This is a genomic window from Mycobacterium sp. NGS62, from assembly GCF_059812285.1.
Genome location: NZ_JCALCK010000001.1, coordinates 969,533 through 1,026,218, shown reverse-complemented (window position 1 = coordinate 1,026,218; position 56,686 = coordinate 969,533). Strand labels below are relative to the sequence as shown.

Genomic DNA, 56,686 nt, shown 5'->3' with positions numbered 1-56,686 from the left:
TCTTAGGCGCAGGGTAGTCGCTCCGCTGTGAGCCGCCGGCAGCGCCTTGCGCTCCAAGAATTCGCCAAGACAACTACCGCACCCTTAGCAGGGGCGTATGACTCCGTCCTCCGGATACAGCTTTACGCTGCGGTTCCGGGTGTTTCGGGAAGTTGGGACGATATGGCAGCAACTGCCAAGGCTCGAGAAGCGCCTATTCGTCCGCATTGTTTTGGGTTGCCGGAGGGGCCCAACGGTTCGAATCGACGTGCTGAAGCAGCTATCTGGCATACCGAATATTCAGTGACCGATGATGTTGCGCGGCCACGCTTTTTGACTTCGGGTCGGCACGGGGACGCTGACAACAGCGGTTCGCGGGAGGTTCGTAATGGACGGAAATCAACGCCCTGAAAGCGCTGACGCAGCAGCGGGTAACGCGGTGCCCGGGAACCCACTCGGGTTGGGGTTGGTCCTCGTCGGCGCGGCTGCTACGGCGGTCTCCGTGTTTTTGCCGCTTGCCCAATCGGCCTATGGGCTACCAATAGTCGGGAACAACAGCCTTTTCCAGGTACTCGGCTGGCATGCGTTTTGGATCCCGTTCTTTCTTGCCCTCACTGGCTATCAGGCCAGCCAGGGCAAACGGGTTGGGCGCTGGTCACTCATCGGCGTGTGTGTTATCGCCGCGGTGGGCATCGTGCTGCTAGCCAATGACAGGGGCATGCGGACTCTTTACCCTGTTGGTTCCGGCGGGGTCCCCGATACCTCCCAGCCTGGGTTGGCAACCAGTTTCGCTATCGCGATCTATGTTGCGGGCGCGGGGGTCGTTGTCGCATTCCTAGGCGCACTGGCCTTTTTTCAGAGTGCACGCAAACAAGTAACGAACGTCGGACCCGCCCGCCAGGGTCGCAACGGGGTGCGTGAAACGCGCGTCTCCTCGGTGCCGGTCGGAGACTCAGAGCCGGAACACGGTGTGCTAGAAGCGGAGTCGTCAGCGGTAGAATTCGAGTCATCTGCTGGTGCGGCGCAGCCGAGCGCCATCCGATCTCGCTTGCAGTCGACGTGGCCGTTGATCGCGGCGATCGTGGTGATCGTGGCCACCGTCGCCAGCTACTTCGTTCTGGCCCGGCCAACCACCTCGCAGCCCGCCACTGCCTCGCAGACCCCTCCGAGCCTGACTCCCGCTCAGGCCGCGCTGGAAAAGCTGCTACTCAGCCCCGGCCAAATCAATGCCGCGATGGGCTTGACCGGATTGACGGTCGGGGGAACGGCTAACGCGATGCTCAACCTGGCTTCGAAGTTGTCGGACGAGGCTTGCCAACCCATAGCCAGCCCAGCGGAAGCCGAAGTCTATGAGGGCAGTGGGTGGAGCGCCGTGCTGGGCCAGGAGATCCGTGAGCCCGGCAGCTCGTTCAGGCATGGTGTCGACCAGTTTGTGGTGTCCTTTCCCTCCGCACAGGATGCGAGCGCGTTCTTCACCGCCTCCGCGCAACGCTGGCTGGCTTGTGCCAACCGGCAATACACAATTGCCATGATGGGCCAGGCCATGGTGCACACCGTGGGGCCGGTCTCCAACACCGACGGCACCCTGAGCGTCACCCACACCCAACCGCACGGCGATGCAATTTACACCTGCCAGCGGGCGCTGACCGTGGCTAAGAACATCGCCATCGACGTCGCGGCGTGCAGTCTCGACCAGTTCGACTCTCAGTCCGACGCCGCAGTCGACATCGCGCATCAGATCGCCGCCAAAGTACCTACCACATAGCGGCATTTGGCTGGCTGATAGCTGGCGCACGGCGTGCTATGCCATGCGCATCGACGAAACGCATAGGCCACGAGAGGATTTCGACGAGCGCCCGAGGACCCACCAGCACGACGGGTCCAGGGAATCCGGTCGTTGTCCAAGGCGCCCGGGTGGACGGTCGCGTTGTTCCACTGCGCACTGGTTAATTCCTCGGACGCGTCAGTCTGTAGGGCCACCCGACGTAGTCGGCGGCTTCTCCGGCACTTTTTTCCGGGGCGGGTTGTACCAGAGAATCAAAAACAACGCGAAAAAGGGGGCGAACCCGGGGCCGCCATAAATGAGGGCAATAAGGAACCCGCCGAGGAAGAACCCGGCCTCACCGCCTACGTATAGGGGCGCATGAAATGCGAACATGCTGACAATTCCGCCCACGATGGCAGCGACCGCGGTTAACCTCAAGGCCACCTGATACCCCAGCCCCGCCTCTTGCCGCCGTATCGCCATCGCTTCCTTGCGGCTCTGGGCTGGCATTTGTAAGCCCTTTCTCCCCACTGTGTTCCATCATGCTCCGAGGCCAGCCGTACTGGCAGGCAATACGTAAGGTACGACAGGATTCTTGACGGATTCTTGGCGAGTTCCTTGCGGCCCGCCCCGTGGGCGGAGGAGCGATCGGCTATCTGTATGGGCTCGACCACACCCTCGAACTGTCACCCCTCCGACCTAAAAACGAGTTCACTGATACGCAAAGCCAATGGATGCCAATGAGAAAGCGCAACCTGACGCTGGCGTGGGCCAGCCCACCAACCCAGCGACAACGGTCAAGTCAGCGTGTTCTCCTCCAGCGCGACGCGCAACCGGCCCAGCGCCTCGCGGACCTGCGCGCCGTCCGTCGTCGGCCAGAATGGCGGTAACGACGCGTGCAGGTAACCGCCGTAGCGGGCGGTGGCCATCCGGGAGTCGAGCACCGCGACCACGCCGCGATCATCCATACCCCGCAGCAGCCTCCCGGCGCCCTGCGCCAGCAACAACGCGGCATGGCTGGCGGCCACGGCCATAAAGCCGTTACCGCCGTGCGCGGCCACCGCGCGCTGGCGGGCCGAGAGCAGGGGGTCATCGGGCCGCGGGAACGGAATTCGGTCGATGATCACCAACGACAGCGACGGGCCGGGCACGTCGACACCTTGCCATAGCGACAGCGTGCCGAACAGCGACGTCTCGGGATCGTCGGCGAACTGCTCGACCAGTGCCGCGGTGCTGTCGTCGCCTTGACACAGCACTGGTGTCGAAAGTCGTTGGCCCATCGCCTCGGCGGCTGCCCGTGCCGCGCGCATCGAGGAGAACAATCCGAGCGTCCGCCCACCCGCGGCGGTGACGAGGTCGGCGATCTCGTTCAGCTGTTCAGCGGAACCGGTGCCGTCGCGGCCCGGCGGAGGCAATTGTGCGGCAACGTAAAGGATCCCGGCTTTGGCATGCTGAAATGGCGAACCGACATCCAGTCCGCGCCACGGAGGCTGGTCGTCGCCGCCGGTAAGCCCCCAGGCCGAGGCCATCGCGTCGAAGCTGCCGCCAATGGCCAGCGTTGCCGACGTGAGGACCGTGGTAGAGCGTTCAAATAACCGGCCGCGCAACAACTCTGCCACCGAAAGGGGCGCGACCCGCAAGATCGCCCGCACACTACCGCGGTTGTCTTCGTGGTCCAGCCACATCACGTCGGTGCGGTCAGGGATCGCCGGGATGAACGAGGCCAGCATGCGCGCCGCGGTGTCGCTGATATCGGTCAGTGCGGTTACGGCTTCCGCGCGCGCCGAGGCAGCCTTTGGGTCGCTCGGCGCCGTGTCGATGGCCGATCGGGCTCTGGCCGACGCATCCCGCAGCACTGTCAGATAGCTGGCCATCTCGTCGTCGAGGCGATCCATTCGCCCCGGTGATGCGTCGTGGATCGCCGCTGAAAGCGTGGCAGTCGCGGCCTCCAGGCGTTCGGAGAGTTCGGGATCGATCAGGCGGGCGGCGCGCCGATGGGCGGCGCCCAGCGCGGTCGCCGACAGTTCGGCCGTCGCGACTGAGGTCACCCGGTCGACAAGGTCGTGGGCTTCGTCGACAACGAGCAGGTCATGCTCGGGCAGCACCGCGGCTTCTGAGATGGCATCGATGGCCAGCAGTGCATGGTTGGTGACGACGATGTCGGCGGCGCCGGCGCGGCTTCTGGCCTTCTCCGAAAAGCAATCGGTACCGAACGGGCAGCGTGCGACGCCGATGCATTCTCGCGCCGAAACGCTGACCTGGCCCCAGGATCGGTCGGGCACGCCTGGCCGAAGCTCGTCGCGGTCGCCGGTTTCGGTATTCGATGACCACTCGACCAGACGCAGCACGTCGCGGCCCAGCGCGCTGGTAGCCATCGGCTCGAACAACTCTTCCTGCGGCCTGCCGTCGGGATCGCTGACCGAACCATTGTGAATCTTATTGAGGCACAGATAGTTTCCACGACCTTTGAGTAGCGCGAACTCGGGTCGTCGGGGCAGGGCTTCAATCAGTGAGTCGGCCAGCCGGGGCAGGTCGCGGTCCACGAGTTGGCGTTGCAGCGCAATCGTGGCGGTTGAGACCACGACTGTTCTGTCGTCGGTGATTGCGCGAAGGATCGCAGGCACCAGGTACGCCAACGACTTTCCGGTGCCGGTGCCGGCCTGCACGGCAAGATGCTCGCCGGTTTCGAAAGCATGCGCGACGGCGGCGGCCATCTGCACCTGGCCGTTGCGCTCACTGCCGCCCAGCGCCGCCACCGCGGTGGCCAGCAGGTCGGGCACGGACAGCTCGGTCGTGATTACTCCTGGTCGATTTGGTGCTGCGGGACTGGGATCTGGGTCGTAGGAATCGCGGGGTCGCCGTGCGACAACATCAGACCCTCCCACGGCAAGCTTCTCAAGCCGGCGGCCACCCGCGTGCGCGCCACGCCCAGGTTTACCTCGACCACCGACTCGCCGCCGCGGACCAGCGGAATCGTCAACGGGCGGCAGGTATCGGCGGTTTTGGGGGGACGACCCGCCGGATAGACGACCTCCTCGGTGATCGTCCCGCTCTGGCGGGACAGCCGCAGCGCCTCCTTGCGGCCGCCCACAGACTCTTTGCGGCTGCTGCGCTTCTGCACCGGGATCCCGTCGACTTCGACCAGTTTGTAGATCATGTTCGCCGTTGGGGCACCCGACCCGGTGACCAGCGAAGTGCCGACCCCGTAGCTGTCCACTGGCTCGGCGCGCAATGCGGCGATCGCGAACTCGTCGAGGTCACCGGACACCACGATGCGGGTTCGCGTCGCACCCAGCCGATCGAGCTGCTCGCGGACCTGGCGGGCCAGTACCCCCAGCTCACCGGAGTCGATGCGCACCGCACCGAGTTCGGTTCCGGCGGCGGTCACCGCGTTGGCCACCCCGGACGTGACGTCGTAGGTGTCGACTAGCAGCGTGGTATCGACGCCCAGCGCGTCGACCTGGGCGCGGAATGCGCCCGTCTCGTCGGGGCCGTCGCGACCGGTGTGCAGCAGGGTGAAGGCGTGCGCGGCCGTGCCCTCGGCGGGTACGCCGTATCGGTGCTGGGCTTGGAGGTTGGAGGATGCGGCAAAGCCGGCGAGGTAGGCGGCACGCGCTGCGGCGACGGCGGCCTGCTCATGGGTGCGCCGAGACCCCATCTCGATCAGCGGCCGGTCCTGCGCGGCGCTGACCATGCGTGCAGCGGCCGAAGCGATCGCGGTGTCGTGGTTGAAGATCGACAACGCCAGTGTTTCCAACACGATGCATTCGGCGAAACTGCCATGTATTGAAAGCACCGGCGACCCGGGGAAATACAGCTCGCCCTCGGCATACCCGTCGATGTCGCCGCGGAACTGATAGTCGCCGAGATAGCGCAAGGTCTCGGCGTCGAGGAACTCCGCCAGTGACGCGAGTGCGGCATCGTCGAACCTGAACCGCGGCAACGCTTCCAGGAACCGGCCGGTGCCGGCGACCACCCCATACCGCCGTCCTGCCGGCAGCCGTCGCGCGAACAGCTCGAAAGTAGTCCGGCGGCGAGCCGTCCCATCGCGCAATGCTGCCGCCAGCATCGTCAACTCGTATTTGTCGGTCAGCAGCCCAGCGCAGGCCGAGTCGTCCACACCGCAACGGTATCGGCTGACGTGGCCAGCGCAATTGCTCGGTATCCTGGAAGTCATGGTTGCGTCAGCGCCGGCCAAACCGGGAACCAGCGGGCAACGCCAGGCCGATGCGGTCGAGGTCACGGCCAGTCCATGGGTCACCATCGTGTGGGACGACCCGGTCAACTTGATGAACTACGTGACGTATGTCTTCCAGAAGTTATTCGGATACAGCGAGCCGCACGCCACGAAACTGATGCTGCAGGTGCACAACGAAGGCAAAGCCGTGGTGTCGTCGGGCAGCCGGGAGTCCATGGAGGTCGACGTGTCCAAGCTGCATGCCGCCGGACTGTGGGCCACCATGCAGCAGGACCGGTGAGATCGAGGCGTGCGCAAGTGGAAGCGGGTCGACACCGCCGATGGCCCTCGTTTTCGATCCGCTCTGGCGCTGCACGAGGCGACATTGCTCAAGAATCTGGTCAGCTCGATGATGGGGCTGCTCGAAGATCGGGAATCCTCTTCTCCGGCAGATGAACTCGAGCAGATTACCGGTATGCGAACTGGTAACGCCGAACCCCCGGACAATGCGACACTGCGCCGGCTGTTACCGGACTTCTCCAAGCCCGACGACGACGCGCCTGATTCCGCGGACAGTCTCAACGCCGCGCTACGCAGTTTGCACGAGCCGGAAATCATCGATGCCAAACGGGTTGCGGCACAAGAGCTATTGGATACGTTGCCCGAGGGTGGTGGCCGCCTCGAGCTGACCGAAGGCGCCGCCAATGCCTGGATCGCAGCTGTCAATGACCTTCGCCTCGCCTTGGGCACCATGCTCGACATCCGCCCCGACGGCCCGGATCGGCTGCCCGACGACCATCCGTTGGCTCCACACCTCGACGTCTATCAGTGGCTGACCGTCCTGCAGGAATACCTGGTGCTCGCGCTGATGGGGACTCGATGAACTCGATCACCGACGTCGCCGGCATCCGGGTGGGCCACTATCACTGGCTGGACCCCGATGCGACGCTCGGCACCGGTTGGGCCAGCGGCGTCACCGTGGTCGTCACCCCGCCCGGCACCGTCGGTGCCGTCGACGCCCGCGGCGGCGCTCCGGGCAGCCGCGAAACTGACCTGCTCGACCCGGCCAACAGCGTGCGCTACGTCGATGCGGTGCTGCTCGCCGGTGGCAGTGCCTACGGGCTGGCTGCCGCCGACGGTGTGATGCGCTGGCTGGAGGACCGCGGTCGCGGTGTGGCGATGGACGGCGGTGTGGTGCCCATCGTGCCGGGTGCGGTCATCTTCGATCTGGAGGTCGGCGGCTGGGGATGCCGGCCGACCGCGGAGTTCGGCTTCGCCGCCTGCGAAGCGGCCGACGCTGACGACGCTGCCGTAGCGGTCGGAACTGTGGGTGCCGGGGTAGGCGCCCGCGCCGGTGTGCTCAAAGGCGGTGTCGGGACGGCGTCGACGACCCTGGAAGGAGGGGTGACCGTCGGCGCGGTGGTCGCGGTGAATTCCGCCGGCGACGTCGTCGACAAGGCCACGGGGCTGCCGTGGATGGCGAGACTGACCGACGAGTTCGGGTTGACGGCGCCCCCGGCCGAGCAGATCGCTGCGTTGGCGCAACGGGAAAGCCCGTTGAGTCCGTTGAACACCACGATTGCGGTGGTCGCTACCGACGCCGCGCTGAGCTCGGCCGGCTGCCGGCGGGTGGCCACCTCCGCCCACGACGGCCTTGCTCACACCATCCGCCCTGCGCACACCCCACTGGACGGCGATATGGTGTTCGCGCTGGCTACTGGCGCCGTCGAGGTCGTCGCACCGGCCGACACGCCGGCCGCGTTCTCGCCCGAGACCGCGCTGGCGACCGCTGTCGGCGCGGCGGCGGCCGATTGCCTGGCTCGCGCAGTGCTGGTCGGCGTGCTGGCCGCCGAGTCAGTGGCCGGAATACCGGCCTACCGGGACCTGTTGCCCGGAGCATTCAAGTAAGGAAGAGGACGTGCTGGTAGTTCGTGCCGATCTGGTGGACGCGATGGTCGCCCACGCGCGCGCCGACCACCCCGACGAAGCCTGTGGTGTCCTGGCCGGCCCGGAGGGCTCCGATCGCCCGGAGCGCCACATCCCGATGGTCAACGCTGAACGCTCGCCGACGTTCTACCGGTTCGATTCAGCCGAGCAACTCAAAGTGTGGCGTGCGATGGATGCGGCGGACGAGGCGCCGGTGGTCATCTATCACTCGCACACCGCGACGGAGGCCTATCCCAGCCGCACCGACACAAACCTGGCCGCCGAGCCCGACGCCCATTACGTGTTGGTGTCCACCCGCGACCCCGACCAGCACGAGTTGCGTAGTTATCGCATCGTCGACGGCGTCGTCACCGAAGAGCCCGTCACCATCGTCGAGCATTACGAGGAGCACCAATGAGCGTCACCGTGTCCATTCCGACCATCCTGCGCCCCCACACTGGGGGGCAGAAGCGCGTCGAAGCCAGCGGCGAGACACTGCAGGCGGTGATCAGCGACCTGGAGGCCAACTATTCGGGCATCACCGAGCGGCTGGTCGATAACGGCAAACTGCATCGCTTCGTCAACATCTACGTCAACGACGAGGACGTGCGATTCTCCGGCGGGCTGGACACCACGATCGCTGACGGCGACTCGGTCACCATCCTGCCGGCCGTCGCCGGGGGCTAAATGGCGCGCTACGACTCCTTGGTGCAGGCCCTGGGCAACACGCCGCTGGTGGGCCTGCCGCGGCTGTCACCGCGTTGGGATGACGAGACGCATGTGCGGCTATGGGCCAAGCTCGAGGACCGCAACCCGACCGGGTCGATCAAGGACCGGCCGGCGCTGCGGATGATCGAGCAGGCCGAGGCCGACGGCCTGCTGGCGCCCGGCGCGACGATCCTGGAGCCCACGAGTGGCAACACCGGTATCTCGCTGGCGATGGCAGCCCGGCTGAAGGGCTACCAGCTCATCTGCGTGATGCCGGAGAACACCTCGATCGAGCGACGCCAGCTGCTCGAGCTCTACGGTGCGCAGATCATCTTCTCGCCCGCCGAGGGCGGTTCCAACACCGCCGTGGCCACCGCCAAGGAACTGGCCGCGGCCAACCCGTCGTGGGTGATGCTCTATCAGTACGGCAACCCGGCCAACACCGACTCGCACTACTACGGCACCGGCCCCGAACTGCTGGCCGATCTGCCGGAGATCACCCATTTCGTCGCCGGACTGGGCACCACCGGCACGTTGATGGGCACCGGCCGATTCCTGCGTGAGCAGGTGCCCGATGTGCGGATCGTGGCCGCCGAACCCCGCTACGGCGAAGGCGTGTACGCGCTGCGCAACATCGACGAGGGCTTCGTACCGGAACTGTATGACCCTGCGGTGCTGACCACCCGCTACTCGGTGGGCGCCGCCGACGCGGTCCGCAGAACCCGAGAGCTCATCGACGTCGAAGGCATCTTCGCCGGTATTTCCACCGGCGCGGTGCTGCACGCCGCGCTCGGTATCGCTGCCAAAGCGGTCAAATCGGGCGAGCGCGCCGACATTGCGTTGGTCGTCGCGGACGCCGGCTGGAAGTACCTCTCCACTGGGGCCTACGCCGGTAGCTTGGACGAAGCCGAGGACGCGTTGGAAGGGCAGCTATGGGCTTGACGGGACGACCGGGACAACCGGTTCCCGCGCCCTCCCAGCCAAGGAAACGTTCGACACTGTTGGTCGGCGGGGCCACGATCCTCAGCTTCGTGGCACTGCTCTACGTCGTCGAGCTCTTCGATCAGCTCGGCGGACATCAGCTGGACCGCAACGGGATTCGGCCGCTGGAGACCGACGGGCTGTGGGGCATCATCTTCGCTCCGCTGCTGCACGCCAATTGGGCGCATCTGATCGCCAACACCGGCCCGGCATTGGTACTCGGCTTTTTGGTGACGCTGGCCGGGCTGTCACGGTTCGTCTGGGCGACGGCGATCGTGTGGATCGTCGGCGGCTTCGGCACCTGGCTGATCGGCAACGTCGGCTCGCCGTGCGGCGAGACCGACCACATCGGCGCGTCGGGCCTCATCTTCGGTTGGCTCACTTTTTTGCTGGTGTTCGGCTTCTTCATCCGCTCGGGCTGGCAGATCGTCATCGGCATCGTGGTGCTCTTCACCTATGGCGGGGTGCTGTGGGGGGCCGTCCCGGTACTCAACGTCTGCGGGGGAGTGTCCTGGCAGGGGCATCTGTGTGGCGGGATCGCCGGAGTGCTGGCCGCCTATATGTTGTCCAGCCCGGAGCGCAAGGCCCGCGAGCGTCGCCGAGCGGTGCCGACGTGAGCCGCGCACTGGCACCCGTCGGCGTTTTCGATTCCGGGGTCGGGGGACTCACGGTGGCGCGAGCGATCATCGACCAGTTGCCCGACGAGGACATCGTCTACGTCGGCGACACCGGCAATGGACCGTATGGTCCGCTGACCATCTCCGAGATCCGCGCCCATGCCCTGGCCATCGGCGACAACCTGGTCGAGCGTGGGGTCAAGGCGCTGGTGATCGCCTGCAACTCCGCGTCCTCGGCGTGCCTGCGCGACGCCCGCGAACGCTACGACGTGCCGGTCGTCGAAGTGATCCTGCCTGCGGTGCGGCGCGCCGTCGCCGCGACCCGCAATGGCCGCATCGGCGTCATCGGCACGCAGGCCACCATCGCCTCGCACGCCTACCAGGATGCGTTTGCTGCCGCACGCGACACCGAAATCACTGCGGTGGCCTGTCCGCGGTTCGTCGACTTCGTCGAACGCGGCATCACCAGCGGTCGTCAAGTCCTTGGCTTGGCGGAGGGTTACCTGGAGCCCCTGCAGCGCGCCGACGTCGACACCCTGGTGCTGGGATGCACGCACTACCCGTTGCTGTCCGGGTTGATCCAGCTGGCGATGGGCGAGACCGTCACGCTGGTCTCCAGCGCCGAGGAGACCGCCAAGGAGTTGGTGCGGGTCCTCACGGAGCGGGATCTGCTGCGCCCGCATGATGCACCGCCAGCCACCCGAACGTTCGAAGCCACCGGCGACCCCGAGGCATTCACCCGCCTGGCGGCGCGGTTCCTGGGACCTGCCGTCACCGGTGTTCAGCCGGTCCACCGTCAGGTCGGTGTATCGAAATGATCGCGGTCTGCAGTAAAGCGGAGATGTCTTGGCCAACGAGGTGTCGGGCATGGCACAGTAGGGACCGTGCGAATGACCGTCCTCGGCTGCTCAGGCAGCGTGGTGGGTCCCGATTCGCCGGCATCGGGGTACCTGTTGCGGGCGCCGGACACTCCACCGCTGGTCATCGACTTCGGCGGGGGGGTATTGGGAGCGCTGCAGCATCAAACCGATCCCAGTGCGGTCCAAGTGCTGTTGTCGCATCTGCATGCCGACCACTGCCTGGACTTGCCTGGACTGTTCGTCTGGCGTCGCTACCACCCGACGCCGCCGACCGGTAAGGCGCTGATGTACGGCCCCAGCGACACCTGGTCGCGACTGGGGGCGGCGTCGTCACCGTACGGCGGAGAGATCGATGACTTCTCCGACATCTTCGATATTCATCACTGGGTCGACGGTGAGCCGGTGACGGTAGGAGCGTTGACGGTGCTGCCCCGACTGGTGGCCCACCCGACCGAGTCGTATGGCATGCGGTTCACCGACGCCGATGGGGTGTCGTTCGTCTACAGCGGCGACACCGGCTGCTGCGACGCGCTCGTTGAGTTGGCCCGCGACGCCGACGTCTTTCTCTGCGAGGCGTCCTGGACGCACTCGCCGCACCGGCCCGCAAATCTGCATCTGTCGGGCACCGAAGCGGGCCGGGTGGCCGCCGACGCGGGTGTACGGGAGTTGCTGCTCACCCACATTCCGCCGTGGACCTCGCGCGAGGACGTGATCAGGGAAGCCAAGGCCGAATTCGACGGCCCCGTGCACGCGGTGGTGTGCGGTGAGACGTTCGAAATCATGCACTCCCAAACCGACGTGAGCTGACCGCGGTTAGGGTTGGCGCCGTGTCCAAACGAGAAGACGGCCGTCTCGATGACGAACTGCGCCCGGTAACGATCACCCGTGGCTTCACGTCACATCCTGCGGGTTCGGTGCTCGTTGAATTCGGTCAGACCAGAGTCATGTGCACCGCATCCGTCACCGAGGGAGTACCGCGCTGGCGCAAGGGATCTGGGCTGGGCTGGCTCACCGCCGAGTACGCGATGTTGCCCTCGGCCACCCACACTCGCAGCGACCGCGAATCGGTGAAGGGCCGCCTGAGCGGTCGCACGCAGGAGATCAGCCGGCTGGTCGGCCGGTCGTTGCGGGCGGCGATCGACCTGGCGGCGTTGGGGGAGAACACCATCGCCCTCGACTGCGATGTGCTGCAGGCCGACGGCGGAACCCGCACCGCCGCGATCACCGGCGCCTACGTGGCGCTGGCCGACGCGGTGACTTACCTGTCGGCGGCGGGCAAGCTCTCCGATCCGCGGCCGCTGTCGTGTGCGATCGCCGCAGTCAGCGTCGGCGTGGTCGACGGCCGGATTCGGGTCGATCTGCCGTACGAGGAGGACGCGCGCGCTGAAGTCGACATGAACGTCGTCGCCACCGATACCGGAACGCTGGTGGAAATCCAGGGGACCGGTGAGGGTGCGACGTTCCCACGCTCAACGCTGGACAAGATGCTCGACGCTGCGCTTGGCGCCTGCGACAAGCTGTTCGCCGCACAACGTGAGGCGTTGGCGTTGCCGTATCCGGGCGTGCTGCCCGAGGGACCTCCTCCGCAGAAGGCGTTCGGAACCTGAGTCAGTTGTTGGTCGCCAGTCGCAACCGCAAGAAGCTGGCCGAACTGCGCCGAGTGCTGGACGCGGCCGAACTGTCGAGCGTGACGTTGGTGTCGCTCGACGATGTTGCGCCGTACGACGAAGCGCCAGAAACCGGTGCGACTTTCGAAGACAATGCGCTGGCCAAGGCGCGTGACGGGTTTGCGGCGACGGGATTACCTTGTGTTGCAGACGATTCCGGCCTTGAGGTGGCTGCACTGAACGGTATGCCCGGGGTGCTGTCGGCCCGGTGGTCAGGTGTGCACGGTGAGGACCACGCCAATACCGCGTTGCTGTTGGCGCAGTTGCGCGATGTGCCCGACGAGCGGCGGGGTGCGGCGTTTGTGTCGGCATGCGCATTGGTGTCCGGGTCCGACGAGGTCGTCGTGCGCGGCGAGTGGCCGGGCAGCATCGGCCGCGAGCCGCGCGGCGAGGGCGGCTTCGGTTACGACCCGGTGTTCGTTCCGTGCGGCTCTGATCGGTCAGCGGCCGAGCTCACGCCGGCGGAGAAGGATGCGGTGTCGCATCGGGGCCGGGCGCTGGCACTGCTGCTGCCTGCGCTGCGGGCCCTGGCGTAACAGCCGGGCTACAGGTTGAACTGTGCCTTGATGTTCTGGGTCTGGAAGTGCTCGACGATGATGCCCAGTAGCGGGATGGTGCCCGACAGCAGCACCCCGACCGTCTTGGCGATCGGCCAACGCACCTTGACTGCGAGGTTCGCGGTGAAGATCAGATACGTGAAGTACACCCAGCCGTGCACCACGCCGATCCAGGTCGGCGGATTGTCCACCTTGACGACGTAGCGCACCACGATCTCGTAACACAGCGCGATGAGCCAAATGCCGGTCGTCCACGCCATGATGCGATAGCCCAGCAGCGCGGTGCGGATCTTCGCTACCGGGAAAATCTGCTGCGCTTCGGGGGTTTCGGACGTGCTCATGCGGTGGTCCTTCGTTGTCTGTGCGTCTCGTTCTTCGCCAATCCGGCCAGGTAGGCGTTGTACTCCCGCAGCGCCGGGTCGTCGGGGGGGCGCGATTCGGGTTGGGGTCGCTCCGGCAACAGGCCGTCAGGTATCTCGGTCACGGCGTTGTCTTTCGACGGCTCCGGCGGGATCTCTTCGTAGCGGACGAACTTACGGTATGCGTAGACACAGAACCCGGCGAAGAGCGGCCATTGCAAGGCGTAGCCGAGGTTCTGGAAAGTGCCCGACGTCGATTGGAACCTGGTCCACTGCCACCAGCCCAGAGCCAGGCAACCGCAGGCAGCGACGATGACGAGCGCGACGAGCGCCCATCTCCGACGGCGTGTAGTGGACACCCCTTGACCGTACCGCTCACGCCTTGGGCCCGACGAACTCATCGAGGCGCGCTGTCGCCGATTTGCGGTAGATGGCGACCTGGTACTTGCCCGGCCGGGTCCACGGAATGTCGAGGTCGTCGAGCGCCGCGCAGAACAAGTTCCGAATATCGTCGGATCGGTTCGAGAAGTGGTAGCGGACGCTCTGGACGCCACGATCGTTGGCGACGACACGGCACCCGTCGCTATCGATCAGGCCTCGAATGAATTGCTCTGTGGCCTGCTTGACGAGCACTTCCTGCCATGGCTCCAGTCGAATCGGCCTCAAGTGCTTCCTGCCGGGGCCGTGCTGAGGAAACAGACACGGCCAGTGTTTCGAATACAGCGATACGACAACGCATCGCTTCGGGTGCTGCGGCTCGACCGATGCGTGCTGACCTGGAAACAGCGTGTCGATAGCCAGGCGGCAGCGGTCGATGATTCCTGGGTATTTGGCGTCGAGGGTGATCCTGAGACGCCATGCTCGGGGATGTCGGGAAATGCACCCGTCACCGAGGTAAAGACCGAGTAGATAGCTGTATGTATCCGCAGGTAGGCCGGAGTAGTCGTGGGTGCAGGGCGATCCGCGCCGAACCGCAGAGTTGCCCCGACCTCGGCGCCAATCCCGCACCGTGCATCGTGGAATTCTGGTCTTTCGCGCGATCGCGCAGTCATTGAGGCCAGCGGCGATTAGACGCTGCACTGCTGCGAACTCCTCCGCGGATCGCATTCTTCTGCCTCTTTCGCTGCCGTTCTGAACCCAAGTTAGGAGGGACCACCGACAGATTCGTCCGCAAGCTGAGCGGTACGATCGCTGGGCTTGCGGGCGTGGCGTAATTTGGCAGCCGCGCGGGCTTTAGGTGCCCGTGCTCGAAAGAGCGTGAGGGTTCGAGTCCCTCCGCCCGCACCGTTTCGATAACGGCATTTGTGCTGCTAGACAGTGGCGATGCGAGGTCGCAGGCTTCAACGACGCTCTGAGATCCCCAGTGGCTAGGTGCGCAACTGGTGGACGCTCTGCCACGGCAGCGAGTGTGCCTGCCAGACAGGTAGCGGCACTACCGGCGGAACAGCCGCAAGCGCCCGGTGTTCGTAGTCGGCGCGAGCGGCCAACGCTGCGCGGCGCCGATGTTCACGGTCCACGACGTACGCCACACCGGCCAGCGCGAGTAGCGGCACGAACAGCCACGGATAGGCGGCGATTGAACCGAGTCCAATGATGGTTACCGGCACCGCGAACGCGACAGCGGCGGCCGGGTGACGGTCGGGCCAACTGTCTTGTGAGCAACGGGTTTCAAGTCCGCACCGCAAACAACTGTGTCTAGTCATGGTTCCTCTCCTGATGCAGCAGATGTTACGAGCGGCCACCGACATGACGGGTTGACCTTTAGTAAGGAGACCCTTAGTTTGTGGGGGTAACTTACCGAGCTGAAGTGGTGTGCCAGGTGCGAACCGTTGCGTCCCGTGTTGGAGGGCGACCTCCGCTCATCGCGATCGATGACGTGGTGCGGGTGGGCCGTGAGCTGGGGATGCAACGGCTAAGCGTCAATGCGGTCGCGGCGCGCCTCGGGGTATCGGCAACAGCCCTGTATCGGCATGTCGACGGACGATGGGAGCTCGAGCGTCTGGTTGGTGAAAGCGTGCTCGCCGAACTCGAGCTGTACGACGATCTGAGCGCCGGCATCGAACAGCACCTGCTGTCCTTCGGGCTGCAACTGCTGGACTTCACCGCGGAACACCCAGGACTCGCGTCCTATCTACAGGTCCTGTTCCCACGCGGCGCCGCGGGTACGCGGTTGTTGGCCAACGAGATGGAGGCGCTGAGCCGACGAGGGTACGCCGCCGACGCGGCGATGGTGCTGAGCAGCGCCGTGGCCACGCTGGCGATCAGCCTTGCTGCTCGAGAAGAGAGCAACGCCAACGCAACCGCCGGGAACCAGGCTCGTGGATTCGAGTTGGAGCGCGACGCCGTTGCCGATCGGTTGGCCGGTGACGCGCAGCTTGGTCCGGCCCACGTCTCGTTGCCGGAGCTGTCGAGTACAGAGTTCGTGCGGCTGTTGCTGGCCGCTTCGATCCGGGGTCTGGTCGCGTCGATTCCGCCGGGGCGCCCGATCACCGAAGTCGTGGCGGAATCCGCCGCGGGAAAGGACCGCTGATGGCGCGCGGGTTCCAGCGTGTAATGTTGCGGAGCTTCGGCGCGCGCGATCACGTGGCGACGGTGCTCGAAACTGTCCGGATTGCCCCGCATTTCGTGCGGATACGCATGACGTCACCCACTTTGTTCGATGAGGTGATGGCTGAACCCGCAGCGTGGCTGCGGTTTTGGTTTCCCGACCCAGACGGGTCCAACACCGAGTTCCAACGCGCCTACACCATCTCCGAGGCTGACCCCGACGCCGGCCGTTTCGCGGTCGACGTCGTGCTGCACGACCCCGCCGGTCCGGCGTCGACATGGGCACGCACCGTCGAACCAGGCGCCACGATCGCGGTGATGTCGCTGATGGGCTCGTCGCGGTTCGACATACCCGGCGAGCAGCCGGCAGGCTATCTGTTGATCGGCGACGCTGCATCGATCCCCGGCATCAACGGAATCATCGGAACTGTCCCAGAGGATATTCCGATCGAACTGTACCTCGAGCAACACGACGACAACGACACGCTGATCCCGCTCGCGCAGCATCCTCGGCTGCGCGTGCACTGGGCCGCACGACGTGACGAGCAATCGCTGGCCGCGGTAGTCGAGAGCCGAGACTGGTCGAACTGGTATGCCTGGGCAACACCGGAGGCCACAACCCTCAAGCATGTCCGGAAGCGACTGCGTGACGAATTCGGTTTTCCCAAGTCAGAGATACATGCTCAGGCTTACTGGAGCGCGGGGCGCGAGATGGGCACCCGCCGTGGTGCTGAGCCGCCAGGGGCGGCGGAAAGCATTGCAGCACAGCAGGTGCAGGCGGAGCCGAAACCCGCCGCCGCCGCGCGAGCCCGCGGCAGCTGGCGCGCCCAGGCGGCCGGCCGGATGCTTGCGCCGTTGCGCCCTGCGCTGATTCTTTCCGGTGTGTTGCAGGCAGTGCTCACGCTGCTGCAGCTCGCGCCCTTCGTGCTGCTGGTGGAATTGGCACAGCTTTTGATGTCTCGCGCCGAGCCGTCCCGGTTGTGGGCACTCGGTATCGCGGCTGTCACGCTGCTCGGGGTGAGTACCGTTCTGGGCGCCGCACTGACGTTATGGCTGCACGTTGTCGACGCACGATTCGCCAGCGACTTGCGCTCGCGATTGCTGAGCAAGCTGTCGCGGCTGCCACTGGGCTGGTTCACGGCACGAGGATCGGGCTCGATCAAGCAATTGGTGCAGGACGACACCCTGTCGCTGCATTACCTGGTGACGCATGCCATTCCGGACGCGGTCGCCGCGGTCATCGCGCCGGTGGCCGTGCTGGTCTACCTATTCGTGGTTGACTGGCGAGTCGCGCTCGTCCTGTTTGCGCCCGTTCTAGTCTACCTGGTGCTGACCTCGGTGATCACGGTTCAGTCCGGTCCGCGCATCGTTCAATCCCAGCGATGGGCCGAGAAGATGAGCGGCGAAGCCGCTGCGTATCTCGAGGGTCAGCCGGTAATTCGGGTCTTCGGCGGTGCCGCCGCCTCGAGTTTCCGCGGCCGGTTGGAGGAGTACATCGAATTCCTGGTCACCTGGCAGCGTCCCCTCGTCGGCAAGAAAACTTTGATGGATCTGGCCACCCGCCCGTCGACATTTTTGTGGCTGATCGCGGTAGCCGGCACCCTGCTGGTCGTCGCGGGCAAGATGAATGCGGTAAACCTGTTGCCGTTCTTTTTGTTGGGAACCACATTCGGTGCGCGACTGCTCGGTATCGCATATGGCATCGGCGGCATCGGCGCCGGGTTCTCGGCCGCTCGTCGGCTTCAGATCGCCCTCGACGAGCCCGACCTCAGCGTGCTGGATCAAGCGCGCGACGCCTCGGACGGTGAGTCGGCCGGGACGGTGGTAATCGACCGTGTCAGCTTCGGCTACCGGCCCGGCGTTCCGGTGCTCAAGGACGTATCGCTGACGTTGCGACCGGGCACGGTTACCGCTCTTGTCGGCCCATCTGGGTCTGGAAAGTCGACGCTGGCAGCCCTGGTGGCCCGCTTCCACGATATCGATTGCGGCGCGATATACGTTGGCAGGCAGGATATTCGGGCGTTGAGCGCCGACGAGCTCTACAGACGGGTCGGGTTTGTCTTGCAGGAAACTCAACTCGTGCACGGCACCGTCGCCGAGAACATCGCGTTGGCCGTTCCCGACGCCACCGCCGCACAGGTGGAGGCCGCGGCTCGTGAGGCGCAAATTCACGAGCGGATCCTGCAATTGCCGAATGGCTACGACACCGTGCTGGGGGCGGGCTGCGAGCTGTCGGGCGGCGAACGGCAGCGGCTCGCGATTGCCCGCGCGATACTCGCGGATACTCCCATCCTGATCCTCGACGAGGCCACGGCATTCGCCGACCCAGAATCGGAATACCTTGTCCAGCAAGCGCTCAACCGGCTGACCCGGGAACGCACCGTTCTGGTGATCGCCCATCGACTACACACCGTCACCGCAGCCGACCAGATCGTCGTGCTCGACCAGGGCCGGGTCGCTGAACGCGGCACTCATGACGAGCTGCTCGCCGCGGACGGCCGCTATCGACGACTTTGGGATAGCGGTCGCCGCAATCCGATGGCCGACACGGCCGTTCAGGAGGTAGCGCGATGATCCCCACGTGGATACGCCTCGTTCCGGAAGATCGGCGTGCCAACGTGATCACCTACACGGTGCTGGCGGTGGTCTCTGTCGGGGTACGGGCAGCGGGAACGGTGTTGTTGGTCCCGCTGGTGGGCGCATTATTCAGCGACGCCCCGCACCGCGCGCTGGTGTGGCTGGGCTGGCTCAGCGCCGCGACGGTGGCCGGATGGTCGGTCGACACCGCGACCGCGCGGATCGGTTTCGATCTGGGTTTCGCGGTGCTCGACCACACCCAGCATGATGTGGCGCAGCGGCTTCCAGATGTCCGGCTGGATTGGTTCACTGCCGAGAACACCGCGACGGCACGCCAGGCGATCGCCGCAACCGGTCCGGAACTCGTCGGTCTGGTTGTCAATCTGCTGACGCCACTGGCCACCGCGATCCTGCTGCCGACCGCGATTGCTGTTGCCCTGCTGCCGATTTCGTGGCAGCTTGCGTTGGCCGCCCTGGGCGGCGTGCCGTTGTTGCTGGGCGCGTTGGGCGCCTCCGCACGCCTTGCCCGTCGCGCCGATACCGCCGCGGGCGAGGCCAACACCGCGCTGACCGAGCGGATTATCGAGTTCGCCCGAACCCAACAGGCACTGCGAGCCGCGCGGCGCGTCGAGCCGGCGCGAAGCCTGGTCGGCGACGCGCTGGCTGCCCAGCACGGAACGGCAATGCGGTTGCTGCTGATGCAGATTCCGGGTCAGCTGCTGTTCAGTCTGGCGAGCCAATTGTCACTGATCCTGCTGGCGGGCGCGACCACGGCGCTCACGGTGACCGGCACGCTGTCCGTGCCCGAATCTATCGCCCTGATCGTCGTGATCGTCCGCTACCTGGAGCCGTTCACCACCATCAGCGAGTTGGCGCCGGCCCTTGAGAGCACCCGCGCCACCCTCGACCGCATCCATGCCGTACTCACCGCACCGGTCATGGGTGCCGGAACCGAAACGCTGTCCGGCAATGCGGCGCCGCGCATCGAGTTCGACAACGTCACCTTCGGCTACGGCAGCGGGGGCGCGGAAGCGGTGCTCGAGGGGGTCAGCTTTGCACTCGAGCCGGGGACCACGACCGCGATTGTCGGGCCCTCCGGATCGGGCAAGAGCACGATCTTGGCGCTGATCGCCGGCTTGCACGAGCCGGTTCGAGGTCGGGTCCTCATCGACGGCGTCGACGCCGTGACGCTGGATGCCGAAGCGCGGCGCGCGACAACCAGTGTGGTGTTTCAACATCCGTATCTATTCCACGGCACGATCCGCGAAAACGTGCTTGCCGGAGACCCTGTTGCCCGCGACGAAGTGTATGCGCGGGCGGTAGAGCTGGCGCGCGTCGACGAGCTCAACGGCAGGCTGCCCGATGGCGCTGAAACGGTCGTGGGAGAGGCCGGTTCGGCGCTGTCCGGCGGCGAGCGCCAGCGGGTCAGCATCGCACGGGCGCTGCTGAAATCCGCCCCTGTCCTGCTGGTCGACGAGGCAACCAGCGCTCTGGACACCGAGAACGAGGCAGCGGTGGCCGACGCCCTCACCGTCGATCCGCTTGCGCGCACCGGCGTGATCGTGGCCCACCGGTTGGCGAGCATTCGTCATGCCGACCGAGTGCTGTTTCTGGAAAACGGTCGAGTGGTGGAGGACGGCGCCATCGACGAATTACTCTCCGCAGACGGACGTTTCGGCGAGTTTTGGCAACAGCAACACGATGCTGCCGAGTGGCGGGTCACAGCCGGCTAGTCAACAGCTCACTTCGATTGTGAAGTCAGCGGTTGCCGGCGTATTGGGATTGTCGGGGTCGGTGCCTTGAGCGGTGCCGGTGATGGTGTACGTATCCCGGGAGAAAACGGCCTTCGCCTTGCCGATACCGGCGTCGGCGACCCCGGTAAAGCCCTCGAAGTTATCGATGTGGACGGACTCAGGCGTGGGATTTTTCTGACCCAAATCGATGACCGCCTGGACGCGGGCGGGCGCAGCGCCGATGTCAGCGGTCAACAACCATTGCACCTGGCTACATGAGACAGCATGCGAGGTACGGGTATGGCCGTTGATCGTCACCCGAGCGGTCTTCTGGTGCACCGATTCGGAATGGGGCGTGCATCCCGCGGCGCCCGCCGCCAGCACTGAAGCTGCCAGCACGGTGGCGACGAAACGGATTCTCACCGGCCCCCTGCCTTCCCCCATCCGCGACAAATCGCTGCGGTCGAAAAGTGAAGCTTACTGCGACGGGCTCCCCTCAACGCTCGAAACGAAGTCCCGCGTTCCAGCCGGGCACTTTCGATGAGAACAAACATTAGGTTATAGTCGGCGTGGTTTACGGGACCTGTGAGCCAAATCCAGAGGAGTGGATGCTTGACGCAGCATCGGTCCGAGAAGCGGTATTGATGTTCACCCTGAGATTCGATATGCGGGCACCGGATATCGGGGCATCGACGAGCGACCTCTACGCCGCGGCCATCGAGATGTGTTCGTGGGCGGAAACCCGTGGGGCGATCGTGGCAGTCCTGTCCGAGCATCATGGCGCCGACGACGGCCATCTGCCCGCTCCGTTGATACTCGCATCGGCGATTGCGGCTCGGACTACGCGGCTGGCCATAATGCTTGCGGCAGTGGTCATTCCATTCTGGGACCCGGTCCGTCTAGCCGAAGAAATGTGCGTGCTGGACATCATCAGCAACGGACGCGTCTCCTACGCCTTCGGTATCGGCCACCGTAGCGAGGAATACGAGCACTTCGGCGTCGACATGCGGGAGCGCGGGCGGCTGGCCGACGAGCGGCTCGCGTTGCTGCTGGACCTACTGCGCGGCAGGGCCGTCACCCGTGATGGACGGCGCATTCACGTCACGCCGCCGTGCGCGACAAGCGGCGGCCCGCTCATCATGCTCGCCGGTGGCAGCCAAGCCGCGGCCCAACGGGCGGCCAGGCATGGGTTGGGGTTTATTGCGCAGGCAAACCCGCCGGGCCTCAAGGACTTCTACGAGTCGACATGCCGCGCCCGTGGGAACGAACCGGGGTTGTCGCAGTTTCCGGACGGCAGCGCACCTACAACGGTGTTCGTCGCCGACGACCCCGAGCGGGCATGGAACGAGCTCGGACCCTATCTGCTACACGATGCGATGACCGCAGCCGCCTACCGGCACGGCGACGTAACGGTGGCCAGCATTTCGCGCGCGACAAACGTGGCTCAATTGCGCGAAGCACCGGGCCCGTATCGCGTTTTGACCTCGGACGAGGCGATCGACTACGTCCGCGGCGGTCGGAGTTTGCCGCTACTGCCGCTATGCGCCGGGCTGCCGCCAGACCTCGCTTGGCCCTACCTCGAGCGCGCCGTCGCAGCCGCCGCGGACGCGCACGCGAATACCGATCCTGACTGAGGAGAATCATGGCCGCGAAACCAATTCGGGTCGTCGTGTGGGCAACGGGCGGCGTCGGTTCGATCGCCATCGACGCCATTCTGCGACGCCCCGACCTCGAACTCGTTGGCGTCTGGGTACATTCGCCCGACAAGGACGGTCGCGATGCGAGCGAGCTTGCCGGTGGCGCCCCCATCGGCCTGGCGGCAACCAACGACGCGGATGCGCTTATCGCGCTGTGCCCGGACTGTGTTGTATACACCGCCAGCGGCCCACAGCGTGACGCCGGCGCGGTGCCCGACTATCTGAGGTTGCTCGAGGCCGGAATCAACGTGGTCTCCACGACGTCCACCAGCCTGGTCTACCCGCCTGCTTACTTTCAGGCTGAGTGGCGGGATCAGCTCGAATCGGCTGCCAAATCGGGAAGTGTGTCGTTCTACGCGTCGGGCATCTTTCCCGGGTTCGGTTCGGATCAACTCGCGCTGGTGCTCTCGACCCAGTCGAAAACGATTCGCCAAGTGAGGGTCACCGAGGTTGCGCTCAACGACCACTACCCGGTGGCGAGCGTCATGATGGACGGGATGGGATTCGGCCGTCCGCTCGACTTCGAGCCGATGCTGAGCACTCCGGGGTTCATCGAGATGGCTTGGAACGCACCGATTCACCTGATAGCAGAGGGCTTGGGGGTCGAAGTGCGAGAGATCCGTGGCACGCTCGACCGTCGGCTGACCGATCGCGACATCGAGGTCGCGTTCGGGACGATTGCAGCCGGAACTTGCGGCGCGGTGAGTACCCGTGCCGCTGGTGTCGTCGATGGCCGCGAGGCGATCGTGGTCGAGCACATCATCCGGATGGCCCGCGACGTGGCCCCGGACTGGCTGAACTCCGACTGCGACGCCACCTACCGCGTGGACATCGAGGGAGACCCTGACATCCACTGCTCGATGACGCTCGGCGAAGCTGAGGGCCCCGGCGCCGGCCGGGGCGCGATGGCGGCCACCGCAATGCGGGTCGTCAATGCCATTCCCTATGTCGTGGACGCGCCGGCAGGGCTGCTGAGTTCGCTTGATCTGCCGATCACCCTGCCGCGCCACACGCTCTAGGCGAGCGTCACCCGGCCCATGATCAAGTCCATGATGGGCTTGCCCGGCGGAAATGCCCCGGTCAGCGACGACATCACGTGTCCATTGTCGACGAGCAGAGTTATGCCGCTGATACCACAGGCTGCGTCGCTGTTCAGAAAAGCCATCGTGTTGGCCATCTGATCTGGCGTGTGGACCTGGCAACCGGTTTCGTCCCGGTAATCCTGGGCGAAGGTCAGCCACAGATCGGCGTTGGCACGAGCCAGCGGCGTATCTGTCGGGCCCGGACAGATGGCGTTGATGCGCACGCCCTTCTTCAACAGCGAGTAGGCCTGGGTTGCCACGTAGGCATTGATGGCCTTTTTGCTGAAGCCGTAGTGGATGATGCCGTCGGCCTCGTGCGCCGAGACCCAGGCATCGGCACTGTCGTAATCGGGAGTTGCCAAGAAGTCTTGAAGGAGGGGCAAGTCGTTCTCCCAGCCCATACCGGCTACCGAGGAGATGAAACAGATCGCCGAGCCGCGGCGTAACCGGTCACCGTCTAGCAGCCGCTGGATCAGATGGCGATGTCCAATAAAGTTGACCCGCATCAGCTTTGGTCCATCAGCAATACCGGCGGCTGAAAAGACGGCATCGACCGGTCCGCTCATCTCATCGAGTGCGCGGTCAATCGAGGTCTGGTCGGTCAGGTCGACCGTTATTGTTTGCGCCGCCTGGTAAGTCACCGGCACACAGTCCATGACTACTACTTCGGCGCCGAGCGCCGCCGCGGTCTTGGCTGCCGCAGCGCCCATGCCGGTGGCGCCGCCGACGACGAGTACTCGCTTGCCGTCGTACCGGAACTGCTCGATACCGGACATTGTTCTCCTTCCGGTGGAACTGCAACCTGCAAGCACTCTACGTAGAACATATATTTGGTTTCAATAGCTGAGTGCGCCTAGGGCGGCCGCCGCATACCGCTAGTTGCCGGCGTCGCGGTCGGCAACGCCGCGCACCACTGTGTCACGGGCGTTGATCAAGGCTGCGCCCGTCCCTTGAGCGCGCACGATATTTTCCGGCATCCACAGAACGTCCATCACACACCGCGCCAGCATCTCGATGGAGGGCGTGTCGATGCGGATGTCTCCTGACCGGATGCCCTCGGAAAGCAGTGATTTCAGTTGCCGCATCCGCATGGTGAACAACAACCCGGGATTGGGCGTATCAGGTGGTGACTGCCGCATCCATGCCAGCTGGATCTTCCACTCGTCAGGAAACTGGTCCAAGGCGTTGATGTTGATCCAGGTCAGGGCATCCAACTTCTCCGTGGGCGTGGCGTCCGACCGAAGAACGGCGGCAAAGCCGCCCCCGGCTTTCTTGCCAAACGACTCCATGATCGACCCGAGGAGTTCATCTTTTGAGCCGATCAGCCGATAGACCGTGCCGGTCCCCAGCCCTGCCGCCGAGGCGATATCCCGGATGGTGGTGACCTCATATCCCTTGCGGCCGAACTCGGCACGAGCTACCGCGCGGACATGCACTGCTTTGTCGTTGATCCCAGAATCCGGGTCGTCGGCCCACGTTTTGATGGCCGCCTCGGCAGCGACGAAGGCGCTGGAATGATCCAACTCCTCGTCGCTGTGCGGTCGACTGGCCAGTCCCTCCAACATGATCCGGCACAACAGTGCAGCGGCCTGATCGGCCGCGGCGGTATGCCGGATGACATCGAGGCCGACATGCATCATGGACTGACAGATCCGGTCCGCCAGCGTCGGTAGATCGATATCCGCCCGGATGTACCCGCTCCACCTGCCGGCACGCAGTGTTTGCAGCATCGCCTGTTGGACCGCGTCGGGCGGATGTTGGAGCAATTCGACCAGCTCCGTATTCGCGCTGGGCGCCTCGTAGAACGACATCTGCAGTGCTGCACGATGCGCCACGGCGCACCGTGCGATGGCCGATCCCAGATCGATGATCGCCGCGGCGGCCGGCCGTGAGCTCTCGTCCAGTTTTTCGTGGGCGATTTCGCCGATGCGCTCCAGATCGGCGTAATACCGCCGGACAAGCTCGACGAGAATCGCTTCCTTGGATTCGAAATGGTGGTACAAGCTACCCGGCAGAATGCCGGCAGCATCGGCAATCTCTTGCAGCGAGGTGCGCAGGCCGGAGGAGGCAATCAACGATTCCGCGGTCTGCAGGATCTCGGTGCGGCGCGTCCCGTCGTCGTAGGCGCCACCGGTGGATTCGCCGGAAGCTCCCGGCTGGGTTTGGCGCAGCTTCGGTGTCATGGGCGAACCCACCATGACACCTCCACGGGTCTCAGCTCCCATCCCGGGTCTTCCCGGCAGTCGTCGGTGGTCGCCCGGTGCAGACCGGACCAGGCCGGGTGACCGAATGTTTGGTAAAACGCTACCAGAAGGTAGCCCCGTCGCCGGACAGTGTGAAACGGCTGAACGCGGCGGTAGTCCGGCGGACGAAGACCCCCGCCCGGGTGGCGACGAGCGGCCTGATCGGACGCAGCCGCCACTAGCTCGTTGCAGCGCAACAAAACTAGGTGACTCCGCGCCTTGCCCGACACGACGATTGACGATGAGCAGAGGGCACGTTAGGGTCTGAACAAATTTTAGGTCGCACAGCAAGCGGGTGGTGAGGTGTGCCATCTCCGATCTCCTCGCCCGTTTCGGAGAGGAATAACCGATGACCGTAGAAAAAACGACGCCGACCACGGGAACGCCGCCCCCCGCACAGCGAAAAGGATCGCCGTGGATCTGGGCATGGGTAGCCGCCGCGGTCGGCGTGCTCGTCTTCTTCCTCGCCAATGCCCGTACCGGCCTGACGTCCGACCGGGTCCGCAACCCCGAGGTCACCGCGTCGCCGCCGCCGCGGCCGGTGCCGGTCTTGTTCGGGTTCGAGCATTGGCTCGGCGTCCTGGAAGCCTTCACGATCGTCGTGATGGTCCTCATCACGGTCACCTATGTGGTCATGTGGCGCCGGCACCCGTATCACCCGGTGCTGTTGATGGGAATCGTCACGACGTTGATCGTCTGGCAGGACCCGATCATGAACTGGGCGCCGTTCGCGGTCTACAACCCGGAGCTACATCACCTGCCCGAAGACTGGCCCCTGGTATCGCTCTCGCCAACCGTCGAGCCGTTCGTGGTCCTGGGCTACATCATGTTCTACCTGGCTCCCTATTTCCCGGGCATCTGGTTGCTGCGCCGGATCCAGGCGCGTCGGCCTGCCGACTCCTTCGTGTGGCGCCACCCGCTGATCAGCCTGTCGATCTGCATCCTCCCGTTCGGCATGCTCTTGGACGCGGCGCTGGAGATCACGCTGGTTCAAACCGGGATGTACATCTATTCCCAAGTCCCGTTCGGGTCGATCTTCGTCGGTCAGACGCACCAGTTCCCGTTCCTCTTCGAGATATTGGCGGTCAACTTCGTGATGGTGCCGGCCGGGGTGCTGCTGTACCGCGACGACACCGGCCGCACGGTGGCCGAGAAGTTGGCGCAGCGGGCGAAAATCTTCGCCAGCCGTCCTACCCTCGGCATGTTCGTGGTGATGCTGGTTCTGATCAACCTCGGCTACTTCTGCTACGGCGGCACGTTTGCCCTGGTCAAAATGACTCACCTGTCGCGAACGGTCGCCTGTGCGTGGCCGTACCCGGAAGCCAAAATCTATGATCCCCAAGGCTTTTACGAAAAGGAGGGCCAGCCTGGCCCGTATTCGGTGGGCATCTGGTCGACCTGGTTGAGCGGTCAGCCGAACGGGCGGCCGGAGGTCCAACCGCCGGCCGACGAGGGACGGTGCGGGCCGGGCAATGGGTGAGCCGCGCAGCGTCGTCATCACCGGTGCGTCACGCGGACTCGGGTTTGCCTCGGCGGTCCATCTCTATCGGCGGGGATGGCGCGTCGTGGCCGCAATGCGTTCGCCGGAGCCGGGGTTGTCGCGGCTGCGCGAAGCCACCGGTGCGCACGGCGACGACTCGCGGTTGATCGGGATCCCACTGGACCTGACCGACTCCGCATCGGTGGCCGCCGCCGCCAAGATGATCGAAGAAGTCGTCGGTGCGCCCTACGGGGTGGTGCACAATGCCGGGATCTCTGCCGCCGGGATGGCTGAGGAAACGCCGAGCGCCCTGTGGGAGCGGATGTTTCACACCACCATCTTTGGGCCGGTGGCTTTGACGAATGCGCTGCTTCCGGCAATGCGTGCCGCCGGCCGAGGGCGAATCGTCATGGTTTCCAGCCAGGGCGGGGTGCGCGGCATGCCGTCGACGGCCGCCTATTCCGCAGCCAAGGGGGCCTTGGAGCGGTGGGGCGAATCGCTGTCCGGTGAGATCGCGCCATTCGGCCTGGGTGTGACAATCCTGGTCACCGGGACCTACGACACTGAGATCATCACCGACGCAGGCACGACGGATTGCCGCGATCTCGAAGGGCCCTATGCGCGTCAACACGCCACCATCGACCGGCGGGGCCGACTGGCGATGAAGCTCGCCGCGCGGCCGCCGGAGCGCTTCGCGGCAGGCCTGGCCAAGGCTCTCGAAGCGCGCGCGCCGTTCGTCCGGCGCTCGGTGGGGCCCGATGCACGGATGCTGTTGCTCGCCAACCGGCTACTACCTGCCGCTGGACTTCATCACATGACTCGTTTGATGATGGGACAACCGCGGTTCGGCGCCCTCACAACCCAGGAGACGGAGAAAAATGGCTGACACCTCCACGATTCGTTTCGAATCGAAGATGATGATTGACGGCAAGCTGGTCGAGGGTAGCGCGGGCACGTTCGCCAATATCAACCCCGCGACCGAAGAGGTCATCGGCGAGGTTGCCGACGCGTCGAAAGAAGATATGCACCTGGCCATCGACGCCGCCCGGCGGGCGTTCGACGAAACCGATTGGTCCACCGACCACAAGTTGCGCCAGCGTTGCCTGTTGCAGCTGCACGACGCGATCGACGCCGAGCGGGAAGAGTTGCGCGAGGAGCTCATCCTCGAGGTCGGTTCGCCGCGGGCAATAACCTTCGGTCCGCAGCTGGACGCCCCGCTGGAAGACGGGCTGCGCTATCCCGCGAAGTTGATCGACGAATACCCATGGGAAACCGATCTCGGCGACAAGACGATCAGCCTCACCGGCACACTGACGTCGCGCAAAGTATGGCGGGAGCCAGTAGGTGTGGTCGGCGCAATTGTGCCGTGGAACTTCCCCTTTGAGGTCACGATCAACAAGCTCGGTCAGGCGCTGGCTACCGGCAACACCGTGGTGCTCAAGCCGGCGCCGAACACGCCGTTCAACGCGACCCGGTTGGGTCGGCTGATCGCCGAAAAGACCGATATCCCCGCCGGTGTAGTCAACGTCGTCACCGCGTCGGATCACTTTGTGGGCGAGGAGCTCACGCTGTCGCCCAAGGTCGACCTGATCTCATTCACGGGCTCGACGGTGGTCGGCAAGCGGATCATGGAGAAGGGTGCCGCCACGATGAAGCGGCTGTTCCTCGAGCTCGGCGGCAAGTCGGCCACCATCGTCTTGGAGGACGCCGACTTCGGAATGGCATGCGCGATCGGCATCGCGCCGTGTATGCACGCCGGGCAAGGCTGCGCCAACCCGACCCGGATGCTGCTGCCGCGCTCTCGCTACGACGAGGGGGTGGCGATCCTGAAGGGCATCTACGAGAACGTCACGTGCGGTGACCCGCAGGATCCCGGGACCCTGTGCGGTCCGGTGATCTCGGAGGTGCAGCGCGACCGCGTGATGGGCTACATCAAGAAGGGCGTCGAAGAGGGCGCCACCGCACTGGTCGGCGGACCAGATGCGCCCACCGGATTCGACAAAGGATTCTTCGTTCGGCCAACCCTTTTCACTGACGTGGACAACTCGATGACCATCGCGCAAGAGGAGATTTTCGGCCCGGTGCTGGCCGTCATCCCGTTCGACGACGAAGAGGACGCGATCCGCATCGCCAACGACAGTGCGTACGGACTTGCGGGCAATGTGATGTCGGGCTCGCTGGAGCATTCGCTGGCGGTGGCGCGGCGGATCCGGGCCGGCTTCATGGGCGTCAACGGTGGCGCGCCCTACGGGGCTGATACCCCGTTCGGGGGATACAAGTACAGCGGGGTGGGCCGCCAGAACGGGGTGGCCGGATTCGACCAGTACACCGAAGTCAAGTCGGTGGGGTATCCCGCGGGCTGAAGGAGGGCATCAGTGCAGCGGTTTGACGATCTCGATGACGTCGATGCCCTCGGCGATGTGCTGACGGAGTTGCGCTTTGACGACCGCGTGGTTGTCGTGACCGGAGCCGGCCGCGGGATAGGGCGAAGCCACGCGTTACTGCTGGCCGCGAAGGGCGCTCGTGTCGTGGTCGCCGATTACGGCGTCGGGATTGGCGGCGGCGGGGCGTCGCCGGCACCGGCTGAGGACGTCGTTGGCGAGATCAACGACCACGGTGGACGGGCGGTAGCATGCCATGCCTCGGTGGCCGAGGAGCGCGGCGCACAACGCATCGTCGATACCGCGATCGACGCATTTGGACGCCTCGATGCGGTCATCAACAATGCGGGCATCCACGACCCCGGCGCCTTCGACGCACTCTCCATCGAGCAACACCGCGCCATGCTCGACGCGCACTATTTCGGCACACTGTTCGTGAGCCGAGCCGCGTGGCCGCACTTCGTCCGCACTGGATACGGCCGCATCGTCAACACCGTCTCCGAGGCCATGCTGGGCGGTATTCCGGAGCTGACCAGTTATGGCGCGGCCAAGGGAGCGGTGTTCGGCCTCACCCGGAATCTGGCCACCGAGGGCCTCGCCCATGGAATCCGAGTCAATGCTGTTGCGCCGCGGGCCTATACCCGGATGTCGGCCTCACACTCCGAGCGGTTGTCGGCCGTTCTGGACATGCCGAAAGAGGTCATGGAAGAGATCAACGCCAGCATGCCTCCGGAAATGTGCGCCCCGGCGGCCGCCTTCTTGGCGCACGAATCGTGCCCCCTCAACGGCGAGATTCTGCAGGCGGGCATGGGCTCGGTCGCTCGCATCGCCATCGTCCACACGCAGGGGCTGACCAAATCGCCGCTGACGGCTGAGGATATCGCGCACAACCTGGACACCATCATGGATCTCACCGCCGCGCGGGCAGCTGAAACCACGACGGTGGTGCAGTAGCGAGCCGACAGACGCACTGCGAGCACGACTTGACCTAATATTTGTTCCAACATAGAGTCCGACTGTGGGGTCACCGCATGTGCGGTGTCATACGAGTTGGTAGGAGGCCACCGTGCGCGACTTCGAAACAGTCGATTACTTCTCCGACGCGTCGTTGATCCCGGACCCCTATCCATATTTCGACTTTCTTCGCGCGCAGTGCCCGGTGCGGCGGGATTCACAGCACGACGTGGTGGCCGTGACCGGACATGCCGATGCCCTCTCGGTGTACAGGGACCCGGCGTTCTCGGCGTGCGTGTCGGTCGCCGGGCCGTTTTCCGGCCTGCCCTTCGAGCCAGAGGGCGACGACATCAGTGCGCTCATCGAGCAACACCGTTCGCAGATCCCGATGAGCGAACACATCGTCACCCAAGACCCACCGCATCACACGCGGACCCGCGGACTGCTCAGCCGTCTGTTAACTCCTAAGCGGCTCAAGGAAAACGAAGACTTCATGTGGCGGCTCGCCGATCAGCAGCTCGACGAATTCGTGTTCCGCGGCAAATGCGAGTTCCTCGATGACTACGCCAGGCCGTTCTCGGGGCTGGTCATTGCCGATCTACTCGGCGTCCCGGCAGAAGACCACGAAGAATTCCGTGCCGTGTTTTCCGGCCAGTTTTCCGGCGGGATCGAGGACGATTCGGTGACACGTGCCCACAATCCGTTGGAGTGGCTCGACGACAAGTTCTCTGCCCACATCACCGAACGTCGGCGAGAGCCACGTGAGGACGTGTTGACGCAGCTGGCTCTGGCGAAATATCCGGACGGGTCAACTCCCGATATCATCGACGTGGTTCGGCTCGCCACGTTCCTGTTTGCGGCCGGACAGGAAACAACGACGAAATTGCTCAGCTTCGGGCTGAGGACGATCGCCGAACATCCTGACCTCCAAACGCAGCTGCGTGCCGAACGTGACCGCATTCCAGCCTTCATCGAGGAGACACTGCGAATGGAAAGTCCGGTCAAGTCCCACTTCCGCATGGCACGCACCTCGACGACGATCGGTGATGTTCCGATTCCGGCTGGCTGCACCGTGATGTTGCTGCCTGGGGCCAGTAACCGCGATGCGCGAAAGTTCGAGGAACCCGACCGTTTCCGCCTCGACCGCCCCAACGTGCGCGAGCACGTGGCCTTCGGGCGCGGCAACCACTCTTGTCCCGGCGCACCGCTGGCCCGCGCCGAGGGACAGATTTCGCTCAACCGCATCCTTGACCGAATGTCCGACATCACCATTTGCGAGGCGGTACACGGCCCGCCGGACGCTCGTCGCTACAGCTATGAGCCGACCTGGCAAATGCGGGGACTGACCGAACTGCACCTCGAATTCAATCCGACCCGGTAGAGGCGCGGCATCGTATGAGGACTTCACGTCCGCTCATGCCGTATGCCTTACAGTTGTCGTGTCAGTCGGGCGGGATCGTCCGAGCACTGGTGACACCCGGAGGCATATCTCGGCGATGGGTACTGAACACACAAACGGGCCGATGCCGCGATACCCGGCCGACGTCACCCGCGAATGGTTGTCGGAAGTGCTCAGCGATCGCGGCTCGGCAATCGCGGTGTCCACGGTCGACGTCACGGCGATCGGCACCGGGCAAACCGGGGCGACGTATCGGGTGACGGCCAGCTACACGGCCAATCCGGACGGTTTGCCGGCCACCTTTGTGATCAAACTGCCCGCGCAAGACGACACCGTGCGCGACCGGGTGACGATCGGTTACCGCAGCGAATGCGCGTTCTACGCCGGAGTGGCTGACCGGGTCGAGGTACCGGTACCGCAGTGCTTCTACTGCGCGATCACCGAGAACGCGATGGAGTACGCGCTGCTGCTCGCCGACCAGGCGCCAGCGGTACAGGGTGACCAAATCGCCGGATGCGGGGAGCAGGAAGCACGGCTCGCCGTCACAGCGTTGGCCGGCTTGCACGGACCCAGCTGGTGCGATCCGATCTGGCTGGATTTCCCCGGCATTGCCTTCGCCCGGCCCGATGAAGCGTTGGCCAACGGCCTGGGCGAGGTCGCGCAGATGAGCGCTGACATCACGCTGGACAAGCTCGGCGACCGGATGAGCATGGTCGACCGGGAAACCTTCATAACCACCATGGGTTTGGTGACGCCCTGGCTGCTCGCCGAACAAAACCGCTTCTCCCTGCTGCACGGCGACTACCGACTCGACAACATGCTGTTCAACTACGACACCAAAAACATCACGGTGGTCGACTGGCAGACGCTGGGCGTTGGCCTCCCTGCGCGCGATCTCGCCTACTTCACCGCCACCAGCCTCAAGCCCGAACTACGCTCTGCGATCGAAGCAGACCTTGTCGAGGAATATCATCGAAGGCTCATCGGCCACGGCGTCACCGGTTATGACCGTGAAACATGCTGGCGCGACTACCGACTCGGTATGCCGCAAGCCCTGCTGATCTCCGCGCTAGGCTTCGCGTTCGCCACGGCCACCGACCGCGGCGACGAGATGGTGCTGACCATGCTGAGCCGCGGCTGCCAGGCGATCCGCGATCTCGGCACGCTGGACCTGATCGGCGGCTGAATTCCTTCGGCGCGAGCGTGCGCAAACCCGGTAATTAGACCGGCGTGTCGGCCGGGGACACGCACGCTCGCGCGGATGAGCGTCGGCCCATCAGTACTGCGTAGAGCCTTGGTCGACCGCGATCTGGGCTGCCGTGACGTTGCGTGATTCATCGCTGGCCAGCCAGCACACCGCGTCGGCAATGTCTTCCGGCTCGGCCACCCAACTCGGCAGAAACGGGGTCAACATATTGGTCAGCTGTGGATTGGTTTCGGCGGTGCTGGTGATCGCGGCGACCATGTCGCCGCTGCCCATCGGGGTATTCACCGGTCCCGGATGTACGCTGTTGACCCGGATCGAATGCTTGCCCAGCTCGGCGGCGAACGCGCGGGCCATCCCGGTCACGGCGTGCTTGCTGGCCGTGTAGTGCACCATGAACGGCTGTATCTTCATCCCGGCCGCGGAGCTGATCAAGATGATCGACCCACCGCGGCCACCGTCAATAATCGATTGCGCGCCCGCCATCACGGTGTTCCAGGTGCCGGTGACGTTGACGTCCATGACATCCCGAAACGATTCGGGGGTGATGTCGTTCCAGGCCTGCGGTGCCGAGATACCGGCGTTGGCGACGATGATATCCAGTCGTCCCAACGTCGTCACGCCGTCGCGGACTGCCTCGCGCAGTCCGTCAAAGTCTCGAATGTCGATGCTGGAGGCAAAGATTCGACGGTCAATGGCTTCCACCAGGCGCACCGTTTCGGCGAGATCCTCCGGGGTGGCCGAATCGTAGGGCACACAGGACGGCAGCTTGCCCGCGACATCGACGGCGATGATGTCGGCGCCCTCGCGGGCCATCCGGACGGCGTGCGCGCGACCTTGGCCCCGCGCCGCTCCGGTAATGAAGGCCACCTTGCCCGTCAGCCGACCGCTCATGCACGCTGTCCTTTCGACGCCGCCCTGACCAGATTCGATCCGACGATCAGGCGTTGAATCTCGCTGGTCCCCTCATAGAGTCGCAGCAGCCGAACGTCGCGGTAGATCCGTTCCACCGGAACTTCGCGCATGTAGCCACTGCCGCCGTGAACTTGCACCGCTAAATCTGCGACCTTGCCGGCCATTTCGGTGCAGAACAGCTTTGCTGCCGACGGTGCGATCCGGCGGTCCTGGTCGGTGATCCACAGCCGGGCAGCCTCACGGACCATCGCGCGCCCGGCCATCACCCCGGTCTGCTGGTCGGCCAGCATGGCTTGCACCAGTTGAAAATTGCCGATCGGGGAGCCGCCCTGGGTGGCGGTGGCCGCATAGGTCACCGATTCATCCAGTGCCCGCTGCGCGGCTCCCACCGCCAGCGCGGCGATGTGGATCCGGCCGCGGGCCAAGGAGGTCATGGCCGCCCGATAGCCGACATCCTCACTACCGCCGACCAGCGCGTCGCCGGGTGCCCGGACGTCGGTGAAGCGGACGTCGGACGTCCACGCCCCTTCCTGGCCCATCTTCGCGTCCTTGGCGCCGACCTCGACGCCCGCGGCATCCGCGGGAACCAAGAACACTGCGATGCCCGGACCCGCGTCGTCCGCGGCCCGGGTGCGGGCGAACACCACGAACAGGTCGGCCGCTGGTGCATTGGTGATGAAGCGTTTCTCGCCGGAGATCACCCAATCATCGTCCTCGCGAACGGCTTTGGTGCGCAGTCCAGCCGGATTCGACCCGGCGCCGGCCTCGGTCAGCGCGAACGAGGCGACGACGTCGCCGGAGGCCATCGCCGCCAGCCAGCGCGACTTCTGCTCGTCGGTGCCAAAGCCGACCAAGACCTGGCCGGCGATGCCGTTGTTGGTGCCGAACATCGAGCGCAGCGCCAGCGAGGTATAGCCCAACTCCATCGCGAGTTCGACGTCTTGGGCGAGGTCCAAACCGAGTCCACCCCACTCCTGCGGGAGGGCATATCCGAACAGCCCCATCTTCTTGGCCTGCTCGCGAAGGTCGTCGGGCACCCGGTCGCTAGCCAGGATCTCCTGCTCGCGCGGGATGACGGCGGTGCGGACGAATTGGCGAGTCTGCGCAAGGATCTGCTGAAAATCGTCGTCGTCGACGGCGGCAGCGGCCATGAAAGTCCGCACTCCCTTCCGGACGGCGGCAGCCGCCCAAACCCAGGGCGATCATATATGAAATATGATGTGCGAAGATGTCGGGGGTCCGAGCACGAAGAGGATGGTGATCAGGTGTCATTGCTGACCGGTCAAACCGCAGTCGTTACCGGTGGAGCCCAGGGATTGGGATTCGCGATCGCCGAGCGGTTCGTCGCCGAGGGTGCGCGCATCGTGCTTGGCGATGTGAATCTCGAGGCAACGCAGGCCGCGGCCACGCAACTCGGCGGCGATGATGTCGCGCTCGCGGTGCGCTGCGATGTCACGCTCGCAGCCGACGTCGACGCGTTGGTCGCCGCCGCCGTCGACCGGTTCGGCAGCTTGGACATCATGGTCAACAACGCCGGGATCACCCGCGATGCGACGATGCGCAAGATGACCGAGGAACAGTTCGACCAAGTCATCGCGGTGCATTTGAAGGGAACCTGGAATGGCCTCCGGAAGGCCGCCGGGATCATGCGGGAGAACAAGCGCGGCGCGATCGTCAATATGTCGTCGCTGTCGGGCAAGGTCGGGATGGTCGGGCAGACCAACTACTCGGCGGCCAAGGCCGGAATCGTGGGGATGACCAAGGCCGCCGCCAAGGAGCTCGCCCACCTCGGTGTACGGGTAAACGCAATCGCGCCCGGCTTGATCCGCTCGGCGATGACCGAAGCGATGCCGCAACGTATTTGGGACGACAAGGTATCTGAAGTCCCGATGGGCCGCGCCGGTGAGCCGGCCGAAGTCGCCAACGTCGCGCTGTTCTTGGCTTCCGACCTGTCGTCGTACATGACCGGCACGGTCCTGGACGTCACCGGCGGACGGTTCATGTGACCGGGCCGAGAGAAGCCGTCGTCTGTGAACCCGTGCGCACACCGATCGGTCGCTACGGCGGAATGTTCAAGTCGCTGACCGCCGTCGACCTCGGTGTCGCCGCGCTGACCGGGCTGCTGAAGCGAACCGGTATCCCAGTGGAAGCCGTCAACGACGTCATCCTCGGCCACTGCTATCCCAGCAGCGAGGCACCGGCGATCGGACGGGTGGTAGCACTCGACGCGGGACTGCCGGTGACGGTGCCGGGCATGCAAGTCGACCGCCGCTGCGGCTCAGGGCTGCAAGCGGTCATCCAGGCGTGCCTGCAAGTCGCCAGCGGCGACAACGACCTCGTCGTCGCCGGTGGCGCGGAGAGCATGAGCAACGTGGCGTTCTACTCGACCGACATGCGTTGGGGCGGTGCCCGCGGCGGTGTGCGGGTGCACGACGGGCTCGCTCGCGGGCGGACGACCGCCGGCGGTCGCCACTACCCGGTGCCCGGCGGCATGTTGGAGACCGCCGAGAACTTGCGCCGGCAATACGAGATCTCGCGCCAGGAGCAGGACGAACTCGCGGTGACTTCACACCGGCGGGCGGTGGCCGCGCAGAAGGACGGCATCCTGGCCGAAGAGATCATCCCCGTCGCGGTGCGCACGCGCCAGGGTGAAGAACTGACCGATACCGACGAACATCCGCGTGCCGACACGTCGGTCGAGTCGCTGAGCAAGCTCAAACCGGTTCTGCTGGCTGATGACCCGGAGGCGACGGTGACGGCCGGGAACTCCAGCGGACAAAATGATGCAGCGTCGATGTGCGTGGTGACCACGCCACAGAAGGCCGACGAACTGGGCCTCACGCCGCTGGTCCGGCTGGTGTCGTGGGGGGCTGCGGCAGTGGCGCCCAACGTCATGGGTATCGGTCCGGTGCCCGCCACCGAGGTCGCACTGGCCAAAGCAGGGCTGCAATTGAGCGACATTGAGCTCATCGAGCTCAACGAGGCGTTCGCGGCCCAAGCGCTCGCGGTGATGCGGGAGTGGGGGTTCACCGCATCGGATCGGGAGCGCACCAACGTGCACGGATCCGGAATCTCGCTGGGCCATCCGGTCGGCGCGACCGGCGGTAGGATGCTGGCCACGCTGGCGCGCGAACTGCAACGACGCCAAGCCCGCTACGGCCTGGAAACCATGTGCATCGGTGGCGGCCAGGGACTGGCCGCGGTGTTTGAACGGGTTGCGTCGTGAATATGCCATTAGACGATGTCATAGTCGTCGAGGTGTCGAGCTTCGTCGCCGCACCGTTGTGCGGTATGACGCTGAATCAATTGGGCGCGCAAGTGATTCGAGTCGACCCGATTGGCGGCGCATCCGACGTCAACCGCTGGCCGTTGGCAGCCAGTGGCACCTCGATCTACTGGACCGGACTGAACAGAGGCAAGCGGTCGGTCACTATCGATTTACGCTCACCCGACGGCCAGGAGTTGGTCCAGCGGCTAATCGTCGAAGGGGACGGCGTCGTGGTGACCAACGCCGCGGGGCTGTCGTGGCTGTCCTACGAGCGGTTAGTCGCGCTGCGCTCCGACATCATCCACGTCCAGTTACTCGGCCGTGGCGACGGTTCCACTGCCGTGGATTACACGGTCAACGCGGCGACCGGCTACCCGCTTGTCACCGGCCCGGCTGAGCACGGCGGTCCGATCAACCATGTGCTGCCGGCCTGGGATGTGTGCTGCGGGTTGTACGCCGCACTGGCGGTGACCGCCGCGCTGCGCCGTCGCGACCATTCCGGTGAGGGCGCCAAAGTCACTCTCGCACTGGAAGATGTCGCACTTGCCACCGCCGGCAACCTGGGCCTGTTGACCGAGCCGCAAGTCAACGGCACCCAACGCCCACGAGTGGGCAATGCCATCTACGGTCAGTACGGTCAGGACTTCACCAGCCGCGACGGCGCCGCATTCATGGTTGTCACGTTGACCAAGCGGCACTTCCGCGACCTGGTCGAGGTCACGGGCACCGGCGCCGCGATGTCCGCGCTTGGCGAAGCCCTCGGTGCCGACTTCAGCACCGAAGGCGACCGCTACCGCTACCGAGACGTGCTGAGCGGCCTGTTCGCAACCTGGTTCAGCGAGCACTCCGCCGCCGAGATCACCGCAGCATTGTCGGCCACCACAGTCTTGTTCGAGCGCTACCGGAGCTTCGCACAGGTTGCCGAAGACCAACGGGTGACGGACAATCCGCTGTTTTCCCGGCTACACCAAGACGGACTGGGTGACTATCTCGCACCGGGCATGCCGATGGCCGTCGACGGCACCCACCCGGGGAGTGGGCCGGCCCCCGCACTCGGCATCGACACGGTCGACGTTCTCACCGGTCGATTGGGGTTGAGCACCGCTGATATCGAGCGGCTGGCCACCGCGAAAACCATTGCCTGCTAATCAGAGGAGAGTTGCATGACCAGACTTGCCCAGACGGTTGGCCTTACCGACTTTCAGACCGAGATCATCGCCACTGTCCGGCAGTTCGTCGAGAAGGAAGTCATTCCCAACGCACCCGAGCTCGAACGAACCGACACTTACCCGCAGGCCATCGTCGACCAGATGCGTGACATGGGCTTGTTCGGGATGATGATCCCCACCGAGTATGGCGGACTGGGGGAGTCACTGCTGACTTACGCGCTGTGCGTGGAGGAGTTGGCGCGCGGTTGGATGAGCATCTCCGGTGTGCTCAACACCCACTTCATCGTCGCCTACATGGTGCGCCAACACGGCACCGAAGCCCAGAAGCAACGACTGCTGCCGAGAATGTCAACGGGCGAAGTCCGTGGCGCGTTCTCAATGTCCGAGCCGGAGTTGGGCTCCGACGTCGCAGCGATCCGCACCCGCGCGGCACGCAATCCCGACGGCACCACCTACACCATCGACGGCCAGAAGATGTGGCTCACCAACGGCGGCAGCTCCACGTTGGTGGCGGCGTTGGTGCGCACCGATGAGGGAGCAGAGTCGCCGCACCGCAACCTGACGGCCTTCCTCATCGAGAAGCCGGTCGGGTTCGGCGAGGTCGCACCGGGGCTGGTGATCCCGGGCAAGATCGACAAGTTGGGCTATAAGGGCATTGATACCACCGAATTCATCTTCGACGGGTACGTGGCCAGCGCCGACGACGTGTTGGGCGGTGTACCGGGCCAGGGCTTCTACCAGATGATGGACGGTATCGAGGTCGGTCGTGTCAATGTCTCGGCGCGGGCCTGCGGGGTCGCTGTGCGGGCCTTCGAACTCGCAGTCCGATACGCCCAGCAGCGACACACATTCGGCAAGCCGATCGCCGAGCACCAGGCCATTGCATTCCAACTCGCCGAAATGGCAACCAAGGTCGAGGCCGCACATCTGATGATGGTCAACGCCGCGCGGCTCAAAGACTCCGGGGAACGTAACGATGTCGCCGCCGGCATGGCGAAATACCTTGCCAGCGAATACTGCTCGGAGGTCACCCAGCAAAGCTTCCGCATCCACGGTGGTTACGGCTACTCCAAAGAATACGAGATCGAGCGACTGATGCGCGACGCACCGTTCTTACTCATCGGCGAGGGAACCAGCGAGATTCAGAAGCAGATCATCAGCAGGCGGCTGCTGGCCGACTACCGGATTTGACTGTGAACGCCCCCGATTTCGCCGTACGGCCGCAACTATCGGAAGACGTTGCGCGCTACGTGCGTAGGCGAATCTTCGACGGCACCTACTCGGCGGGAGAGTACGTGCGGCTGGATCAGCTGGCCGCGGAATTGGGCATCAGCGTGACACCTGTGCGTGAGGCCTTGTTCGAGCTGCGCGCCGAAGGATTGTTGGCCCAGCAGCCGCGCCGCGGCTTCGTGGTCTTGCCGGTGACGGGACGAGATCTCGCTGACGTCGCCAATGTTCAGGCACACGTCGGCGGCGAGCTCGCGGCACGGGCCGCGCTCAACATCGACGACGACCAACTGCGCGAGCTCAAAGAAATCCAGGCCCGGCTGGAAGACGCCTATGCCGGTGCGGATGACGAGCTGACCGTGCGGCTCAACCACGACTTTCACCGGGCGATCAACGTTGCCGCCGACTCGCCAAAACTTGCTCAATTGATGTCGCAAATCACCCGCTACGCACCGGAATCGGTGTTCCCTGCCATCGCCGGCTGGCCCGATCAGTCGATCAAAGACCATCGCCGGGTGTTGGCCGCACTCGAAACACACGACGATGGCGCTGCCCGGAAAGCCATGTCGGAGCACCTGGCCGCCGGCGCGGCTCCGTTGATCGACCATCTCATCGAGCACGGTGTCGTCGAGGACGCGAGCGACGCGAACTCCGGTGCTCGCTGATCCGGTCGTCAGAGCATCAATGCCGCGGGTTACACTCCTCGTGATGCAATACCAAATCTTTGTGCCGCACACTCTTGCCTTAACCGGATCCATCTCGTAGGTTCGGTCATCATTCGAGCGTGGGACCGCCTACGCGCCGACGATCAGCGGAGGACGAATGCCCGGAAAGTTAGCAGGCAAGGTCGCTTTCATTACCGGCGCGGCGCGCGGTCAGGGACGTGCCCACGCCCTCGCCATGGCCAAAGAGGGCGCTGACATCATCGCCGTCGACATCTGTCGCCAGATCGAGTCGAACCCGTATCCGCTGGCGACGCCCGACGACCTCGCTGAAACGGAGCGGTCGGTCAAGGAACTCGGACGCCGGGTCATTGCAAGGATCGCGGACGTGCGGGAGCGCCATGAGTTGCGCGACGCGGTTGAGGCTGGGCTTGCCGACCTGGGCAGGATCGACATCGTCGTCGCCAACGCCGGCATTCTTCCGATGGCGATGGGCAAGCCCGATCCGATGCAGTTTGTCGACGCATCCGACGTCGACCTACTCGGCGTGATGAACACCGTCGCCGTCACTATTCCGCACCTGGCCGATGGCTCGTCGATCATCGTCACGGGTTCGACCGCAGGCATGATCCGCGGCACCACGGACAACCCGAACATGGGCCCCGGGGGTGCCGGATACGGGTGGAGTAAGCGCATCGTGATGGAATACGTCGAGGAGATGAGTCTGCATCTGGCCCCCCGGATGATCCGGGTTAATGCGATCCACCCGACTAACTGCAACACGCACCTATTGCAGAACGACGGCATGTACAGCATGTTCCGGCCCGACCTCACCGCCGAGGGCAAGCAGGCCACCCGTGAGGACGCCGAACCACTGTTCACTATCTTCCAGGCCATGCCCATTCCGTACGTCGAACCAGAGGACATGGCCAATCTGGGAGTCTTCCTCGCCAGCAACGAAAGTCGCTACATCACCGGGCAACAGATCCGCGTTGATGCCGGCTCGTTGCTGAAGTGGCCTAACGGACCTGGGGGATAAGTCCATCCCACCCATCGATGGCGACGACCTCGGCAAGTGGTCGCCTTGGAGCCGGCCTCACGTTGTGGCCTGTCCGCAGCCGAGCGACGGGTAGCAAGCATCCCTGCACGTAGGACTCGGGAACACCCAACAGGCCGCGTACCGCTTCCTTGCGGTGCAGATGCAACGTGGTGATGCAGGTGCCGTAGCCGTAAGTGTGCAATGCAAGCTGAAAGTTCCACACTGCCGGAAAGATGGATCCGTAAAGTGTTGCCTGGTAGAACGATTCATCGCCGGGGGCCCGCGGCATGGTGGGCTCGTAGCACGGAATGACCAACGCGGGAACGTTCGCCAGGTGTTCGACCAGCCACTCAGTGGAGGTCATCAGTCGGCCTTCCGGGCTGTCCTGCGGCATGAAGGCGGCGATGAGCTGCCCACCCACCTTGCTCAAATACGCCTCCCGATACAGGGCGGCAATCTTGTGCCGCAGCGCCGGCTCGGTGATGATCAGCCACCGCCACGACTGCTGGTTGGAGCCGTTGGGCGCCTGCAAGCCGATGCGCAGGCACTCGCGGATTTCGTCGATGTCGACGGTTGCGTCCAGATCGAGTGACCGACGGGCGGACCTGGTGCAGGTGAGCAGCTCGTTGATGTTCATGAGCGCCGCCCTGGTTCAGGAAAGGCGATGTCCGCGTTATCGGGCATGGCGCTGATGCCCCGTCTGTCGCACACGTCGAGCACCTCGTCGACGATCGAGGCGGGCACGATGAACGTCTCGGTCGACGACATCTGCTCGAGGTGCGCCTCGATATCCTCCGCAGTCGGTGCGCTCTCGGCGTCGGCCAACCACCCGTCGCTAAGCCCGACGAACACGCGCGCGTAGCGTCCGGCGCAGGCGGAGTAGTTGCGGTGGGTGAACGTGCAGGCCGTGCTGGCCAGGAAGGTTACCAGCGGCACCACGAGCTCGGGACGAATCGCGCGCATGAAGCCGGACTCGGTGAGGAACTTTTCGTCGCCGACTGTCTCGGTGACCATGCGCGAGAAACCGGTCGGCATAACGGAATTAGCAAGGACGCCATGGGCCTCGCCTTCGATCGCGATCACATTCGTCAAGCCGACCAGCCCGGCCTTGGCCGCGGCATAGTGGGCTTCCATGGGCTGGCCGAAGATGCCCGCCGATGAGGAGATGAACACGAATCTGCCGCCACCTTTGGCTTTCATCACGCGATAGGCGGGTTGCGAAAGGTAGAAGCCGCCATCGAGGTGCACGCGCCGCATTCGGTTCCAGTCGTCGAGTGAGAGATCTTCGAATGGCACGCTGCCGAAGATCCCTGCGTTGCTCACCACGGCGTCGAGTCTTCCGAACGTTTCGACGGCAGTATCGACGATCGCCTTAGCACCCTCGGCCGTATCGACCGAATCGTAGGAGGCAACCGCGTTTCCGCCGGCCCGCGTGATTTCGCGGACCACCGCATCGGCCACGCCGGCGTCGGCGCCGTCGCCGCGCATGCTTCCGCCGAGGTCGTTGACCACCACCGCCGCACCGCGACGCGCCAAATCGAGTGCGTACAACCGTCCGAGGCCACGGCCGGCGCCGGTGACCACCGCCACTTGCTCGGTGAAATCAATCATTGTGCGATTTCTTCTGTTTCGTTGGTTCGTCGGGCGCGTGCGTCCAGAAACGCGGTGATCGACTCGAGGTAGACATCGAGACGTCCAATTGACTCCAGTCCGGTGCGACTCTACGGTGGAACAGATATTTGGTCAACTCGACCGGAGAGTGGAGGCGGCTGCGTGGGCGACGACGCTGACAGCGACCGTCTGCAGGTACTGGGCATGCTGGGCTCGGCGCTTGCGGGCCGGCCCGTCGCGGTGGCGCCGCTCAATTCAGGTGAGCCCGCGTGGACCGACGGCCAAACCATTTTCATCGACCCCACGGCCACCGTCCGCACGAAGGTGGAGTCGGTGGCCGTACACGCATCATTGATCGCAGCCGGCAGTCTCGACCCCGAGATCGTGCGCGCACTGTCGCGGCCGCGCTTGGCGTTGCGCTACCTGGCCGTCGAGGGGCATCGCGCCCTGGCGGCCAACGCCGATCTGCTGCCGAGTCCGTTGACCGCGCTGGTCAACCCTGACCTCGCATGCCACAGTGATTCGGCAACGACGTCATTGGCCATTGCATCGGGGCGGACCGCACTCGATGAGTCGCCGGCAAGCTTCGGCGTCATCCGGCCCAAGAAGGTGTTGTCCGCGGTCAAACTGGCCGGCAAGCAGGTCGACCACGACAGCCCGGGACACGTACCTCGACGCGGCACCACCGCACAGGAACTCGAAGAGCTCGACGACGGCGAGGTAATGAACAGCGGCGAGCCTGAATTTTTCACCAGTCCCGTCGGCGGAGGCGGCTTCATCGGCAAGTGGTTGAAGAAGCTGCTGTCCTCGGCGCGTCGTTCTGGCGGCAGTGGTGGCGGGCCGCCCGGCGCCGATACCCCAACCCACCGCACCAACTCGGCCAACCGCGGCGCCTACGCCGTATCGTCAACCGCGTCCGCGCCTGCCGAGGACGTCGCCGATGTGGCGTCCGACGGCGTGAAATACCCGGAATGGGACGTCAATCGCAAGAGTTATCGACCCGACTGGTGCACGGTGCGCGAGATCCCGCCGCGCGTGAAGGCATCTGCTGCTGCGGCCGTCGAGGAGACGATCGCGCTGCGACGGCCCCTCGCGCGCCTGGGGATGGGCCTTCATCGCCGCCACCGTCAATCACAGGGCGACGACATCGACATCGACGCCGCCGTGGAGGCCCGGGTGGAGATCCTGGCCGGTTCGGTGGCCGATGAGGCGGTCTACCTGGATAGCCTGCGTCGACGGCGTGACCTGTCGGTCCTGCTCCTGCTCGACGTGTCGGGCTCGACAGCCGAACCCGGCACTATCGGCCGAACCGTGCATCAGCAGCAGCGCACCGCGGCTGCCAATCTCACTGTCGCACTGCATGATCTAGGCGACCGGGTGTCACTGTATGCGTACTATTCGCAGGGCCGTGGCGCTGTGCACATGGTTCCGTTGAAGCGATTCAACGATCATCTCGACACCCGGATTTTCCGGAGGTTGAACAGCCTGGAGCCTGGCGCCTACTCGCGCCTGGGCGCCGCGATCCGACACGGGTCGGCAGTGCTGGAGGCCCGCGGCGGAACCTCTCGACGGTTGTTGGTGGTGCTCTCCGACGGACTGGCCTACGACCACGGCTACGAGCGGGCCTACGGCGCCGCCGATGCCCGCCGCGCGTTGACAGAGGCCCGCCGCCGTGGGACCGGGTGTGTGTGCCTGACCGTCGGGGCAAGCACGGACGTGGCGTCGCTGCGCACCGTCTTCGGCAGCGCTGCCCACGCCAGCATCGGCCGGCCTGACCAGCTCACCGCCGTGATCGGGCCGCTGTTCCGCTCGGCGTTGCACTCCGCGGAGGTTCGTCGACGTGTGTCATGACTCGTCCCGACCGCGGCTTGAAACAAACATCTGTTCCAGGCTAGGCTTCCGATTGGGCGCAGCGGAGCGGGGGCGATGGAAGGGAAGCCATGAGTTGTCCACCGGCCAGACGAGGACCGTTGACGGCGAGGGGTTTTGACAATGGTTAACGAGCCCGGGCTCACGGCCTACAACGGCACGGTGGCGCAGGACGAAGCGCCGCGTCCGTACTACAAGCCGGTAGGCAACGAGGAAGCCGTCTTCAAGGCGGCGTATCGCCAAGGCCTGTCGATAGTTCTGAAAGGTCCAACCGGCTGCGGCAAGACCCGGTTCGTCGAGGCGATGGCCCACGACCTCGGCCGTCCGCTGATTACCGTCGCCTGCCACGACGACCTCACCACCGCGGACCTCGTCGGCAGATACCTATTGCGCGGTGACGAGACGGTGTGGGTTGACGGGCCACTGACCCGCGCTGTGCGCGAAGGCGCGATCTGCTACCTCGACGAGGTGGTGGAAGCGCGCCAGGACACGACCGTCGTACTACACCCGTTGGCCGATTACCGCCGCCAGCTACCCATCGAACGCCTGGGCGTAACGCTGGACGCCGCAGCGGGTTTCGGCCTGGTGGTGTCGTACAACCCCGGATACCAGAGTGTGCTGAAAGATCTCAAAGACTCCACCCGCCAACGCATGACCGCCATCGAGTTCGGCTTCCCCAGCCCTGAAGTCGAGGAGACGATCGTCGCCCATGAGGCCGGCGTGAACGGCGCCACAGCCGCCGAACTGGTTCGCCTGGGGCAGGCAATCCGGCGTCTGGAGACCGGCGGCCTGCGCGAGGTCGCGTCGACGCGGGTTCTCATAGCAGCGGGCCGGCTGGTCACCGAGGGCCTGAGCATGGTGGAGGCGGCTAACGCCGCGATCGCAGGTCCGCTGACCGATGAGGCATCGGTAAGTCGCGCGCTCAACGAAATGATCGAGCTGTATCTGGGTGCGTCGGCGTGAACAGGTGATTGACGGGTACACCCAGCCGTCGCTAGGGTCTGAACAAATATTAGGTCGTCAGAATAACTGCGTTCGATTCGTCCCGTGGAGGTCGCATGTCCTACGAAAGCAGTGCTGAGCCGATCAAGGTCGGATATTTGATGGACTTCACGCTCCCTCCCGGCTTCCCGGAGGAGCTGTTGGCCTCGTTCACACAGTGCTTCGACCTCGTCTTCGAGGAGGCGGTTGAACAGGGCCTGATGGACCGACCGGTGCAGATGATCTACCGCGAAGTGGAGGGTTTGCCCAAGGGATCGGTGAAGGCGGTGATCGACGCGTACGGGGACCTCGTAGACGAAGGCTGCCTGGTGGTGTTCGGTCCGAACATCACCGACAACTGTGTGCCCGTGCGCGAGGCCATCGAGGAACGGTTCAAGGTGCCGGCGATCAGCGTCACCGGAACCGACGACTGGCTCGGCGAGTGGACGTTCTCCTTCCCGCAGGGTTCGATGACCGACGAACCGATCTTCCTTGTTGATCTGGTCGCCAAGCGCGGGTTAACCGAGATTGGTGTGCTGGTCGAGCAGAACCTGATCGGCGAGTCATATTTGAAAAATCTGCGAAGTGCGTGTGCCCGCAAAGGTATTCGTATCGTGGCGGAGGCGGCCATTGCGCAGACGGCGCAGGATATCAACGATGCCGTGCTGAGCCTGCACGAGGCCAAATCGCAGGCGATTGTGCACCTCGGGTTCGGTTTCGGGATTGTCTTCATCAATCCCGCGCTCGAGGCGGTCAGCTGGGACCCGCCGCGTTTCACCACCACGGCGTTCCAAAACGCCTGGGTCAACCCGATCATGTGGAATGCGTTCATGGGCTGGATCGGAGTCGACCAGTATGACGAGAACAACTCAATCGGGCAGGCCTGGCTGGACCGGTACGCCAAGAAGTACAACGGCAGCCGCCCCGAATACTGCGTATCGGTAGTCAACCACGACGTGGCGGCAACCTTGGTCCGGGCGTTCACAGACGCGCACCCGCTGAGTCCGCGCGGAGTCAAGGAGGCGCTGGAACGAGTGAAGATGATGCCCGCGGCCTCAGGCGCGCCGGGTACGCGAGTTTCCTTCGGCAAGTGGACCCGTCGAGCCTGGATGGGCGCCGGCTACTTGGTGGCTCGCACCCTCGATGCCGACGGCGTCAACTCCCACCTGGTCGATCGCTTCGGCGCGGAAGATTGATGCGATGACCACAGAAGAGTCCACTCCTTCAGTCGCAGAAGAGAAACCGCCCACCCCGCACGGCAGCGACAGACCCAACTGGGGCCGCTGGCTTTCCGGCTTCGCGCTGGCGGCGTTCGTGTTGTTCTTCGTCGCCGTCTGCCGCACCAGCCTCGATCCGCGCGTCGCCAACCCGAACGTGCAAGGTCGGCCACGTCCGGTCGAGTTCTTTTTAGGGTGGAATTACTGGATCGGGTTTTTGCAGATCTCCACGATCGTAATGCTGGTCGTGTTGGTCGTCGTCTTCATCGTCGGCTGGCGACGCAATCCCGGCAGCCCGGCCATGCTGATGTTCCTGTGCACCACGTTGATCGTGTGGCAGGACCCGATCATGAACTGGGCGCCGTTCGCGGTTTACAACCCCGAACTCATCCACTGGCCGGAATCGTGGCCGCTGGTCTCGCTGTCGCCGACCGTCGAGCCATTCCTCGTGTTCGGTTACGTGACCTTTTATTTCGGGCCCTATTTCCCGGGGATCTGGATTCTGCGCAAACTGCAGGCAAAGTACGGGCCTGCAGCTTTCGTGTCACGACACCCGCTGATCAGCCTTGGGCTGTTGGTTTTGGTGATCGGCTTCATCTTCGACGCGTGGCTGGAGATACAGCTCGTTCACACCGGCATGTACATCTACTCGCAGGTGATTCCGTGGGGGTCGGTGTTCACCGGCACGACCTTCCAGTTCCCGCTGATCTGGGAGTCGTTCGCGGTCACTTTCGTGATGGTGCCGGCGGCGATCCTGTGTTATCGCGACGACACCGGAAAGTCGGTGGCCGAGAAGCTCGCCGCGAAAACAAAAGCTCTGCCCGCTCGGCCGGTGCTCGGCACATTCCTGGTGATGCTCGCCATCATCAACGTGGCCTACTTCGCCTACGGCGCATGGTTCGGCGCCATCAAGGCCACTGGAGCAGCGACCTCCGTTGCCTGCCCATGGCCCTATCCAGAAGCCAAAGTCTATGACCCGCAAGGTTATTACGAGAAAGAGGGCGCACCGGGGCCATACTCGGTCGGCATCTGGTCGACATGGATGAGCGGGCAACCGAAGGGCAGGCCAGAAGTCCAGCCACCACCGCCCGGCGAAGGAGCCTGCGCGACGCCAGAAGCGTAGGCCGAGCATCTCTTAGGAGAACGTATGGAACAGCTTTTCGACGACCTCGACGACTTCGGCGCCTTCGATGCCGCCGTCTCCGGTGACGTGCGCGATCCCTATACGGAGCTTGCGCGGCTTCGCCGCGAGGAGCCGGTTCAGCGCCTGGACACCTCCGGGATGCCGCATGAGGACTCCAAGCCAGTCTTCATCGTGTACCGGTATGAGGAAGCCCAACAGCTGCTGCGCGACAACGAGACGTTCTCGTCGTCAGGCGTCATCGCGGCTTTCGGGCCGGTCCTCGGCGAACGGGTGATGCTGGGCATGGACGAGCCCGTGCACGGCCGGCTGCGCTCATTGGTGTCGAAGGCGTTCTCTCAAAAAGCAATGGCCCGTTGGGAAGATGAGCTGGTCGGACGCGTCGCCAATAGTCTCATCGACAAGTTCGCGGCCAACGGCAAGGCCGATCTGGTCAAGGAATTCACCTTTGACTATCCGAGTCAGATTATTGCGGGCCTGTTGGGCCTACCAGAAGAGGATTACCCGCAGTTCCAGCGATGGTCGATTTCGCTGCTGAGTTGGATTCTTAATCCAGAACGAGGACTTGCCGCGTCGGCGGCGCTGTGTGACTACTTCGCTCCCATCCTCGCTGCGCGCCGCGCCGAGCCGACGGACGATCTGATCAGCGGCCTCGCCCAGGCCGAAATCGACGGGCAGAAGCTCGAAGACGAGGAGATTTATTCGTTCTGTCGTCTGTTGTTGCCTGCCGGCGTCGAGACGACATACCGGGCCCTGGGAAACCTGCTACTTGCGTTGCTGTCCGATCCTGCGCAGCTGGACGCGATCCGCGCCGATCGGTCCTTGCTGCCGCAGGCGATCGAAGAGGGCGTGCGGTGGGAGCCCCCATTGTTGACGATCACGCGGGTCGCGACACGCGACACCGAACTTGGCGGAGTGCCCATCCCGGCCGGCTCGTCGGTCATGCCGATGCTGGGGTCGGCCAACCGTCAGGAGGACCGCTATCCCGAGCCCGATCAATTCGACATCTCGCGACAGGCAAAAAGCCATCTGGGCTGGGGTCACGGTGTACACGTCTGCCTTGGCATGCATTTGGCCCGCATGGAGATGCGGACGGCGATCAATCTGCTGCTTGACCGGCTGCCCAACCTGCGTTTAGACCCCGACGGCGACGATCCGCATATCCGCGGTCAGGTGTTCCGCTCACCGACATCGCTGCCGGTTCTCTTCGACGTTGGGTAGGACCTCGATCTGGGCTGCCAGCATCTCCCGCAGCCGACCGACATCGGCCTTGCCAGTAGGCCCGCGGGGTATGTCGTCGTCGGAGCCGACCAGCAACCACACTGCCGGTACTTTGAATGAGCTGAGCAGGCTGCGCGCGGAGCCCCGTAATTGTTCGGCAGTCATCGGCGAGTCGCACACTACTGCGGCGCCCACCAGATCGTCGGCAACGCCAACCACGTTGGTGACAAAGGCATTAACGACACCGTCGATGGTCCGCAGCGCCGCCTCCACCTCGCTGGGGTAAACGGTGGCGCCGCTGACCTTGAACATGTCGTCGAATCTGCCGTGATAAAACAGGAAACCGTCTTCGTCGAGGCGCCCGAGGTCGCCGGTGCGGTAGAAGCCGTCGACAGCGAACACCTCCTCTCGGCTGTGCCGGCAGATGCCCCGCAGCGTGTGGGGCCCCCGGATCTCAATCATGCCGACGGTTCCCGCCGCGACAGGTTCACCGGTATCCGGATCGGTGATCCGTACCTCCACACCGGGGAATGGCCTACCGCAGCTGCCCCAGGCGGATTCAGGCATATCGGTGTCGGCGGGATAGCCGCAATACGGGCCGAAAGCCTCGGTCATGCCGAACAGGTTGGCGCGCGCCCCGGGCTCGCTGCGCTGCTCGGGCGGGAGTAGTGCTTCCAGGCTGCCCGGGCGCAGAGCTGACAGGTCGGCGGTGCCGGCGTGGCGCGCCAGCGCTTCGGCTTGATCAGGCCAGCCGCGAAACAACGTGACTTGCTCACGCTCCAACAGACGCAGCGTGGTCTCGGGGTGGGGGATTTCTTCGGTCACCAACGTCGCACCAGCCAGTAACACCGACAGCACACCGCTGCCGAATCCACCAACCCAGAAGAACGGCATTGGCAGATATAACCGGGTGTTCGAGTTGATGCAGCGACTGGCGAGGCCGGCCTGCACAGCGCCCAGCGCACTGCCGTGCGAGTGCACCACCCCTTTCGGCGGCCCGCTGCTGCCGGAGGTGAACATGATGACCATCGGGTCGCTGGGTGTGACTGTCTCGGCCAATGCGTCGACGATGTGCGCGGCAGACCCGACGGCGTAAGGCAGTAGGTCGGTGCGCCAAACCTGACGCAGTGCAGGAAGTTTGGCGTCTGACAAGCCATCAAGGTAGCGATGCCCGCGAAATTCCTCCACACTAATCAGGAACTGCACCGACGCGACCCGGAGTTGGGCTATCAGTTCCGGCGGCTTCAACAGCGTGCTCAGCGGAACCAGCACGACACCGATCCGCGTCAGTGCCATAGCGATCCGCACCCAACCGACACTGTTGGGCATGATCAACCCGACGCGGCTCGCTTTCCCGACACCTGCTTCGATGAACGCCGCCGCCAAATCGCGTGTGGTGGTGTCGAGTTCGTGGTAGCTGAGCCGGGAGTTGGAGTCGATCACCATCGGCTTGGCGCCGTGTTGTGCGGCGCGTATACGCACCACTTGGTCGATCGTGGCGTCAGACATCGAACATCGTCTTCAGTTGCTGCATGTCGACCTTGCCGCTGGACAGCAGCGGGACGTCGGAGCGCTGGAGGACGGCAAACCTCGTCGGAATCTTGTACGCTGAGAGCTCAGTCTTGAGTCGCTGGCGGACCGCGGCTTCGTCGAACTGCGTGCCGGTCTCCAAAGTGACCACCGCTGCCACCGCCTGCCCGCGCTCGGGATCAGGGATGCCGAAAACATGGGCCACCGCGCCCCCGGTGACTTTGGTGATGGCCTTCTCCACCTCCGTGGGTGAGACGTTGGCGCCGGCGGTCTTGATCATCGAATCGCGGCGCCGTACGAAGTACAAGAACCCGTCACGGTCGGCGGCAACCAGATCACCGGTGCGAAACCAGCCATCGACGTCGAAGGAATCTTCGCGGCTGCGTTTGTAGTACCGCTGCATCAGATAGCCGCCGCGGATACACAGTTCACCGAGTTCGCCGTCTTCGACTGGGGCGCCGCTGTCAGGATCGACGATCTTGATCTCGAAGCCGGGAGCCGGTTTGCCGAACGAACCACGACGATGTTCGGGCTGGTCGGTTTCGTCGTTGCTGATCAATACGACGCTGCCGGCTTCGGTCAGGCCGAGCATGTTGTGGCGCAATTCTGGATCGGTCGGCTGCACATCCGCCGCCATGATCGGATACAAATTACCGCGCCGTATCGATGTCAGATTCCGGCGACCGAAGCTCGGGTGCTGCGCCAGGTCGGAGACAGCTGCGGCGAAACCGTTGGTGACTGTCGGTCGTTGGGTCTCCAGCAAATCCAGCGTCGCGGCGGGCTCGGAAGCATTGGAGCACAGCAGCGTCGATCCAGCGACCAGGGTGGCAAGCAACGCGAATGCGAATCCGCCGATCCAGAAGAACGGGGAATTGCAGAACAGTGTGTCGCTGGTCGTCAGGCCCCGGATGGCGTTGAGGTTGCGCTGATGGTGCAATAGTGCGGCCTGGGTGTGCAGCACGCCCTTCGGTGTGCTTGTCGTGCCCGATGTGTAGATGATGGCCAGCGGGTCCGACCCGTCGACGTCGTCTTCGAGCGCGCTCAACAGCGGCTCATCAACAGTCTTGGCGAGCCGGTGGACGCCGTCGAGGTCGATGATCACATGACGCAAGGCTGGGGCGTGAATGTTGAATAGGCGTTCGCCGGAATCGATATCGGCGTCGGGTACCACGTCGGCAAGGCGCTGCGTGTAGTCGTGGGAACGGTAGGCCGCGGCGGCGAGCAGGATTTCGACGTCGCTGTCGACCAGTTGGTGGCGCAGCTCGCCGGCGGTGGCGAAGGTGGAAAACGGGACGACCACAGCGCCGATCCGCGCTGCGGCCAGCATCCCGACGACGAATGCCGGACCATTGGGATAGAGCAGGCCGACATGGGTGCCCTTGCCGGCGCCGAGCGCGACCAGTCCGCGGGCCAACCGTGCCGAACACCGCTCGGCTTCGTCGTAGCTGATCCGCTCGTCGTCGCAAATCAGCAATGGGTGGTCTGTTCTGGAAGCTGCCTGCCGACGCAGGACTGTCGCGACCGTAGCCGAGTCACCCGCCATGGTCGCCCTGCGTAGCAGGCACTGCCTCGCCGAAGAAGCGATGGATCGCGCCAAGGTCCGGCTTACCCGACGGGGTCCTCGGGATTTCATCGACAATGGCGATCTCGGCGGGAACCTCGTAGCGCGCCAGCCGGTTTCGGAGATACTCCACGAGCGCATCGGTATCGGCGGTACCCGCCTCCCGCAGTTCGACCATCGCGACGGGTGTTTCGCCGAGGCGCTCGTCGCGCCGCCCGACCACCGCAGCTCCCGCAACGCAGGGGTGGCTCTCCAAAGCGATGCGGATGTCGTCCGGCATGACCTTGAAGCCGCCGCGGATGATGGCCTGGTCGGCGCGGCCGACGATCCACAAAAACCCGTCGGCATCGATGCGGGCCAGATCCGTGGTGCGCATCCACTCGGCGGATGGCCCACGCTGTCCCGGTTTGACCTCGAGCAGCCCAACCTGGTTTGGCCCGAGCGGTGCGCCGTCGCTGTCGACCACCCGCAATTGCGCACCGAGACTGGCGCGTCCTACGCTGCCGCGTTTGTCAACCCAGTACTTCTGGTGGTCGGCCAATGTCCAGCTCGCGACGCCGCCACCGAATTCGGTTGCCGCATAAGATGTCAGTACGGGAATCCCGTACTTGGCGGTGAACGCCTCGGCGTCCTCGGCAGACAGCGGCGCAGTGCCGGACGTGACGGCGCGGATACTGTGCAGGTCCTCACGCGTCAGCTCGGAATGCAGCACCATCCGTAACGCGGCGGGCACCAGCGACACCGCCCGCGGCTTGTGCCTGCGGACCGCATCGGCCCAGCGGTCGAGCTCGAATCGCTCCAACAGCACGAAAGGCCGTGCCTCGGCGACACACTGCAGTATGCGGAACACGCCGCCGATGTGGACCAGCGGCGAGTTGACGATCGCGACGCCGTGCCGCAAGCCCGTCGGCGAGGGGGACCGGTCGAACTCCGGGCCCATCACGCTGTGCGCCAGCATGTCGTAGGTCAGATCAACTCGCTTGGGCGGCCCGGTTGTTCCGCTGGTCAACATGCGCACCGCAACGCCGGGCCGTAGATCAGCGTCGTCACCACGGTCAGTTAGCGGCCGTCCGCTTACGAGATCGAAAAGCGAGACTATCGATGTGCCGGGTGCCGAAACAGGCAAGTCGTCGGATTCGCCGACAAGCAGTGGAAGTCGCAGCTGGTCGATGTCGGCGAGCGTGCGCTCATCGCCGCGGGAGGGGTTGATGACGACGACGGTACCGCCGCCCAGCAGGACGCCCAACAGCGCGGCGACGTGGGGGGGCTTGTTGCGCAGCAGGATTCCGACCTGTCGACTACCGGCGAGGGAACGGACCTTGCCGGTGATGTCAGCGAGCTGGCCCCACGACATCCAGCGGCCCTCATGCTCCAGCGCCGGTGCGTCGGGCTGCAGAGCCAGGACGTCGGCAATGCGCTGACTGAGCGGGTGGGGCGTCACCGAATTCTCGGCTCCACAGGTGGACGCTCTTCCTGCGCCCCCAGCTGTGCTGTCCCGATCGGGTTGCCCAGCCGGGTGTAGATGAGATTTTGTTCCATGGCCGCGCGGTATGGCTTGTCCAGCGATTCCCAGATCGCTTTGACCGTGCCCTGAGTGGCCGACGGCGGTTTGGCCGCGATTGTCGCGGCAATCTCGTGTGCCCGTCCCCACAGCCGGTCGCGCGACACCACCTCCGACACCAGGCCGATCCGCAGCGCGGTGTCGGCACTGACGCGTTCGTCGTTGCCGAGCAGCGCTATTCGCAGTGCCTCACCAAGGCCGATGCGGCGCATCAACCCGATGGGCTCGAGTGCGCAGACCAAGCCAGCAGACACGTGGGAATCGAAAAACGTCGCATCGTCCGAGCAGATAAGCACGTCGGATTCGTTGATGAAATAGAATGCACCGGCGGTGCACATCCCCTGCACGGCGCACACCACGGGTTTCCACATCTTCTGCCACTTCGGGCTGAGTGCTTCACCGGGATCCTCGTGATTCCAGACATTCTCGGGCTGCCCGTACGGCGTCGTGATGTCCAGCCCGACTCCGAACGCACGGTCACCGGCTGCGCGCAGCACCACCGCGTTGACCGAGTCGTCCGCTTTCACGGTCCGCCAGGCCTGGGCCATCTCTTCACACATGGTGCGGTTGAACGCGTTGAGTTGGCCGGGGCGGTTCAACGTGATGGTCGCAACGCGGTCGAGGGCATCCACCTCGAGCAGGATGGTGTCAAAGCTCATCGGCACTGCCACTCCGGGGACCGCTTTTCGACGAACGCCTTGGGACCTTCCAGGGAGTCCTCGGTGTGCAGGTTGCGCTCCCGGAACGACTCGGCCAGCATCTCGGCTTCGTGCAGCGGCAGATCCAGACCCTTGAGGATCGCCAGTCGGGTACCCCGGACGGCCAACGGCGCGTTGGAGTTCACGATGTCGGCAATCGCGTGGGCGCGCTCCAACAGGCGGTCGTGCTCGACGACCTCGCTGATCATTCCGAGGTCGTAGGCGCGTTGCGCGCTCATCCGTTCGTGCTTGCCCATCAACGCCATCCGCAGCGCGATCGAGCGCGGCAGTACCCGGGCCACCCGCACCACCTCGCGGCCGGCCACCAACCCGATGCTGACGTGCGGATCGAAGAACGTCGCTTTGTCCGATGCGATGACGATGTCACCGGTGGTGACCCAATCGAGTCCGGCCCCGCAGCACAGACCGTTGATAGCGGCGAGCACTGGTTTGGCCATCGAGCGAAACGGTGGCGTGCCCTCCTGCGGCGCTTCCCACTGGTCGTAGGTGGACAGGTACGGCCGTTCGTTGATCACCTTGCCGTCACCGGGGATTGCCTTGACGTCGGCGCCGGTGCAGAACGCCCGGCCGCTGCCGGTCACGATGAGAAGCCAGATGTTGTCGTCGTTTTCGGCTTCCTGGTATGCGGCTCTCAGCTCGGTGATCATGTGCGGACTCAGCGCATTCAGCGCGTCCGGGCGGTTCAAGGTGATCGTGGCCTTGTGCCCGTCGACCTCATATTTGATGGTGTCGTACGGCATGCTGTTCCCTTCGAGTAGGCGCGCCGTCACCGGCCGTGGAATTCCGGCGGGCGACGTTCCCGAAACGCCGCCAAGCCTTCTTTGAAATCTGCTGTCCGGCAAGCCAGTTCGAGGCCATGGAGTTCCTGTGTCATACCCTGGCTCAACGTCGCGTGCTGGCCATAGTGAATGGCCTGTTTGGCCAGCCCGATCGCCACGGTGGGGCCGGCGGCCAGCCGGCTGAGCAGTTCGCCGGCGGCGTCATCGAGGTCCGGCGCGCTGACGGCACGATGGATCAAGCCCCAATCCGCCGCGTCGGTCCCGCTGATCTTTTCGCCCAGCAGCAGCATGTGTTTGGCCCGCGCCAACCCAACCAGCCTGGGCAGCAACCACGTGGAACCCGAGTCCGGACTGAAGCCCCGCGTCACAAACGGCTCCCAGAACACGGCGTCGGAGGCGGCCACGGTGAAGTCGGAGGCCAGCGCCAGATTGCACCCGAGGCCGACTGCCCAGCCGCGGACAGCGCAGACCACCGGCAGCTGGACGGTGTGGATCAGCTCGATCACGCGGTGAGCGGCGTGGGGGATACGGCGGACGAGGTGTCCGGCACGCGGACGAGGTTGACCGGCGTCGTTGGTGGCGACCCAGTCTGCGCCGGCGCAGAAGTCGTCGCCGGCGCCGCGAATGTAGATGGCGCGCAGCGAGTCGTCGGTGGCGGCCTCGGTCAACGCGGCGACGAACGCCTCAATCATGGACTGGCTCAACGAGTTGCGTCGGGACGGCCGGTCGAGGGTCAGTCGCAGGACACCGCCTTCGCGGCCTACGGTAAGCGAGCCCTCGCCGGGCTCGGGGTCGAGCTGTTGACTCACCGTTGAATCCGCCCTTCCCCGCCGCTACGGTTACCCATACAGTAGGCGATACGATTGCTACTCTGTATAACTTAGCAAGGAAAGCCTGTCGGCGGAACAGCCGCTTCACCGGAAGAGGACGCGATGGCGCAGGGCAGCGGCCCCGAAGGTGCCCGGTTTGGCGAACAGCCGCTGGCCCAGACTGTCGCCGCTGCGGGCGTTATCCGGCGGCTCGGCTCGCTGCTGCTGTCGTTGGAGAACTCCCACCCGACGGTCGACGCCATGATTGCACAATGCGCCGAATGGGAACGTGAGCTCTCGGCAGTCGCTTCGCCGGATAGCGCGCCGCGGATCGGGGACGACGACGGCACCCGCCGGGTGTATCTCGATCACGCCACCGACATCGGCGCGTTCAACCCGTGCTTCCCCGAATACTGCTTCGATCGGCTCGAGACCGACACAGCGTCGGGGCGAGTCACCTTTCCACTGGTGTACGAGGGCCCACCTGGGTTGGTGCATGGCGGTTTTCTCGGCG

56 protein-coding genes and 1 tRNA gene (2 of these 57 cut by a window edge) are annotated in these 56,686 nt (G+C 64.8%); 37 read left to right on the top strand and 20 right to left on the bottom strand.

All coding sequences use genetic code 11. The features are described 5' to 3' along the window. Positions 1-6 carry the 3' end of a DUF2510 domain-containing protein gene (locus AC5Y49_RS04575; RefSeq protein WP_499884559.1) on the top strand. It extends 423 nt beyond the left edge of the window, so 6 of the gene's 429 nt are visible here — the last part of the coding sequence; its start codon lies off the left edge, out of view; the stop codon is at positions 4-6. Positions 7-1,027: 1,021 nt separating this feature from the next. Further along, the gene (locus AC5Y49_RS04570; RefSeq protein ID WP_499884558.1) at positions 1,028-1,744 is read left to right on the top strand and encodes a sensor domain-containing protein; all 717 of its coding nucleotides are present in this window, start codon (positions 1,028-1,030) and stop codon (positions 1,742-1,744) included. Positions 1,745-1,942: 198 nt separating this feature from the next. Here AC5Y49_RS04570 and AC5Y49_RS04565 read toward each other — a convergent pair whose 3' ends face one another. The 3 genes from AC5Y49_RS04565 to AC5Y49_RS04555 form a co-directional block, all read right to left on the bottom strand. Beyond that, positions 1,943-2,254 (bottom strand): hypothetical protein, encoded by a 312-nt coding sequence (locus AC5Y49_RS04565; protein WP_499884557.1) that lies wholly within the window; start codon positions 2,252-2,254, stop codon positions 1,943-1,945. 287 nt (positions 2,255-2,541) lie between these two features. Beyond that, on the bottom strand, positions 2,542-4,542 hold the full coding sequence (locus AC5Y49_RS04560) for an ATP-dependent DNA helicase (protein WP_499884663.1): 2,001 nt from the start codon (positions 4,540-4,542) through the stop codon (positions 2,542-2,544). Continuing rightward, positions 4,542-5,921, bottom strand: a complete 1,380-nt coding sequence (locus AC5Y49_RS04555; protein WP_499884556.1) for a nicotinate phosphoribosyltransferase — start codon at positions 5,919-5,921, stop codon at positions 4,542-4,544. Before AC5Y49_RS04555 ends, AC5Y49_RS04560 begins: the two co-directional genes overlap by 1 nt. Here AC5Y49_RS04555 and clpS point away from each other — a divergent pair. The 11 genes from clpS (at position 5,920) to rdgB (ending at position 13,216) form a co-directional block, all read left to right on the top strand. Then, positions 5,920-6,222 (top strand): ATP-dependent Clp protease adapter ClpS, encoded by a 303-nt coding sequence (gene clpS / locus AC5Y49_RS04550; protein WP_499884555.1) that lies wholly within the window; start codon positions 5,920-5,922, stop codon positions 6,220-6,222. The two genes, AC5Y49_RS04555 and clpS, sit on opposite strands and share 2 nt — an antisense overlap. A gap of 9 nt (positions 6,223-6,231) precedes the next feature. Then, positions 6,232-6,804: an oxidative stress transcriptional regulator AosR gene (gene aosR, locus AC5Y49_RS04545; RefSeq protein ID WP_499884554.1), complete on the top strand. Its 573-nt coding sequence runs from the start codon at positions 6,232-6,234 to the stop codon at positions 6,802-6,804. Beyond that, the gene (locus AC5Y49_RS04540) at positions 6,801-7,829 is read left to right on the top strand and encodes a P1 family peptidase (protein WP_499884553.1); all 1,029 of its coding nucleotides are present in this window, start codon (positions 6,801-6,803) and stop codon (positions 7,827-7,829) included. Before aosR ends, AC5Y49_RS04540 begins: the two co-directional genes overlap by 4 nt. Positions 7,830-7,839: 10 nt before the next feature. Next, positions 7,840-8,265: a M67 family metallopeptidase gene (locus tag AC5Y49_RS04535; RefSeq protein WP_499884552.1), complete on the top strand. Its 426-nt coding sequence runs from the start codon at positions 7,840-7,842 to the stop codon at positions 8,263-8,265. Continuing rightward, entirely contained in the window at positions 8,262-8,534 is a 273-nt protein-coding gene (locus AC5Y49_RS04530) for a MoaD/ThiS family protein (RefSeq protein ID WP_499884551.1), read from the top strand. The genes AC5Y49_RS04535 and AC5Y49_RS04530 overlap by 4 nt, the downstream gene beginning before the upstream one ends. After that, positions 8,535-9,497: a cysteine synthase gene (locus tag AC5Y49_RS04525; protein ID WP_499884550.1), complete on the top strand. Its 963-nt coding sequence runs from the start codon at positions 8,535-8,537 to the stop codon at positions 9,495-9,497. Further along, positions 9,488-10,153 carry a rhomboid family intramembrane serine protease gene (locus AC5Y49_RS04520; RefSeq protein ID WP_499884549.1) on the top strand — a complete coding sequence of 222 codons (666 nt, stop codon included), beginning with the start codon at positions 9,488-9,490 and terminating at the stop codon, positions 10,151-10,153. The genes AC5Y49_RS04525 and AC5Y49_RS04520 overlap by 10 nt, the downstream gene beginning before the upstream one ends. Further along, positions 10,150-10,971 (top strand): glutamate racemase, encoded by an 822-nt coding sequence (gene murI, locus AC5Y49_RS04515; protein WP_499884548.1) that lies wholly within the window; start codon positions 10,150-10,152, stop codon positions 10,969-10,971. Before AC5Y49_RS04520 ends, murI begins: the two co-directional genes overlap by 4 nt. A gap of 72 nt (positions 10,972-11,043) precedes the next feature. Then, positions 11,044-11,820, top strand: coding sequence for a cyclic nucleotide-degrading phosphodiesterase (locus tag AC5Y49_RS04510; RefSeq protein WP_499884662.1), 777 nt, complete (start codon positions 11,044-11,046; stop codon positions 11,818-11,820). A gap of 20 nt (positions 11,821-11,840) precedes the next feature. Then, a complete protein-coding gene (gene rph / locus AC5Y49_RS04505) occupies positions 11,841-12,620 on the top strand; it encodes a ribonuclease PH (protein WP_499884547.1) in 780 nt (259 codons plus the stop codon). Next, entirely contained in the window at positions 12,617-13,216 is a 600-nt protein-coding gene (gene rdgB, locus AC5Y49_RS04500; protein WP_499884661.1) for an RdgB/HAM1 family non-canonical purine NTP pyrophosphatase, read from the top strand. The genes rph and rdgB overlap by 4 nt, the downstream gene beginning before the upstream one ends. An 8-nt stretch (positions 13,217-13,224) precedes the next feature. Here rdgB and AC5Y49_RS04495 read toward each other — a convergent pair whose 3' ends face one another. The 3 genes from AC5Y49_RS04495 to AC5Y49_RS04485 are packed head-to-tail and all read right to left on the bottom strand — an operon-like array spanning position 13,225 to position 14,262. Then, on the bottom strand, positions 13,225-13,578 hold the full coding sequence (locus AC5Y49_RS04495; protein WP_499884546.1) for a DUF3817 domain-containing protein: 354 nt from the start codon (positions 13,576-13,578) through the stop codon (positions 13,225-13,227). Continuing rightward, positions 13,575-13,955, bottom strand: coding sequence for a hypothetical protein (locus AC5Y49_RS04490; RefSeq protein WP_499884545.1), 381 nt, complete (start codon positions 13,953-13,955; stop codon positions 13,575-13,577). The genes AC5Y49_RS04495 and AC5Y49_RS04490 overlap by 4 nt, the downstream gene beginning before the upstream one ends. Positions 13,956-13,971: 16 nt before the next feature. Further along, on the bottom strand, positions 13,972-14,262 hold the full coding sequence (locus AC5Y49_RS04485; RefSeq protein WP_499884544.1) for a hypothetical protein: 291 nt from the start codon (positions 14,260-14,262) through the stop codon (positions 13,972-13,974). A 533-nt stretch (positions 14,263-14,795) separates the two neighbouring features. On the opposite strand from AC5Y49_RS04485, the gene AC5Y49_RS04480 reads away from it, so the two are divergent. Next, positions 14,796-14,880: transfer RNA gene (locus AC5Y49_RS04480), tRNA-Leu, on the top strand. An 83-nt stretch (positions 14,881-14,963) separates the two neighbouring features. Here the strand turns inward: AC5Y49_RS04480 and AC5Y49_RS04475 are convergent. Next, on the bottom strand, positions 14,964-15,299 hold the full coding sequence (locus AC5Y49_RS04475; protein WP_499884543.1) for a hypothetical protein: 336 nt from the start codon (positions 15,297-15,299) through the stop codon (positions 14,964-14,966). 116 nt (positions 15,300-15,415) lie between these two features. On the opposite strand from AC5Y49_RS04475, the gene AC5Y49_RS04470 reads away from it, so the two are divergent. The 3 genes from AC5Y49_RS04470 to AC5Y49_RS04460 are packed head-to-tail and all read left to right on the top strand — an operon-like array spanning position 15,416 to position 20,453. Next, positions 15,416-16,126 (top strand): TetR/AcrR family transcriptional regulator, encoded by a 711-nt coding sequence (locus AC5Y49_RS04470; protein WP_499884542.1) that lies wholly within the window; start codon positions 15,416-15,418, stop codon positions 16,124-16,126. Further along, on the top strand, positions 16,126-18,717 hold the full coding sequence (locus tag AC5Y49_RS04465; protein ID WP_499884541.1) for an ABC transporter ATP-binding protein/permease: 2,592 nt from the start codon (positions 16,126-16,128) through the stop codon (positions 18,715-18,717). Before AC5Y49_RS04470 ends, AC5Y49_RS04465 begins: the two co-directional genes overlap by 1 nt. Then, positions 18,714-20,453 (top strand): ABC transporter ATP-binding protein, encoded by a 1,740-nt coding sequence (locus AC5Y49_RS04460; RefSeq protein WP_499884540.1) that lies wholly within the window; start codon positions 18,714-18,716, stop codon positions 20,451-20,453. Before AC5Y49_RS04465 ends, AC5Y49_RS04460 begins: the two co-directional genes overlap by 4 nt. Here the strand turns inward: AC5Y49_RS04460 and AC5Y49_RS04455 are convergent, their stop codons facing one another. Next, the gene (locus AC5Y49_RS04455) at positions 20,454-20,876 is read right to left on the bottom strand and encodes a lipoprotein LpqH (RefSeq protein WP_499884539.1); all 423 of its coding nucleotides are present in this window, start codon (positions 20,874-20,876) and stop codon (positions 20,454-20,456) included. A gap of 221 nt (positions 20,877-21,097) precedes the next feature. On the opposite strand from AC5Y49_RS04455, the gene AC5Y49_RS04450 reads away from it, so the two are divergent. Beyond that, positions 21,098-22,087 carry an LLM class flavin-dependent oxidoreductase gene (locus AC5Y49_RS04450; RefSeq protein ID WP_499884660.1) on the top strand — a complete coding sequence of 330 codons (990 nt, stop codon included), beginning with the start codon at positions 21,098-21,100 and terminating at the stop codon, positions 22,085-22,087. Positions 22,088-22,095: 8 nt separating this feature from the next. Further along, positions 22,096-23,169 carry an NAD(P)H-dependent amine dehydrogenase family protein gene (locus AC5Y49_RS04445; RefSeq protein ID WP_499884538.1) on the top strand — a complete coding sequence of 358 codons (1,074 nt, stop codon included), beginning with the start codon at positions 22,096-22,098 and terminating at the stop codon, positions 23,167-23,169. Here the strand turns inward: AC5Y49_RS04445 and AC5Y49_RS04440 are convergent. Then, positions 23,166-24,008: an SDR family oxidoreductase gene (locus tag AC5Y49_RS04440; protein WP_499884537.1), complete on the bottom strand. Its 843-nt coding sequence runs from the start codon at positions 24,006-24,008 to the stop codon at positions 23,166-23,168. The genes AC5Y49_RS04445 and AC5Y49_RS04440 overlap by 4 nt on opposite strands. A gap of 99 nt (positions 24,009-24,107) precedes the next feature. Then, positions 24,108-25,415, bottom strand: a complete 1,308-nt coding sequence (locus AC5Y49_RS04435) for a TetR/AcrR family transcriptional regulator (RefSeq protein WP_499884659.1) — start codon at positions 25,413-25,415, stop codon at positions 24,108-24,110. Between the two features lie 409 nt (positions 25,416-25,824). On the opposite strand from AC5Y49_RS04435, the gene AC5Y49_RS04430 reads away from it, so the two are divergent. From AC5Y49_RS04430 to AC5Y49_RS04405, 6 genes are all read left to right on the top strand, one after another. Further along, a complete protein-coding gene (locus AC5Y49_RS04430; protein ID WP_499884536.1) occupies positions 25,825-26,955 on the top strand; it encodes a spirocyclase AveC family protein in 1,131 nt (376 codons plus the stop codon). Beyond that, a complete protein-coding gene (locus AC5Y49_RS04425) occupies positions 26,948-27,841 on the top strand; it encodes an SDR family oxidoreductase (RefSeq protein WP_499884535.1) in 894 nt (297 codons plus the stop codon). Before AC5Y49_RS04430 ends, AC5Y49_RS04425 begins: the two co-directional genes overlap by 8 nt. 28 nt (positions 27,842-27,869) lie before the next feature. Then, complete coding sequence (locus tag AC5Y49_RS04420; RefSeq protein ID WP_499884658.1) at positions 27,870-29,318, top strand: aldehyde dehydrogenase family protein; 1,449 nt, start codon at positions 27,870-27,872, stop codon at positions 29,316-29,318. Between the two features lie 12 nt (positions 29,319-29,330). Further along, positions 29,331-30,290 carry an SDR family NAD(P)-dependent oxidoreductase gene (locus tag AC5Y49_RS04415; RefSeq protein WP_499884534.1) on the top strand — a complete coding sequence of 320 codons (960 nt, stop codon included), beginning with the start codon at positions 29,331-29,333 and terminating at the stop codon, positions 30,288-30,290. Between the two features lie 112 nt (positions 30,291-30,402). After that, positions 30,403-31,671 carry a cytochrome P450 gene (locus tag AC5Y49_RS04410; protein WP_499884533.1) on the top strand — a complete coding sequence of 423 codons (1,269 nt, stop codon included), beginning with the start codon at positions 30,403-30,405 and terminating at the stop codon, positions 31,669-31,671. A gap of 142 nt (positions 31,672-31,813) precedes the next feature. Then, positions 31,814-32,875: a phosphotransferase family protein gene (locus AC5Y49_RS04405; protein ID WP_499884532.1), complete on the top strand. Its 1,062-nt coding sequence runs from the start codon at positions 31,814-31,816 to the stop codon at positions 32,873-32,875. Between the two features lie 90 nt (positions 32,876-32,965). On the opposite strand, the gene AC5Y49_RS04400 is transcribed toward AC5Y49_RS04405, so the two are convergent. Further along, positions 32,966-33,787 (bottom strand): mycofactocin-coupled SDR family oxidoreductase, encoded by an 822-nt coding sequence (locus AC5Y49_RS04400; RefSeq protein ID WP_499884531.1) that lies wholly within the window; start codon positions 33,785-33,787, stop codon positions 32,966-32,968. Further along, positions 33,784-34,959 carry an acyl-CoA dehydrogenase family protein gene (locus AC5Y49_RS04395; protein ID WP_499884530.1) on the bottom strand — a complete coding sequence of 392 codons (1,176 nt, stop codon included), beginning with the start codon at positions 34,957-34,959 and terminating at the stop codon, positions 33,784-33,786. The genes AC5Y49_RS04400 and AC5Y49_RS04395 overlap by 4 nt, the downstream gene beginning before the upstream one ends. A gap of 57 nt (positions 34,960-35,016) precedes the next feature. On the opposite strand from AC5Y49_RS04395, the gene fabG reads away from it, so the two are divergent. The 6 genes from fabG (at position 35,017) to AC5Y49_RS04365 (ending at position 41,173) form a co-directional block, all read left to right on the top strand. Continuing rightward, positions 35,017-35,814, top strand: a complete 798-nt coding sequence (gene fabG, locus AC5Y49_RS04390) for a 3-oxoacyl-ACP reductase FabG (protein ID WP_499884529.1) — start codon at positions 35,017-35,019, stop codon at positions 35,812-35,814. Beyond that, positions 35,811-37,034, top strand: a complete 1,224-nt coding sequence (locus AC5Y49_RS04385) for an acetyl-CoA C-acetyltransferase (protein ID WP_499884528.1) — start codon at positions 35,811-35,813, stop codon at positions 37,032-37,034. The genes fabG and AC5Y49_RS04385 overlap by 4 nt, the downstream gene beginning before the upstream one ends. Positions 37,035-37,036: 2 nt before the next feature. Further along, entirely contained in the window at positions 37,037-38,224 is a 1,188-nt protein-coding gene (locus AC5Y49_RS04380) for a CoA transferase (protein ID WP_499884527.1), read from the top strand. Between the two features lie 15 nt (positions 38,225-38,239). Then, positions 38,240-39,436: an acyl-CoA dehydrogenase family protein gene (locus AC5Y49_RS04375; protein WP_499884526.1), complete on the top strand. Its 1,197-nt coding sequence runs from the start codon at positions 38,240-38,242 to the stop codon at positions 39,434-39,436. Positions 39,437-39,438: 2 nt separating this feature from the next. After that, positions 39,439-40,137 carry a GntR family transcriptional regulator gene (locus AC5Y49_RS04370; RefSeq protein ID WP_499884525.1) on the top strand — a complete coding sequence of 233 codons (699 nt, stop codon included), beginning with the start codon at positions 39,439-39,441 and terminating at the stop codon, positions 40,135-40,137. Positions 40,138-40,294: 157 nt separating this feature from the next. Next, positions 40,295-41,173, top strand: a complete 879-nt coding sequence (locus AC5Y49_RS04365) for a mycofactocin-coupled SDR family oxidoreductase (protein WP_499884524.1) — start codon at positions 40,295-40,297, stop codon at positions 41,171-41,173. Here AC5Y49_RS04365 and AC5Y49_RS04360 read toward each other — a convergent pair. Together AC5Y49_RS04360 and AC5Y49_RS04355 are read right to left on the bottom strand one after the other, a co-directional pair. Beyond that, positions 41,154-41,810, bottom strand: a complete 657-nt coding sequence (locus AC5Y49_RS04360) for a nitroreductase family protein (protein WP_499884523.1) — start codon at positions 41,808-41,810, stop codon at positions 41,154-41,156. The genes AC5Y49_RS04365 and AC5Y49_RS04360 overlap by 20 nt on opposite strands. Continuing rightward, the gene (locus tag AC5Y49_RS04355; protein ID WP_499884522.1) at positions 41,807-42,784 is read right to left on the bottom strand and encodes an SDR family NAD(P)-dependent oxidoreductase; all 978 of its coding nucleotides are present in this window, start codon (positions 42,782-42,784) and stop codon (positions 41,807-41,809) included. The genes AC5Y49_RS04360 and AC5Y49_RS04355 overlap by 4 nt, the downstream gene beginning before the upstream one ends. Before the next feature lie 162 nt (positions 42,785-42,946). On the opposite strand from AC5Y49_RS04355, the gene AC5Y49_RS04350 reads away from it, so the two are divergent. The 5 genes from AC5Y49_RS04350 to AC5Y49_RS04330 all read left to right on the top strand — a co-directional run bounded on the left by AC5Y49_RS04350 (position 42,947) and on the right by AC5Y49_RS04330 (position 49,213). Then, positions 42,947-44,635 carry a nitric oxide reductase activation protein NorD gene (locus AC5Y49_RS04350; protein ID WP_499884521.1) on the top strand — a complete coding sequence of 563 codons (1,689 nt, stop codon included), beginning with the start codon at positions 42,947-42,949 and terminating at the stop codon, positions 44,633-44,635. 141 nt (positions 44,636-44,776) lie between these two features. Next, positions 44,777-45,616, top strand: a complete 840-nt coding sequence (locus tag AC5Y49_RS04345; protein WP_499884520.1) for a CbbQ/NirQ/NorQ/GpvN family protein — start codon at positions 44,777-44,779, stop codon at positions 45,614-45,616. A 95-nt stretch (positions 45,617-45,711) separates the two neighbouring features. After that, positions 45,712-46,830, top strand: coding sequence for an ABC transporter substrate-binding protein (locus AC5Y49_RS04340; protein ID WP_499884519.1), 1,119 nt, complete (start codon positions 45,712-45,714; stop codon positions 46,828-46,830). A 4-nt stretch (positions 46,831-46,834) separates the two neighbouring features. Beyond that, the gene (locus AC5Y49_RS04335; protein ID WP_499884518.1) at positions 46,835-47,974 is read left to right on the top strand and encodes a spirocyclase AveC family protein; all 1,140 of its coding nucleotides are present in this window, start codon (positions 46,835-46,837) and stop codon (positions 47,972-47,974) included. Positions 47,975-47,998: 24 nt separating this feature from the next. Further along, positions 47,999-49,213: a cytochrome P450 gene (locus AC5Y49_RS04330; RefSeq protein WP_499884517.1), complete on the top strand. Its 1,215-nt coding sequence runs from the start codon at positions 47,999-48,001 to the stop codon at positions 49,211-49,213. On the opposite strand, the gene AC5Y49_RS04325 is transcribed toward AC5Y49_RS04330, so the two are convergent. The 6 genes from AC5Y49_RS04325 to AC5Y49_RS04300 are packed head-to-tail and all read right to left on the bottom strand — an operon-like array spanning position 49,175 to position 56,172. Next, a complete protein-coding gene (locus AC5Y49_RS04325) occupies positions 49,175-50,722 on the bottom strand; it encodes a class I adenylate-forming enzyme family protein (RefSeq protein ID WP_499884516.1) in 1,548 nt (515 codons plus the stop codon). The genes AC5Y49_RS04330 and AC5Y49_RS04325 overlap by 39 nt on opposite strands. Further along, positions 50,715-52,286 carry a class I adenylate-forming enzyme family protein gene (locus tag AC5Y49_RS04320; RefSeq protein ID WP_499884515.1) on the bottom strand — a complete coding sequence of 524 codons (1,572 nt, stop codon included), beginning with the start codon at positions 52,284-52,286 and terminating at the stop codon, positions 50,715-50,717. The genes AC5Y49_RS04325 and AC5Y49_RS04320 overlap by 8 nt, the downstream gene beginning before the upstream one ends. Beyond that, entirely contained in the window at positions 52,276-53,745 is a 1,470-nt protein-coding gene (locus AC5Y49_RS04315) for a class I adenylate-forming enzyme family protein (RefSeq protein WP_499884514.1), read from the bottom strand. Before AC5Y49_RS04315 ends, AC5Y49_RS04320 begins: the two co-directional genes overlap by 11 nt. Continuing rightward, entirely contained in the window at positions 53,742-54,524 is a 783-nt protein-coding gene (locus tag AC5Y49_RS04310; protein WP_499884513.1) for an enoyl-CoA hydratase/isomerase family protein, read from the bottom strand. The genes AC5Y49_RS04315 and AC5Y49_RS04310 overlap by 4 nt, the downstream gene beginning before the upstream one ends. Beyond that, positions 54,521-55,324, bottom strand: coding sequence for an enoyl-CoA hydratase/isomerase family protein (locus AC5Y49_RS04305; RefSeq protein ID WP_499884512.1), 804 nt, complete (start codon positions 55,322-55,324; stop codon positions 54,521-54,523). Before AC5Y49_RS04305 ends, AC5Y49_RS04310 begins: the two co-directional genes overlap by 4 nt. 26 nt (positions 55,325-55,350) lie before the next feature. Beyond that, positions 55,351-56,172: an enoyl-CoA hydratase/isomerase family protein gene (locus tag AC5Y49_RS04300; protein WP_499884511.1), complete on the bottom strand. Its 822-nt coding sequence runs from the start codon at positions 56,170-56,172 to the stop codon at positions 55,351-55,353. A gap of 123 nt (positions 56,173-56,295) precedes the next feature. Here AC5Y49_RS04300 and AC5Y49_RS04295 point away from each other — a divergent pair, with 123 nt between their 5' ends. Continuing rightward, positions 56,296-56,686, top strand: partial view of a hotdog family protein gene (locus AC5Y49_RS04295; protein ID WP_499884510.1) — the 5' portion only. 275 nt of this gene lie beyond the right edge of the window; the window shows 391 of its 666 coding nt (coding positions 1-391); its start codon is at positions 56,296-56,298; its stop codon lies off the right edge, out of view.

What these genes read in the sequence shown, in the direction of transcription:
- AC5Y49_RS04355 (WP_499884522.1), bottom strand. Translation starts at nt 42,784, where the DNA reads ATGATTGATTTCACCGAGCAAGTGGCGGTGGTCACCGGCGCCGGCCGT.
- AC5Y49_RS04320 (WP_499884515.1), bottom strand. Translation starts at nt 52,286, where the DNA reads ATGGCGGGTGACTCGGCTACGGTCGCGACAGTCCTGCGTCGGCAGGCA.
- AC5Y49_RS04520 (WP_499884549.1), top strand. Translation starts at nt 9,488, where the DNA reads ATGGGCTTGACGGGACGACCGGGACAACCGGTTCCCGCGCCCTCCCAG.
- AC5Y49_RS04425 (WP_499884535.1), top strand. Translation starts at nt 26,948, where the DNA reads ATGGGTGAGCCGCGCAGCGTCGTCATCACCGGTGCGTCACGCGGACTC.
- AC5Y49_RS04325 (WP_499884516.1), bottom strand. Translation starts at nt 50,722, where the DNA reads ATGTCTGACGCCACGATCGACCAAGTGGTGCGTATACGCGCCGCACAA.
- AC5Y49_RS04420 (WP_499884658.1), top strand. Translation starts at nt 27,870, where the DNA reads ATGATGATTGACGGCAAGCTGGTCGAGGGTAGCGCGGGCACGTTCGCC.
- AC5Y49_RS04565 (WP_499884557.1), bottom strand. Translation starts at nt 2,254, where the DNA reads ATGCCAGCCCAGAGCCGCAAGGAAGCGATGGCGATACGGCGGCAAGAG.
- AC5Y49_RS04380 (WP_499884527.1), top strand. Translation starts at nt 37,037, where the DNA reads ATGCCATTAGACGATGTCATAGTCGTCGAGGTGTCGAGCTTCGTCGCC.
- AC5Y49_RS04400 (WP_499884531.1), bottom strand. Translation starts at nt 33,787, where the DNA reads ATGAGCGGTCGGCTGACGGGCAAGGTGGCCTTCATTACCGGAGCGGCG.
- AC5Y49_RS04335 (WP_499884518.1), top strand. Translation starts at nt 46,835, where the DNA reads ATGACCACAGAAGAGTCCACTCCTTCAGTCGCAGAAGAGAAACCGCCC.
- AC5Y49_RS04360 (WP_499884523.1), bottom strand. Translation starts at nt 41,810, where the DNA reads ATGAACATCAACGAGCTGCTCACCTGCACCAGGTCCGCCCGTCGGTCA.
- AC5Y49_RS04465 (WP_499884541.1), top strand. Translation starts at nt 16,126, where the DNA reads ATGGCGCGCGGGTTCCAGCGTGTAATGTTGCGGAGCTTCGGCGCGCGC.
- AC5Y49_RS04310 (WP_499884513.1), bottom strand. Translation starts at nt 54,524, where the DNA reads ATGAGCTTTGACACCATCCTGCTCGAGGTGGATGCCCTCGACCGCGTT.
- AC5Y49_RS04340 (WP_499884519.1), top strand. Translation starts at nt 45,712, where the DNA reads ATGTCCTACGAAAGCAGTGCTGAGCCGATCAAGGTCGGATATTTGATG.
- AC5Y49_RS04460 (WP_499884540.1), top strand. Translation starts at nt 18,714, where the DNA reads ATGATCCCCACGTGGATACGCCTCGTTCCGGAAGATCGGCGTGCCAAC.
- AC5Y49_RS04395 (WP_499884530.1), bottom strand. Translation starts at nt 34,959, where the DNA reads ATGGCCGCTGCCGCCGTCGACGACGACGATTTTCAGCAGATCCTTGCG.
- clpS (WP_499884555.1), top strand. Translation starts at nt 5,920, where the DNA reads ATGGTTGCGTCAGCGCCGGCCAAACCGGGAACCAGCGGGCAACGCCAG.
- AC5Y49_RS04450 (WP_499884660.1), top strand. Translation starts at nt 21,098, where the DNA reads ATGTTCACCCTGAGATTCGATATGCGGGCACCGGATATCGGGGCATCG.
- AC5Y49_RS04430 (WP_499884536.1), top strand. Translation starts at nt 25,825, where the DNA reads ATGACCGTAGAAAAAACGACGCCGACCACGGGAACGCCGCCCCCCGCA.
- AC5Y49_RS04525 (WP_499884550.1), top strand. Translation starts at nt 8,535, where the DNA reads ATGGCGCGCTACGACTCCTTGGTGCAGGCCCTGGGCAACACGCCGCTG.
- AC5Y49_RS04405 (WP_499884532.1), top strand. Translation starts at nt 31,814, where the DNA reads ATGCCGCGATACCCGGCCGACGTCACCCGCGAATGGTTGTCGGAAGTG.
- fabG (WP_499884529.1), top strand. Translation starts at nt 35,017, where the DNA reads ATGAAATATGATGTGCGAAGATGTCGGGGGTCCGAGCACGAAGAGGAT.
- AC5Y49_RS04330 (WP_499884517.1), top strand. Translation starts at nt 47,999, where the DNA reads ATGGAACAGCTTTTCGACGACCTCGACGACTTCGGCGCCTTCGATGCC.
- AC5Y49_RS04475 (WP_499884543.1), bottom strand. Translation starts at nt 15,299, where the DNA reads ATGACTAGACACAGTTGTTTGCGGTGCGGACTTGAAACCCGTTGCTCA.
- AC5Y49_RS04445 (WP_499884538.1), top strand. Translation starts at nt 22,096, where the DNA reads ATGGCCGCGAAACCAATTCGGGTCGTCGTGTGGGCAACGGGCGGCGTC.
- AC5Y49_RS04530 (WP_499884551.1), top strand. Translation starts at nt 8,262, where the DNA reads ATGAGCGTCACCGTGTCCATTCCGACCATCCTGCGCCCCCACACTGGG.
- AC5Y49_RS04435 (WP_499884659.1), bottom strand. Translation starts at nt 25,415, where the DNA reads ATGACACCGAAGCTGCGCCAAACCCAGCCGGGAGCTTCCGGCGAATCC.
- AC5Y49_RS04495 (WP_499884546.1), bottom strand. Translation starts at nt 13,578, where the DNA reads ATGAGCACGTCCGAAACCCCCGAAGCGCAGCAGATTTTCCCGGTAGCG.
- AC5Y49_RS04555 (WP_499884556.1), bottom strand. Translation starts at nt 5,921, where the DNA reads ATGACTTCCAGGATACCGAGCAATTGCGCTGGCCACGTCAGCCGATAC.
- AC5Y49_RS04375 (WP_499884526.1), top strand. Translation starts at nt 38,240, where the DNA reads ATGACCAGACTTGCCCAGACGGTTGGCCTTACCGACTTTCAGACCGAG.
- AC5Y49_RS04510 (WP_499884662.1), top strand. Translation starts at nt 11,044, where the DNA reads ATGACCGTCCTCGGCTGCTCAGGCAGCGTGGTGGGTCCCGATTCGCCG.
- AC5Y49_RS04440 (WP_499884537.1), bottom strand. Translation starts at nt 24,008, where the DNA reads ATGTCCGGTATCGAGCAGTTCCGGTACGACGGCAAGCGAGTACTCGTC.
- AC5Y49_RS04305 (WP_499884512.1), bottom strand. Translation starts at nt 55,324, where the DNA reads ATGCCGTACGACACCATCAAATATGAGGTCGACGGGCACAAGGCCACG.
- AC5Y49_RS04365 (WP_499884524.1), top strand. Translation starts at nt 40,295, where the DNA reads ATGCCCGGAAAGTTAGCAGGCAAGGTCGCTTTCATTACCGGCGCGGCG.
- AC5Y49_RS04540 (WP_499884553.1), top strand. Translation starts at nt 6,801, where the DNA reads ATGAACTCGATCACCGACGTCGCCGGCATCCGGGTGGGCCACTATCAC.
- AC5Y49_RS04345 (WP_499884520.1), top strand. Translation starts at nt 44,777, where the DNA reads ATGGTTAACGAGCCCGGGCTCACGGCCTACAACGGCACGGTGGCGCAG.